Here is a 57,671-nt window from a genome sequence, read left to right as displayed (position 1 = left end):
GCCAATATCAATGATGTCTACTCCGCTCTTGATCATGAGCTCAGCTTGAGTGATCGCATCTTGGACTGTTCTGAATTTGCCGCCATCAGAAAAAGAATCTGGCGTGGCATTCAGAATACCCATGACTAATGGGCGCTTGCGTTTGCTAAAGTCAAAAAGAAAACGCCCGCAACGCCATGTCGCGGGCTTATCAGAATTCAACATGCCAAGCGGGCGAGATTAAGCAGTAGCCGGCGCACTACCTGCTGCAGGGCCTGGGTTACCGGCAGAGTTACCAAACTGGGTTGCAGGTGGAGGTGGTGGCACACGTGGAGGACGACCCTCCATGATGTCGGTAATCTGCTCGGCATCAATGGTTTCCCATTCAAGCAATGCAGCAACCATGGCTTCAACCTTATCGCGGTTTTGCTCAAGAATAGATCTGGCCAAGGCGTACTGACTATCAATCAATGTCCTAATCTCTGCATCCACTTTTTGTTGAGTTAACTCGGATACAGTCTTGGTGCTATTGCGACCGAAAATACTTTCGGATTCAGTATCAACATAGACCATGGTACCCAGGCTATCGCTCATACCATAACGCGTTACCATGTCACGAGCCATTTTTGTAGCGCGCTCAAAGTCATTAGATGCACCGGTACTCATGGAATGCAAGAACACCTCCTCAGCGGCACGACCACCAAACAAAATCGCTAGCTCTTCCAACATGCGATCTTTGTAAAGGTTCACACGATCAAATTCCGGCAGCTGCCAGGTAACACCCAATGCCATACCGCGGGGCATGATGGTCACTTTATGAACGGGGTCTGCTTTAGGCAAGACTTTTGCTACCACCGCATGTCCAGACTCGTGATACGCAGTATTGCGACGCTCTTCTTCACGCATCACGGCAGACTTACGCTCAGGCCCCATATAAATCTTATCTTTTGCGTCTTCAAAATCCTTCATATCCACTGCGCGCTTATTGCGACGGGCAGCAAATAATGCAGATTCATTAACAAGGTTCGCTAAGTCGGCACCAGAAAATCCTGGAGTCCCACGCGCTAATACAGCGGCGTCCACATCAGGATCGATCGGCACTTTACGCATATGCACTTGCAGAATCTGTTCGCGACCACGAATATCTGGCAGGCCCACATGCACTTGACGATCAAAACGGCCGGGACGCAATAACGCTTTGTCCAGCACATCCGAACGATTGGTGGCTGCAACCACAATCACACCGCTATTGCTTTCAAAGCCGTCCATCTCCACCAGCATTTGGTTCAGAGTTTGTTCGCGCTCATCATTACCACCGCCCATACCTGCACCGCGATGACGACCAACCGCATCAATCTCATCAATAAAGATGATGCAAGGTGAATTTTTCTTGGCGTTCTCGAACATGTCGCGCACACGAGATGCACCAACGCCCACAAACATTTCTACAAAATCAGAGCCGGAGATTGAAAAGAACGGTACCTTAGCCTCACCAGCAATCGCTTTTGCTAATAAGGTCTTGCCGGTACCTGGGGGACCAACTAGCAACACACCATGGGGAATGCGTCCGCCAAGCTTTTGAAATTTCTGAGGATCTTTCAAGAAGTCTACTAACTCAAAAACCTCTTCTTTGGCTTCATCGCAACCCGCAACATCGGCAAAGGTAATGGTATTGCTGTTCTCATCAATTAGGCGTGCTTTAGATTTGCCGAAAGAAAATGCTCCACCTTTTCCTCCGCCTTGCATCTGGCGCATCATGAAAAACCAAAAACCAATAATCAATAAAGTAGGTCCGAGGTAATACAAGGCAGACACAAGCATGTTTGGCTCATCCTCTGCCTTACCAGTAACTTGAACACCATACTTCATTAAATCGCCAACCATCCATATGTCACCTGGGGAAATGATGGAATATTTATTGCCATCAGCTGGGGTAACTTGAAGGGTGCGGCCCTGCACATCCACACGCTTTACTTTGCCAACTTTGGCATCGTCCATGAATTGGGAATAAGTGACCTGAGTCTGGTCTTTTGGTTTGTCAAACTGTTTAAAAACAGTAAAGAGTACAAGACCCACAATGAGCCATACACCAATTTTTTGAAACATATTGCTGTTCAAAATGAGTCCTTTGCCGGATTAATCCGGGAGTTAAAGCAAATTGCTACACCTAAGTATTTGATTCTACTACTAGGCTTTTTCAAGGCCTAATAGGATGTTTATTTGATAAACCCCTACTTCCAGGGGGTTATTTCAATGGATTGCCTAATTATTTTGGTGGTTTTAAGTTTCTGCCGAGCAAAAAGATTTCGGATGAGCGCGCTCTTGAAGCTTTGGGCTTTTTGGAGACTACATTCTTGAAGACCTTTTTAAAGGATTCCACGATCTGGCTATAGCCACTTCCGTTAAAGCACTTAATCAATAAAGCGCCCTCAGGCTTGAGGTGGTTAAGCGCAAAATCTAGGGCTATTTCAGCCAAAAAGGCCATACGGGCAGCGTCTGCCACCCCCACTCCGGAGAGATTGGGAGCCATATCCGATAAGACCAAATCAACCTTGCCATTAGCGTCAACAGGTAAAAGTGCCTCCAACGCCCTCAAACCCTCATCCTCACGAAAGTCACCCTGTATAAAACTCACATCAGCAATGTCTTCCATTGGCAGGATATCGATCGCAATAATCGTGCCGTCAGGCTTACCAGATTCAATCTTGGGATTGCCCTTGCCTAACTCAGTCAGACGATTACGAGCGTATTGAGACCAACTCCCTGGAGCGCTCCCAAGGTCCACAATGGTCATGCCTGCTTTGATCAGACCATCCTGCTCATCGATCTCGCTAAGCTTGTATACCGCCCTCGCACGATAGCCCTCTTTTTGGGCCATCTTTACATAGGGATCCTGTAAATGATCTTGTAACCAGCTTTTATTAAATTTATTCTTTGCCAAAACTTACCCACTTTCGCCGTCTATTTTCCCTGTTTCTGCTGCGTAAGGCAAAAGGAATCAAGTTAAAACCCTCTGAATAGCACACCAAGCAGTCGATAAGGGGCTATTTAGCTCCTCCAATGCTCTATCATCGAGACCATGACCGCACTTAATATCACCCCCACACAACGCAAAACTCTTAAAGGCGACGCGCACGATCTCAATCCAGTCGTGATGATTGGTAACGATGGCCTGACACCAGCCGTAATTAAAGAGGCCAGACTTGCTATTGGCCATCATGGACTAATCAAGGTGCGTGTTTTTGGTGATGACCGTGAAGCACGCATTGCAATCTATGAAGAGCTTTGCGACAAGCTTGATGCTGCTCCAGTGCAGCATATCGGTAAATTACTGGTACTTTGGAGACCAAAAGATGATCTTGAAGAGGCTTCCACAAAGCTAGGCAGATCTAGCAAGCAAACCAAAAAAACCTTGCAGGCGCCACGCACGAAACGCCAACCAAATCGCACATCAGCTAAAAGCGGCGTTCGTACAAGCACATCAGATAGATCTGATCGCCGCTCCGCTGCGACCAAATCCCCTTTTGCGAGAGCTGCAGCAGCAAAGACAACATCAGCAGCACCTAAGAAAAGAGTGCTTCGCGCAGATGCTGCTGAATCCAAAATTGGTTGGTCATCTCCCGGTTACAGAAAAGCAGCAGCAGCTCCTGCGCCAATTAAAAAACGTAAAGCACGTATGAGTAGTACTAAAAAGAAAGTGCTTGGCTCTTAAGCATCAATAGTTTTTGACCCAATGAAAAAGCGCCTCGCGGGGCGCTTTTGCTTTATTGATTTTCACTTTATTCAATGTGTTTCGAATGGCATCCTCGCATTACTTCTTAGTAAGTCGCCACAATAAAACAATACCCAGCACGCTCTGAATAATAAAGAGACTGCTCGAAACGCCATGCAAGCGGGAGAACAATGCTGCAGAGGATGAGGCCATCACGGAGATGCTGTCAGCATTAGCCTGATCTCTTAAGGAACTCATCCAAGGGATCAACACAAAACCAGCACCAATAGCGCAGGAAAGCATGCCTAGCAATAACCAACGGATGGGCCGATAAACGTTTATGCCTTTAGATACCAAGAAGTTGACGGCAATCATCAGAATAAGACTGATTGCAATACTGAGGTAGGCTTCAACCTGAAAAATATTGCCGGCAACAATACCGGCAACCTGGTGATCACCTAAGACGGAGAACAGAATGGGTGTTACTAAATAAGCAACAGCAACAAATCCCCCAACCCAAAGCCCGGCTACAACAGTCAAAGTACGCTGCAAGCCGTTATAGCCCATTAGATATACCGGACTGCGAGAATTTCTACTTCGCGATTACCGCCGGGAGCCTGTACGGCTACTACATCACCCTCCTCTTTGCCGATTAAAGCGCGAGCAATTGGGGAGCTAATTGAAATCTTATGAATAGCAATATCAGCCTCGTCATCACCAACAATTTGATAGGTAAATTTAGTCCCATCCTCTAAATCTTCAAGATCAACCGTGGCACCAAAAACGATGCGACCCTCTACATCCAAAGATGCAGGATCAATGATTTGAGCGGCAGAAAGTTTGCCCTCTAAATCCTGTATGCGACCTTCGATAAAGCCTTGCTTTTCTTTGGCAGCATCGTACTCTGCATTCTCGGAGAGATCACCCTGTGCGCGCGCCTCAGAGATGGCGTTAATCACGGAAGGGCGTTCAATGTGCTTAAGACGGTGCAGTTCTTCTTTAAGAAGTTCTGCACCGCGCTTCGTAATCGGGACTGAGCTCATACTGCTAACCTAACCTAAATAGCTGTTCATGCGCAAAATTACGCGTTGAAAACTTGATTTTAGATTAATTGAGCGTCCGATGTAAATTTTGTAAGGAATAAACCTCAAGAGAATCCTTGCTACCGTCTTGAGACGCCATCAATCCATCCATGACTGCACGCGCAGCACTGATAGTTGTGTAGTAGGTCACATTATTTGCTTGTGCACTAGTTCTAATGGAGCGTGAGTCAGCGATCGCAGTTCGGGTTTCATCCACCGTGGTAAAGACCAAGGAAATCTCCCCGTTCTTAATCAAGTCAACAATATGAGGACGGCCATCCTTAACCTTGTTTACCACCCGAACTGGCAAGCCAGCCGCCTCAATTGCGGCAGCAGTTCCTTTGGTAGCCACCATCGGAAAGCCCAGCTGGTGTAACAGCTTAGCCACTTCAACCGCTTTTGGCTTATCGCTATCTTTCACAGTTAGGACTACTGTACCGCTTTTAGGCAATTTAATGCCAGCACCGAGCTGAGACTTAAACAGTGCCTCGCCAAAGGTCTTACCGACACCCATAACCTCGCCGGTAGAACGCATCTCTGGCCCAAGGATGGGATCGATTCCGGGGAACTTGTTAAACGGAAATACCGCCTCCTTCACCGAGAAGTAAGGCGGCTTCACCTCAGCCTTAATACCCTGCTGGTCTAAAGTCTGCCCAACCATGCAACGCGCTGCAATCTTAGCCAACTGCAAGCCAGTGGCTTTAGACACAAATGGCACAGTGCGGGATGCGCGTGGATTAACTTCTAGTACATAGATAACGTCTTTACCATCAACATTCTGAATTGCAAACTGCACGTTCATCAAACCAACTACATTTAAACCTTTAGCCATAGCTGCAGTCTGACGCTTAATCTCCGCTACCGTCTCATCTGAAAGCGAATACGGCGGCAACGAGCATGCAGAGTCTCCGGAGTGAACTCCGGCCTGTTCGATATGCTCCATTACACCGCCAATAAAGACGCGTTGGCCATCGCTAATGCAGTCCACATCGCACTCAATCGCATCGTTTAAAAAACGATCAAGCAAAACCGGCGAATCATGCGAGACCTTCACAGCCTCACGCATATAACGCTCAAGGTCACGGCCATCATGGACTATCTCCATTGCGCGTCCACCTAAAACATAGGATGGACGAACAACCAATGGATAGCCAATTTCTTCGGCAAGCACAAGGGCCTCATCTTCAGCACGAGCGGTGCGATTGGGCGGCTGACGCAAGTTCAAGTCTTGGAGTAACTTCTGAAAACGCTCACGATCTTCAGCGGCATCGATCATGTCTGGTGATGTGCCAATGATCGGAACGCCGTTTGCCTCTAGATCCAAAGCTAACTTCAAAGGCGTCTGACCACCATACTGAACGATCACACCCTTAGGCTTTTCTTTGGCAACAATCTCCAATACATCCTCAAGTGTTAATGGCTCAAAGTACAAGCGATCGGAAGTGTCGTAGTCGGTAGAAACGGTTTCGGGGTTGCAGTTGACCATGATGGTTTCATAACCATCCTCACGCATTGCCAGGGCAGCATGAACACAGCAGTAATCAAACTCGATACCTTGACCAATACGGTTTGGCCCACCACCAAGCACCATGATTTTGTCGCGGTTTGTTGGCTGTGACTCACACTCACCATGCTCTGCTTCATAAGTGGAATACAAATAAGCAGTATTAGTTGAAAACTCTGCCGCGCAGGTATCAACCCGCTTGTATACAGGCACTACTTTTAAACGATGACGTGCAGCCCTTACAGAAGCGGCATCAACCCCCAACAGTTTGGCTAAGCGACGATCAGAGAATCCTTTTTGCTTCACAAAACGCAATTCCGCCGCAGACAATGCGTCGATCTTGCGGAGTTTGAGCTCTGCTTCAATTGAAACCAACTCTTGAATTTGCTCCAAAAACCAAGGATCGACCTTAGTCTCGGCATATACCTCATCAAGATCCATGCCCATACGGAAGGCGTCACCTAGATACCAAATACGGTCTGGGCCAGGCTCACCAATTTCTTGAATGATGTCGTCTAGGTCGGTTGAGAATTCGTCTAAACCATCAACACCAACTTCTAGACCACGCAAGGCTTTTTGGAAAGACTCTTGGAAAGTGCGACCAATTGCCATGACTTCTCCAACCGACTTCATCTGCGTGGTTAAACGCGAATCTGCTTGTGGAAACTTTTCAAAAGCAAAACGCGGAATCTTGGTCACAACATAATCGATTGAGGGCTCAAAGGAGGCAGGCGTTGCACCACCAGTAATATCGTTCTTTAATTCATCCAAGGTGTAACCCACAGCCAACTTTGCAGCAATCTTCGCAATTGGGAAACCCGTTGCTTTTGAGGCCAAAGCGGATGAACGTGAAACCCGTGGGTTCATCTCAATCACAACCATGCGGCCATCAACAGGATTAATCGAGAACTGCACATTCGAACCGCCAGTATCTACACCAATCTCACGCAATACTGCAATCGATGCATTACGCATCAATTGATATTCTTTATCAGTCAAGGTTTGGGCTGGGGCAACAGTAATTGAGTCGCCAGTATGAACGCCCATCGGGTCCAAGTTTTCAATTGAACAAACGATGATGCAGTTATCAGCACGATCGCGCACCACTTCCATTTCAAACTCTTTCCAACCAAGCAAAGACTCTTCAATTAAGAGCTCGCGCGTTGGCGATAAATCCAGACCCCGCTTACAAATCTCTTCAAATTCTTCGCGGTTGTAGGCGATGCCACCACCTGATCCACCCATCGTAAATGAGGGGCGAATAACTACTGGGAAACCTAAACTGCCTGTCTCCCGTTGAATATGTTGTTGAACTTCATGCGCCTCATCCATTGAATGCGCAATACCTGACTTCGCAGAGCCCAGACCAATCTTGGTCATTGCATCTTTAAATTTCTGACGATCTTCTGCTTTATCGATTGCCTCCGGAGAGGCGCCGATTAATTCGCATCCGTACTTTTCCAGAATGCCATGACGATGCAAATCCAGAGCGCAGTTCAGGGCAGTTTGACCACCCATGGTTGGCAAAATTGCATCCGGTTTTTCAGTGGCAATAATGCGCTCAACCACTTCCCAAGTGATCGGCTCGATGTAAGTCACATCAGCCATCTCGGGGTCGGTCATGATGGTGGCGGGATTGCTGTTCACCAAGATCACTTTATAGCCTTCGTCACGCAAAGCTTTGCAAGCCTGAGCGCCAGAATAGTCAAACTCACAAGCTTGACCAATCACAATCGGCCCAGCACCAATAATTAAGATGCTCTTAATGTCGCTACGCTTAGGCATTATTTGCCCTCCTTCTTGGCAGCATTCATGAGCTCCACAAAACGATCAAATAAATAGGCAACGTCATGCGGACCAGGTGAAGCTTCCGGGTGACCTTGGAAACACAATGCTGGCTTATCTTTCCAGGCAAGCCCTTGTAAAGATCCATCAAACAAAGAAACATGTGTGACACGAATGTTGTCAGGCAATGAATTGGCATCGACCGCAAAGCCATGGTTTTGAGAGGTAATCGCTACGCGCCCAGTATCAAGATCCTTAACAGGGTGGTTTGCGCCATGATGGCCAAATTTCATTTTCAGGGTCTTAGCACCAGCGGCTAAGCCCATAATTTGATGGCCCAAGCAAATACCAAAGGTTGGTACGCCCTTCTCAATAATTTCTTTTGCGGCAGCAATCGCATAATCACAAGGACCAGGATCACCAGGACCGTTTGAGAAAAATACGCCATCAGGATCCATTGCCAAAACTTCACTAGCGCTGGTTTGCGCAGGAACTACGGTTAATTCGCAACCACGCTCTGTAAGCATGCGCAAAATATTACGTTTCACACCAAAGTCATAAGCCACAACCTTTTTAACGGACTTACTACCATCTAATGTTTTATATGCAGGCTTATCGTTAGGGCCATGCAATACCCACTCGGCCTCACGCCACTGATAAGCAGTCTTCGTTGTAACCACTTTTGCAAGATCCAAACCAGCCATACCAGGGAAAGCTTTTGCTAGCTCTAGCGCCTTTTTAGCCAGCACCTCAGCATCATCCCCTTGTTTTCCAGCCACTATTGCACCAGACTGGGCGCCCTTATCACGCAGAATACGGGTCAGCATACGGGTATCAATACCAGAAATACCAACAACACCGGCTTTTGCCAGATAGTCTTCAAGACTAGATTCAGAGCGAAAATTGGAAACTCGGCGTGGTAGATCCTTAATTACAAGACCAGCCGCATGAATTTGCTCAGATTCAGCATCTTGCGCATTTACACCAACATTGCCGATATGGGGGTAAGTCAAGGTGACAATTTGGCGAGAATAGCTCGGATCGGTAACGATCTCTTGGTAACCAGTAAGCGCGGTATTGAAAACCACTTCTCCTGCAGTAGAGCCAGGGGCGCCAATGCTAAAACCAGGAAATATAGTGCCGTCGGCTAGAGCCAACACGGCGGGGGGAAAAGAAGGAAGCAAGGGTGACAAACCATCTCCAGTCCCTGCTCCATCCGACGCTCAAAACCCTCAAAAAAGACTAACCCGAGGCTGTTTGTGCGGGAGGTGAGTGTCTTTAAGCGCTAGGGTATTTAATAAGTTTCGAACCTAGCAATGATACCAGTTTTGTCTCGTAAACCCTTGAGTGCCCAGCCCATTGGGCTTGGGAGCTAAACACTTCTCCCAACCCTATAGCCAAGTGAGTGTTTTAGTCTACTTCTTAAGGTTTTGCGCTTTGCTCTATGGTGGCTTTAATTTGAGCCAAAACGGATTGATCTTCCATGGTGCTGATATCACCAGGATCGCGCCCCTCAGCAACTGCCTGTAAAGAGCGTCGCACAATCTTGCCAGAGCGGGTCTTTGGCAAAGCCGTCACTACGTAAACCCGACCAGGGCGAGCAATCGCGCCTAATGTGGTGTCCACCGTCTTCATGCACTCAGCCTCCAAAGTGGCTGTATTGGTAACATCCTTGGGAATCACAAAAGCAATCGCAGCCTGTCCTTTGAGTTTGTCTTCAATGCCAACCACCGCCACTTCAGAGACGTTCGGATGACTAGAGATACTCTCCTCGATTTCGCGAGTACCTAAGCGATGGCCAGCCACGTTAATCACGTCATCGGTGCGACCTAGGATAAAGAAGTAACCATCTTTATCTTTGATACCCCAGTCAAAAGTGGAGTAGATGGTCTTGCCTGGAATGGTTTCCCAATAGGTACTCACAAAGCGCTTGTCATCACCCCATACGGTTTGCATGCATCCAGGAGGCAAAGGACCTTCAATCGCAATCACGCCCTTCTGGTCTGGACCCAACTCTTCTGTAGTCGCATCATCCAAGAGTTTCATGTTGTAGCCAAACGAAGGCACGCCCGGCGAACCAAATTTATGCGGCATGACTTCTACGCCACGCTGGATAGCCAGCATCGGCCAACCGGTTTCTGTTTGCCAGTAGTTATCCACAATGGGCTTATTAATCGCCCCATGAATCCAAGTTGCCGTTGGTTCATCCAAAGGCTCGCCAGCTAAAAACAAGGCCTTCAAACTAGATAGATCATATTTAGTCAAAAATGCAGGGTCTTGTTTTTTAAGAACGCGCACTGCGGTTGGTGCCGAGAACATCACAGCAACTTTATATTTTTCAACCAACTGCCACCAGATACCTGCGTCAGGACGAAGTGGTGTGCCTTCGTACATGATGGTTGCCATGCCGTTGATTAATGGCGCATAAATGATGTAGCTATGCCCCACCACCCAGCCAATGTCCGAAGTACAGAACATGGTTTCGCCTGGCTTGCCACAGAAGATGTGGTTCATGGTTGCAGCTAAGGCTACTGCATATCCACCGGTATCGCGTTGCACGCCTTTCGGCTTGCCAGTAGTACCCGATGTATAAAGGATGTATGAAGTATGCGTTGCATCAACCCATTCCACTGGAACAATATCGTTCATGTGTTTTTGGCGTTCTGTGGCGTAATCCAAATCACGTCCTGCAACTGTTGTGAACTCTGTTAAGCCACGATTCACAATCAGTACTTTTTCTGGTTTGTAGTTTGCTAGAGTAATCGCCTCGTCTAATAGAGGCTTGTAAGGTACAGCCTTACCGCCACGAGCCCCTGCTTCAGAAGTCACAATCATTTTCGGCTTTGCATCATCAATACGTGATGCCAAGCTATGCGAGGCGAAGCCACCAAATACTACCGAGTGAATGGCCCCAATCCGAGTACAAGCGAGCATAGCAAAACAGGCTTCAGCAATCATCGGCATATAAATGAGCACACGATCGCCCTTTTGAACCCCATTGGCTTTATAAATCGCAGCCATACGATTGACTTCTTCGTAGAGCTCTTTAAATGTGTAGGTTTTTTCTACATTGGTTTCTGTAGACACTGCCACCAAGGCAAGTTGATTTGGACGATCCTTGAGATGGCGATCCACTGCGTTGTAGCAAAGATTGGTGATTCCACCCTCAAACCATTTTGCAAAAGGAGGTTTGTCGTAACTCAAGACCTTGTCGAAGGGCTTTTCCCAATCAATGAGCTTTGCCTGCTCCCCCCAAAAGCCATCTGGGTCTTTAATGGAGCGTTCGTGTTCTGATTTATAGGACATGATCAACCTAAATAATGAAGTGGATTTATTGGACTTTGCTGACCCCTTTACTCACTGAGGTCTTAACAGGACTATTTTTCGCAGATTTTGCAAGCCCTGTCGATGCGGATTTATGCTGAGATGCAGCATTATTTCCAGGGGAATTACCCTTAGTATCACCTTTGACCGACTTTACAGGGGGACATTTAGCCCCTTTTTTACACTTTTGAGCCTGTCTAGGTGGTGGCGGTGGCTTGTCCAAGCTCAAGCTAGCGTTATCGGCAAGCGCCACCGATACATCGCCAGGACGTCGACTTGTTTTCGGAATGATCACTGTTGAACCAGCCCGAATCCTCATCCCCTTCGGAATACCATTAACACTTCTCAAAGTATCGACCTCAACACCTAGGGTTTTAGCGGCCTGATCAACCAACTCGGTCTTGCTGACCTGAACCGCAGTCCAAGACGAAAGCGGTTTGGTGTAATTCTTCAAATTCTCTTGAAACACCTCTGCATGACCAAATGGCAACAAGATTTGCTGGCCAGCAGCAGCCAAAATTACGGGCTTGTTAAATGAAGGATTGAGTACCTGAAATTCTTCAGAAGGTATTTCAGCCAACTTAGTTACTAATGCAACATCGATATCGTTGTTAACATCGATCGCCACAAAGTAAGGATGATTCTCAAGGTCAGGCAGAACGATGCCATAAGCGTCCGGATCTGAAACGATCTGACGATAAGCCATTAACTTAGGAACATAGTTCCGCGTTTCTTTTGGCAACTGCAAACTTTCATAATCAATTGGCAAACCCGCTGCAAGATTTCTTTTTTGAGCCTTGGCAATGTTTCCTGCACCCCAGTTATAGGCTGCCAACGCAAGCTCCCAGCTACCAAATTGATTATTAAGCCTTTGCAAATAATCAAGCGCCGCATCTGTAGATTGCAATACATCACGCCGCTCATCCCTAAAGACGTTTTGCGTCAAGCGAAAATCCTTACCTGTGGCCGGCATGAATTGCCAGAGGCCCATCGCCTTAGCGCCTGACTTCGCTTGAGGAACAAAGGCGCTCTCTACAAATGGTAGCAAAGCAATTTCAGTCGGCATATTGCGGGCATTAACCTCTTGAACAATATAAAAGAGGTAGCGCGAAGAACGTGCCATGGAGCGATGAACATAATCCGGTTTAGAACTGAGCCACCGCACCTGCTCGATCTCGAGTGGCGAGTTCATAGGCTCCATCTGAAAACCATCGCGAATCCGAAGCCATAAATTACTAGATGGCGCATACACCTTGCTAACGGACTGACTATTTAAATTAATGCGGGGAGCCTTGCCAGCCCGTGGATTGGTTTTTGTGGGCACCTCCGATGACCAGTCGCCGGTGCTAGCGCATCCAGACAAGGCAGCAATCATGAAGACTGCCGCATATTTCCACCACATCAGAATCGATCTTTCCATGCACGAATTGCTGCAAGCACATGTGCAGGCGTTGGCAAACTAGCCTCGCCAGAAATACTTAAAGCAGAATCAAGCACCTCCTTCGCATCGCAACGCATGAAAGGATTTACCTGCAACTCTTGACCAATCGTCGTTGGCAAGGTTGGCAAGTGCTGATCACGCAACTCTTGCGCTCTTTGCGCCCAAGACAGTAGATTGGCATTATTGGGCTCCACCGCTAAAGCAAAGCGAATATTGGATAAGGTGTACTCATGAGTACAAAAGACCAAGGTATTTTTCGGCAACACTGCAAATTTAGCCAACGACTGGCTCATCTGAGTTGGCGTGCCCTCAAATAAACGCCCACAGCCAGATGCAAATAAAGTGTCGCCACAAAATAGCATTGGCTCTACAACATTAGCTTGCATGTTGGCAAAGTACGCTACATGGCTGAGGGTGTGCCCTGGAACTTCAAAGACCTTTAGGCTAATCCGAGGCCTGCTGATTTCTACTGAGTCACCTTCCATGACTGCCTGAGTGCGCCCCGGAATATCAATGGTGGCAGGACCATATACCGGAATGGCAGTATTGAGTGTTTGCAGTAATTGTAAGATTCCACCCGTATGATCGGCATGATGATGGGTAATCAAAATCCCCGTCAAAGTCAATTTGTGTTCCTGCAAATATTGCAGCACCGGAACGGAATCCCCCGGGTCGACCACCAAAGCTGATTCACCATCATGGATACACCAGATGTAGTTGTCATCAAAGGCCGGGATAGGCCAAACTTGCAATAAAGTATTCTTCACCATAGACCGATGATACCAATCCCACCTCCTCCCCCTCAGTCACCAGCACCGCCATGGAGCTCATGGGAGAAATGGCTGCAATCTCCACCGGGAAGATATGTGCTTGCCTGGGAGCAAAAATGCTTTGATAAGATTGTGTCTGATGTTTTTGGCTTTTATGCCGTTCAGGTCGGCATGCCCCAATTCAATGCCCTTGCAGAAAACCGCATGCCTTTACATGCGCTGCTAATCCAATCAAATGACAGCTTCGCATCTGCCGCACGTTTTAATTGGCACCCCATAGAAGGTAACCCCAATGAACTCCCCTTTGCTAACGAGAGTGTCGACCTACTGGTGCTGCCGCATGTGCTCGAATTTACCGCTGATCCACACCAGGTTCTACGCGAGGCAGAACGTGTTCTGCGACCAGAAGGTCGGCTGGTCATTTCGGGATTTAATCCCGCCAGCCTCTGGGGTGCGCGGCAGTACCTAAGTCACCTCTTTGGCAACCCTTACCTACCGCGCGATGGCCAATTTATCAGCATTTTCAGAGTAAAAGACTGGCTACAACTCCTGAACTTTGCACTCGATCGAGGCCATTTTGGTTGCTATAAACTCCCGCTCCAAGGCCAATCTGGCATGGCGCGGATGGATTTCCTTGAACCCATGGGTAACCGCTGGTGGCCGATATTCGGGGCAGTCTTTCTGGTTTCCGCAATTAAGCGCCAAGCAGGGATTCGCCTCGTGGGCAAGGCCCCAACAAAACTCATTCCCGCTATGCCGCAGCTAAGTCAGGCGGCTGAACGCAATAAACTCAATAAGCAAGCGAAAGACTGATTAGAGTATCAATATGCCTCATACCAAAACCCTTCCCCACATTGTGATTTATACCGACGGCGCCTGCAAAGGTAATCCAGGCCCAGGGGGTTGGGGGGCAGTTTTACGCTCTGGAGACCATGAGAAACACCTTCATGGCGGTGCAGAGCTGACTACCAATAACCGTATGGAAATTAGCGCGGTGATACATGCCCTCAAAGCACTCAAACAAACCAGTACCGTCGAACTTTGGACCGACTCCCAATATGTGCAAAAGGGGGTTACAGAGTGGCTTGAGGGCTGGAAAAAGCGCGGCTGGAAGACAGCCAGTAAGGATCCCGTCAAAAATGCTGATTTATGGCAGGAATTAGACGCCATTTTGCCAAGTCACCAGATCTCTTGGCACTGGGTTAGGGGTCACAATGGCCATCCTGGAAACGAGCTTGCAGATATGCTGGCCAATCGAGGGGTTGAAGAATTTCTTCCTTGAGGGGTAAAAACCCCGTTTTATAGGCTTATGAGAGAATATGCGAGCTAGCAGAACTGCTATAAATTCTGCGAAAACAATATAAATCAAAAGAAAAAACGAGACCGTGTCAAAAATTGAAAATTTAGCCAATAAGCTATTAAATAAGTTACTAACACTGAAAAACTGGGGTTTGGCTCAGCTGTGCTCGCTATGGCAAAAATACTCCCCCCAACTCAAAAAAATAAATTTTGCCCAGGTAAAGGCTTTTACCCTGAAATATAAGTGGCGCATCTTGGCAGTCATTATTGCCCTTTACGCCCTTTCAAAAGCATATGACTACTTTTTCCCGGCAGCCGATAAAACAGGTGGTCCAATCACCGTAACCACGATAGTGGTTGAGAAAAAAGATGTTCCTCTAGTTTTAGAGGCTACTGGCACCATTGTCTCGAACAATATTGTTGATATTCGCCCAATGATTACCAATACAGTCACCAAGATCTTAGTAAAAGATGGCCAAGAGGTGAAAGCTGGAGACTTGTTGTTTCAGCTTGACGATCGCAACGACAAAGCCACCTATGAAAAACTCAAAGCGTTGGCAGACGATGCTCAGAGTCAATATCTTCGCGCTAAAGAGTTGGTCGCCAAGAACTTTATCTCCAAAGCAGGCTTAGAAACTTCTTCAGCCAACGCCAAATCCGCAATGGCTGCTGCTAAAGCTGCGGAAGCACAGCTTTCATTCGATTACATCCGCTCACCAATTGATGGTCGTGCCGGCATTGTGAACGTCTTTCCTGGCTCCCTGGTACAGGCAAGTAACGTTGTCTCGACCGCCACTAGCTCTACCGCTACATCGAGCGTTGGTGCCATGGTCACGATTACGCAATTAAATCCCATTAATGTGCAGTTTGTTATTCCTGAAAAAGATATTCCCACCCTACTAGAGAATCAACGATCCAGTGATGTACTCAAGGTGTTGGTAACTGTTGGCGATGCCAGCATGAAGACTTATGAGGGTAAGGTACTAGTAATTGATAACCAGGTGGACCCCTCGATTGCAGCCGTTCGAGTCAAAGCCCAAATCCCTAATGATGCAATGACGCTTTTGCCAGGTCAGTTTGCGCGGATCTCGCTCGTAGCAAGTGACCTCAAAGATTCCTTGGTTGTGCCTTCCCAGTCAATTATCATGAACTCAAGAGGCAAAATTGTTTACATCGTAGATAAAGATGGCAAAGCAGTTTCAAAACCCATTAAGGTTGCCTACGAATACCAAGGCTCTGCAGTTGTCTCTGGAATTGAGGTCGGCGATAAAGTGGTTGTAGAAGGAAAACAAAATCTGCGTCCAGGCAGCAAGGTACGAGAAGCAAAAGAATCTGCGTCAGGCGCCGTTCCAGCAAAGCCTGCGGCAAACTCAACAACCCCTTCAGCAGCAGATAAAAAATGACGCTTTCCGAGCTATGTATTCGTCGTCCTGTAATGACGACCTTGCTGTCATTAGCAACGGTCGTAGCAGGCTCTATCGCCTATCTTAAGATCCCCGTTGCGGCCCTTCCCAGCTTCAACTCGCCGATTATTTCGGTCAGCGCCACCCTGCCAGGAGCATCACCCGAGAACATGGCTGCATCGGTAGCCCTACCATTAGAAAAAGAATTTTCAACGATTGATGGCATTACCGTCATCAGTTCAACCAACTACCTCGGTAGTACCAACGTTACGCTCGAGTTCAACAACAACCGCGATATTGATAAAGCCGCCGTTGACGTTCAAGCCGCTCTTTTAAGGGCACAAAAACGCATGCCGATAGAGATGACGATTCCGCCATCCTATCGAAAGATTAATCCGGCAGATACCCCCGTCCTCGTCGTGAGGATGCAGTCACCATCAATTAGCTTATCTGAGCTCAATGCATTCGCTGAAAATTTACTATCCCCGAACCTGTCAACTATTAGTGGTGTTGCGCAGGTGCTGGTTTATGGAGCAAAGCGCTATGCAGTTCGAGTACGTATTCATCCTGATGCACTCAGTAACCGTAACCTCACTGTTGATGATGTTGCCATTGCGATTAATAAAGCTAACTCCAATAGCCCTGTTGGCGTTTTGGACGGGCCACGTCAAGCCATCACTATTTATGCCAATCCACAGCTTGTCAGGCCTGAAGAATTTGCCAATCTCATCATTAGCCAAAAAAATGGCTTGCCAATCTATTTGAGGGATGTGGCTGAGGTAGTTGAAAGCTATGAAGATGTCAAAAACTTTGCAAGTGCTAACGGCGAAAGATCCATTGCGATTGCTATTTTGCGTCAACCCAGTGCCAATACAGTTGAAGTGGTTAAGTCTGTAAAAGATCTCTTGCCTGAACTGCAAAAACAAATGCCTGCGTCGATCACCATGCAACTACTCAACGATCGCTCACTGTCGATCATCGAGGCAATTCATGATGTCAACTTAACTTTGGCTTTGACTGTTTTATTGGTTGTGTTGGTGATCTTCTTATTTTTAAAACACATCTCGGCAACTATCATTCCTTCAATCAGTCTACCGATTTCTTTAATTGGCGCCTTTTTTCTACTGTACTTTTTGGGCTACAGCTTAGACAACATCTCCCTCCTAGGTATTACATTGGCCGTAGGTTTGGTCGTTGATGATGCAATTGTGGTGCTCGAAAACATCATGCGCTACATTGAAGAAGGCATGGACCCTCTTAAAGCCTCCCTCAAAGGCAGCAAAGAAGTTGGCTTTACGATTATTTCAATCTCCATTTCTTTGGTGGCAGTTTTCATTCCACTTTTCTTTATGGCGGGTCCGATTGGCCTCCTCTTTAGAGAATTCGCGGTAGTAGTATCCCTCTCTATTTTGGTATCAGCAATTGTGTCCCTCACTGTTGTACCAATGCTCTGTAGTCGCTTTCTACCAAAGCCTGGGCAACACGCCAAAGAATATGCAATTAATCGGAAGTTTGATCGCATATTTGATTGGATGCTTAAGACCTACATTCATTTTCTAGACTTAGCCCTACATAACCGCAAGAAAGTATTGTGGGGTGCTATCGCTAGCTTTTTTATCACCATCGCATTATTTATCAGTAGCCCTAAAGGCTTCTTCCCTGAGGAAGATATTGGGCAAATTCAGACAACCACAGAAGCTTCTGAAGATATTTCCTTTAAAGCAATGATGGCCTTACAAGATCGCGCCGCTGCAATCGTTAGTGCCGACCCTAATGTCGATAGCTCTATCTCGGTCGTCGGCGGTGGAGCGAGCTCTGGCGGCAATACTGGCAGGATATTTATCATTCTCAAGCCAAAAAACGAGCGCGCCAAAATGTCGCAGGTCATGGAAGGCTTGAGGGCAAAGTTCAAAGAAATTCCGGGTCTCAATGTCTACATGCGTCCGATCCAGAACTTACAACTCGGCGGTCGCGCAAGTAAGAGTCGTTATCAATTCACCCTGCAAAGTGTTGGCTTTGAAGGTGTCAACGAGTGGTCGGATAAGCTGATGCAAAAACTGCGTAGTGACCCGATGTTCCGAGATGTTACAAGCGACTCGCAAATTAAAGGGTTAAATGTAAAGATTGATATCAATCGCGAAAAGGCTGCGAGTGCTGGCGTTACTATTGCAGATATTCGTACTGCCCTCTATACATCTTATGGCGAAAAACAAGTATCGACTATCTACACGCCGGTTAATACTTACTACGTCATCATGGAGGCAGCCGAAGAGGATCGTCAATATGAGACCGACTTAAACAAGATTTTTGTCCGAGGCCGTGTAACAGATAAGCTCATTCCGCTTTCTAGCATCGCCAGTTTCACTAGATCGGTTGGCCCAACGGCTGTAAACCATCAAGGACAAATTCCTGCGGTTACTCTGTCCTTCAACCTCGCACCTGATGTCTTCCTTGGTGATGCCACAAAGAAAATTGAGGCCTACACAAAAGAGATTGACCTCCCCCCTTCAATCATCACCAGTTATGGCGGAGATGCTGCAGTCTTTAAAGATAATCAATCAGGTCAGGTGATCTTAATCTTGGCAGCGCTGGGCGTTATTTACATTTTGCTGGGTGTTCTATACGAAAGCTATATTCACCCACTCACCATTTTTGCGGGTCTACCATCCGCAGCGATTGGCGCAATTCTGTCACTGCGCATCTTTGGCTTTGAATTAACCATCATTGCCTCTATTGGTATTTTGCTCTTAATTGGTATCGTCAAGAAGAATGCTATTTTGATGATTGACTTCGCGCTAGATGCTCAACGAAATCAAGGGATGACACCAGAAAAAGCCATTCGTGAAGCCTGTATTTTGCGTTTCCGCCCCATCATGATGACTACTTTTGCTGCACTGATGGGGGCCCTACCGATTGCATTTGGTATCGGCGCTGGCGCTGAATTACGACAACCGCTGGGTATTAGCGTGGCCGGTGGGCTGATTTTTTCACAATTTGTAACATTAATTGTCACTCCCGTGATTTATCTTTACCTTGATAAATATGCTGGTAATGGCCCAATGGAAATCCCGGCTTCTGTACTAGAGGGTACATAAATGCGCCAGGTTATTCTGGATACCGAAACCACTGGCTTAAACCCAGCGACCGGTGATCGCATTATTGAAATTGGTTGTGTGGAAATGGTCGGCCGCCGCCTAACGGACCGCACCTTCCACCACTACATTAATCCAGAGCGCGATATTGATGCGGGCGCATTTGCGGTTCATGGACTTTCTCGAGAGTTCTTGTCCGATAAACCCATTTTTGCCAATGTTATTGAAGAGCTCATAGAGTTTGTTGATGGGGCAGAAATCGTCATTCATAACGCACCCTTCGACTTAGGGTTTCTGGATAATGAATTTGCCCTGCTTAAGCGTCCTCCTTTCAGAGGGCTGGCATCGAAGATTACCGATACCCTATTAGATGCCCGCCAGATGTTTCCTGGCAAACGCAACTCTTTAGATGCACTTTGCGATCGATTTGCGATCAGCAACAAGCATCGCACTTTGCACGGCGCCCTACTCGATGCCCAGTTATTAGCAGAGGTCTACCTATCGATGACACGTGGTCAAGAAGACCTTACTATCGATCTGGTAGATTACACCGTCAACACCGACTCCAGCGGGCATACCAAACCCCTCCCAAGCAATCTAAAACTACTAAAAGCGAGCGCTGAGGATTGCGGTATTCATGAAAAGATTTTGGCAGAAATTACCAAAGCCAGCAAGAAAGATTCCGTCTGGAGCGCAGAAAATCAGGTGGCTAGCTGATTAGCGCGCTCTCGTAGAAGCTTCGCATATAAGCCTTCTAAATCTTTTACATATTGCTTGGTATTAAATAATGGGCTCTGGTAGCGATGAGCCTCTAAGCGATCTTTGATTTCTTTTACACGTTCTGGATGGCTGGCTAGCTCAAGAGCCTTTGCAATATATTCATCATCGGAATTGACAATCAAATCAGCAAGCCCCAGGGATGCAAGCTGACTGGCGGCAACCCTACCGGCGAAAGTATGCCCCATGGTTGTGAGGACTGGTACGCCAGCCCATAGCGCATCTGCAGCTGTAGCGTGTGCATTGTAGTTGGGAGTATCAATAAATAAATCTGCCAAGCGCAGGCGACTTAAATGATCCACCCTAGCCGGAACGCGCGTGGCAAAGACCAGTCTTGAGGGATCCACGCCTTGCGCCCGAGCCTCCTGCTGGAGATTAAGCATTGCGTTACTAGACAGTTTGGATAGCCATAAGACACTGCCTGGGACTTGTTTTAGCAAGCCCATCCACCTACTAAAAATGGGTGGATTAATTTTGTAAGCATTGTTAAAGCAGGCAAAGATAAATCCCGTTTCTGGGAGCCCTTGGCTAGCCCTCGTTGGTAAACCCCCTAACTGCTCAGGGCTAATGCTGGTATCTACCGGGAAAAAGGAGTTCGGCAGATAGGCGATCTTCTCGCTATAGCAAGCCCGATGTTCTTCTGGGATGGTGACTTGATCCGCTATAAGGTAATCGTAAAACTGAGCCCCAGAGGTGCCAGCATAGCCAAGATAGCTGACTTGCAGGGGCGCAAGATTTCTGGCGAATAACTCGGTTCTTGCTCCTGAAGTATGACCATTCAGATCCACTGCAATATCAATCCGACTTTCCGTAATCAAGGCTTGAGCTGCAGGATCACTTAAACCGTACAAGCTAAAGGTCTTATCAAATAAACCAAGCAACCCACTCTCAACAGCATCACCAGTCGGGGTATTTAAAAAGAAGCCAAAAACCTCAAAGGTAGATCGATCGTGCAAGCGAATTAGATTTTCCATCAAGATGCCAACGGGGTGATCCCTGAAATCCGATGAAAAATACCCAATCCGGATTTTTTCACTAGGGCTTTTCTCTAGTAATGGAAATGCATTAGGAGCATTCGATGGGCAACGATCGGCGACAAAAATTTGCGCACAGTGTTTTTGTAGAACAAGTGATGCCGATGTTTGGAGTAATGCAAATGGAATACATACGGAGTGGTTTTGCTCCACCAAATCCAACATTTTTTTAACCGCTGCTTCAACACCATCCCAATTACACGAGGTCAATTTTGCCGCCAAAAATTGGCCCATCAAATACGGGTGCAGCGGTTTTAGTGCAAACGCTTTTTCATAACAATCAAAAGCCTCATCGCCTTTTTTAAGCTCAAGCAAGGCATTGCCCAGATTAGACCAAGCCTCACCGTAATTTGGATCTAAGGCTAAAGCTTTTTCATGAGCAAAACGAGCATCCTCGAAGTTTCCTAATTTAAAAAATGCATTGCCGCAGTTTGTCCAAGCCTCTGCATAATTGGGATTCAATTTCAGCGCCTGCTCATAACTCGCAATCGCTTCACTTACATAACCCAATTCAGACAATAAATTGCCCTGATTGGAGAATGCTAGAAAGTAATCGGGCTGTAATTCAATTGCCTTTGCATAACAGGCGGAAGCCTGATCGTATGACTTCAATTTTGCGTAAGAGGTCCCCATATCCGTCAATATCTGCGGATGGTTTTTAACTAGATGAGTGAGTTTTTCATAAGTCTGCACTGCGTCAGCAAACAAACCTGCCCCATGCTGAGCTTTGGCTAAATTGGATAGAAGCTCAGGGTTTTTGGCATCCTGTAAAGCAGCTTTTGAGAGCGGGGCTACCGCTTCGGAACTGCGACCCTGCATAGCCAGAGTCAAACCCTGCACTTGGAGTGCAATTAAATCTTTGGGGTTAATGCGGAGAATGGACTGAGCCATTCTCTGCGCAGGTTCGAGACGCTGTTGCTGAAAGTCCAGCAACATCTGCTGGACTAAAGGCGCATACGGCTGTGCCATTGAAAAAAACTAGCTAATATTAAATCGCAGCAGCAATCGCTTTTCCAAGGTCATCAGTCTTTGCTGTTCCACCAAGATCTGGAGTCAAGGGAGCGTGCCCTGGACCTGCAGCCAATGTTTTTTCAATCGCCGTAAAGATCGCCTTACCAGCCTCTGGGTAACCTAGGTGATCTAACATCATTGAACCACTCCAGATTTGACCAATAGGGTTAGCAATCATTTGGCCGTAAATATCTGGGGCTGAACCATGCACTGGCTCAAAAAGCGACGGGAACTTGCCTTCTGGATTAATGCTTCCTGAAGGAGCAACCGCAATCGTGCCGGTACATGCTGGACCCAAGTCTGAGAGAATGTCGCCGAATAAATTACTTGCTACCACGACATCAAAACGATCTGGGTTCATCACAAAATGAGCAGCCAAAATATCAATATGGTATTTGTCCGTTCTGATATCTGCAAACTTCTTAGACATGGCTTCAACACGCTCATCCCAATAAGGCATGGTGATCGCAATACCATTAGACTTCGTCGCAGAGGTAAGATGCTTTTTAGGACGGCTCTGAGCCAAATCAAAAGCGTATTGCAAAATACGATCAACGCCTTGGCGGGTAAAAATAGATTCCTGAATCACAAACTCACGATCAGTGTCTGGGAACATTTTTCCACCAACGCTAGAGTACTCACCTTCGGTGTTTTCACGCACTACAAAGAAATCAATATCGCCAGGCTTGCGATTTGCCAATGGGCAAGGCACTCCAGGTAGCAGGCGCACTGGGCGCAAATTAACGTACTGATCAAAGCAGCGACGGAACTGAATCAAGCTACCCCATAGAGATACGTGGTCAGGCAGAATACTAGGCATACCCACTGCGCCGAAATAGATTGCGTCGTATTTCATCAAGGTATCAAACCAGTCATCGGGCATCATCTTGCCGTGCTTCAAGTAATAGTCGCAACTGGCAAAATCAAAATGATCAAACTGCATACCAATACCAAATTTTTTACTTGCAGCCTCTAATGCACGTACGCCCTCAGGCATTACCTCTTTACCAATGCCATCACCAGCGATAACAGCAATTTTTGGGTTTTTAACGATCTTGTTGGATTTCATATTGTTTCAGTCTCTTGAAATGGATTGTTCTAATTGGTGCTTTGATTTTACTAGCTTATTTATTAACTAATCGCGCGCCTAATTTCGTCGGCCTTTGGTTTGTCACCCTTAATCGACTCGCTATCGTGATCCGCAGTGTTCTCAATGGTTTCAGGAACTGCCTCCTGCATCCGAATATTGTCTTTGGGGCAGATGGGGGCGCCATAGCTAGCCCAACGCTTTAGCAGAGTCACTTCATAGCCGCATTGGCCACATTTAGCCTTACTACGACTAGCGTTACTTGGTCGTGGGGGTGGAAAAACAATGGCTTGGTGTGGATATGGGCCCAACTCCTGGCTAATCATCATGAGCCTAACAACCAGAGCCTCTGTGGCATGGGCCATACGAGCAGGCCCCTCGAGCCCGACAGTTTGCGCAATACCCTTGAAATCCTCGCCGTGACCACTGAAGCAGTCGTCAACGGCATGGCAAAGCTCATGAACCAAGGTATCTAACAACTGAACTGGATCATCTAACTTAGGAGATATAAAGATCTCATTGACGCCGCCACCAGAGCGCTCTCTAGGCCAGCATTGGCCAAGGGTTGTTCTTGGGCTACTGGAGGCTGGAAATCCACAAGAAACTCGAACCGGTGGAATGGCGTAACCCGCTTTTGAAAAGACGGGCTCTAGGTGCCTTACAGCGTCTTCTAGCCAAGCTTCACGTACTGAATGTTGCTTCATATTGCGTATTTCTAGGAATAATTAAAAAGGTAAATTGCGATCATACGCCACCAAAAGTAGAATAGGTCCATGAAAGATCTAGAAAGCCTTACCGCATCTCAAGCGGCAAATGCCCTTGCGAAAAGAGAGATTAAAGCCACCGACCTTTTGCTGGCTTGCCTAGACCGGATTGGCCAAAGAGAAAGCACTGTCAAGGCCTGGGTAAGCCTTGGGAAAGAGAATGCCTTAGCTAGAGCAAGAGAGCTCGATAAGGGGGCAATTAAGGGCCTTTTACATGGCCTACCTATTGGAGTTAAGGATCTTTTTGACACCTTTGACCTACCCACCTCCTATGGTTCACCAATTTATAACAATCACTACCCTGCAACCGACGCCGTTTCTGTAGCACTCATGCGCCAAGCCGGCGGAATTATTCTGGGGAAAACGGTCACCACTGAATTTGCAACCTTTAAGGTCCCAGTAACCACCAACCCACACGATCCCAAATACACCCCGGGCGGCTCCTCCAGCGGATCAGCTGCGGCGGTTGCCGATTTTATGGTGCCACTTGCTACAGGTAGCCAAACAGCAGGCTCGATTATTCGACCAGCTTCATTTTGCGGGGTGATTGGCTACAAGCCAAGCTACGGAAAAATCAGTACGGGTGGAGTTAAAAGTCTGTCCCCAATTCAGGATACCTTGGGGTGTTTTGGCAGGAGCGTTGGGGATGTCGCCTTGGGAGTGGCGGCAATGAGTGGCGATCACTCGCTAGCCAACATTACAGACCTACATAACAAACCACGAATTGCAATCTGCAAAACGCCAGATTGGGGGCTCACTCAAAAAGAAACTAGGGCCGCTTTAGCGATTGCCCGCTATGCGGCGGAAGTCATCGCCAAGGGCGCGGTTGGCGACCTAAAGTTGCCCACATTATTTGATGATTTTTCACAGACCCAAGCTCGCATCATGGGAGCCGAGCTATCGCGCACCCTAACCTTTGAGCGCATGCGCTTCCCTAAAAAATTAAGTCCGCAAATTACCAAGCAACTTAATGAAGGTGCTGCAATTTCTTATGAGCAATATACAAAAGATCTACTGCTGAACCAAGAGGCGCATGCCGCTATAGAACTGATATTTAGCAAGGATGTTGATCTCATCATCGCACCAAGCGCAGCTGGGGAGGCCTTAATTGCAAAAGAAGGCACAGGGAATCCCATCTTTTGCAGAATCTGGACCTTGCTCGGTCTACCTTGTATTAACCTGAACATTACCAGCGGTCCTACTGGCCTACCAGTTGGGGTGCAGTTGATTGCAGGCCCCGGGAAAGATCATTTCTTGTTAAGTGCAGCCAGAGCATTTGCACGCTCGCTCTCTGATCCCGTGATGCGGGATCAGGCTTAGTGATGAAACCCTAAAGACTGATTAATCAAGCGTAATATTGGCCGACTTAATTGCCTTATTCCAGAATGGCAACTCCTTCTTTAGTAAGGCATCCATTTGGCCCGGCGTGAGATAGCGCAACTCTACACCTGCAACTTCAGCACGCTCCTTAACCTCTGGTAGTACCAAACTCTTTTTGACATCCTCGCTCAACTTAGCAATGACCGAGGTAGGTGTCTTAGCTGGTGCATATAAAGCGACCCAAGATTCCAGCTGGAAATTAGGCAGACCAGCTTCAGCAGTTGTAGGTACATCAGGCATGCCAGGATGGCGTGTTTTACCAGTAACGGCCAGCGCTTTTAACTTTCCACTCTGAACATGCTGCATCACCGACGGTGGCGTCGTGATGAACACTTGTACCTGACCTGCTAGCACATCTTGCACTGCAGGCCCAGAGCCTTTATAGGGAACATGCACCATCTCTACGCCAGTAATTTGCTTAAATATTTCTGTACCAATATGCGAGACCGAACCGTTGCCTTGTGATGCATAGTTCAGCTTACCCGGATTGGCTTTAGCATAGGCAATAAATTCTTTGAGATTATTGACTGGCACAGAAGGGTGCACAGCGATTACATTGGTAGACACTGTCAACAGTGCTACGGGTGAAAAATCTTTAATTGGGTCCCATGGCAATTTGTCCATTAAGGCGGGATTTCCTACATGGTAGCCAGAGTAAGAAATCAACAAGGTATAACCGTCAGGCTTTGCCTTAGCAACATATTGATACGCAGTATTCCCGCTCGCACCAGGTTTGTTATCTACGATCACTGCTTGACCCGTTAATCTCGTTAGCGGCTCACTTAATAAGCGCGCCGAAGTATCGACTAAGCCACCTGGGGGGTTTGGTACAACTAAGACAATCGGATGATCTGGAAAAGATTGTGCATGCGCAAGACCTGCGCCTAAGATCATTAGGAGTGCTGAAAAAAACTTCCGAAGTGTGTTGACTGCATTCATATTGATTCCCCGTTTAATTTCTATCGTTGCCCTACCTTAACATCACCAAAGATAGCTTGCGCTTCACGCGGTAAGCAACGCCAATACTGCTCCTGAGAAGCTACCGTACCATCCAAAGCTGCTGCCGCCTCCCAGCCCCAGCGTGGCTTGTATAAAAAGGCACGCGCTAGGGCAATTAAATCAGCATCCCCGCGCTCCAGGATCGCTTCAGCTTGGTGGGGGTCAGTAATTAAACCAACGGTCATCGTTGGTAAACCCGCCATGTCTTTGACAGTCTTTGCAAAAGGAACCTGATAATTTGGACCAATTGCAATTTTCTGCTTTGGAGAAATACCGCCAGAGGAGATGTGAACAAAATTACAGCCGAGCGGCTTTAAACGCGCAGCAAACTCTGCAGTCTCTTCTGGTGTCCAGCCACCCTCAATCCAATCTGTTGCAGAAATCCGTATTCCTAATACACCTTGATATGCCGCACGCACCGCCTTAAATAACGCAAGCGGAAAGCGGATACGGTTTTCAAAAGAACCGCCGTACTGGTCGGTACGTTGATTGGCGATCGGAGATAAAAATTGATGCAATAGATATCCATGGGCACCATGCAATTCGATTCCGTCAACCCCTACCCTGTCGGCACGTTGCGCCGCCTGAACAAATGCCTCAATCAAGTCTTGCAACTCTACTGTTGAGAGCTCATGCGGTAAGCGCTCTCCTTCCAATTGGGCAATCGCAGAAGGGGCTTTAGTCTCCCAGCCGCCTTGATCTACTGAAAGCAATTGACCACCATCCCAAGGGCTTGCACTTGAGGCTTTGCGCCCTGCATGCGCCAGTTGAATAAACACCGGCATTGCAGGTGCCAATTTGCGAGCCCTCTTTAATGTATTTTTTAGGGCAACTTCTGTCCGCTCATCCCATAAACCAAGACAGGCTGGAGTAATGCGCCCTTCGGGCGTAACCCCAGTAGCCTCAATAATGAATAAAGCAGCTCCACTATTGAGCAAGTTTCCCCAATGCATTAAATGCCAATCAGTTGCCTCACCATTGACTGCGGCATATTGGCACATAGGTGCAACAACAATTCGGTTAGCAAGCCTCAATGGTCCTCGAGGCGAATTGAGGGTGTAGCTTGAAAATAATAGACTCATGGGTGAACCTTTTCGAAGACAGCTAAATACACATAAAACAGTAAGAAAATGTCGGAATTCGCTGAAAGCGATAGAATACTTAAAACTAGAATAAACGAGACAGCAAAGACGTGCAGATAGTATTGCTAAGCGCCTTGGCTATAGCCCCCTTAACCCCTAATACTCTGAAATACATACTCTATGAATGCACCTCAAGCCTTTGAATCTAAAGAAGATATTGGTCACTATGTCGGCGGCAAGGTAGTTAATCCCAAGGATGGTCGTTTTGCCGATGTCTACAACCCTGTCCAAGGCAAAGTTGCCCGACGCGTTGCGCTTGCTAGCCGTAAAGAAGTTGATGATGTTGTATCAATCGCGCAAACTGCATTTGAATCTTGGAGCCAGACCTCCCCTTTGCGTCGTGCTCGGATCATGTTTAAGTATCTTGAGTTATTAAACGCCAATCGCGATGAACTAGCTGCCATCATTACCGCCGAACATGGCAAAGTATTTACTGATGCCCAAGGTGAAGTTGTGCGTGGGATTGAGATTGTGGAATTTGCTACCGGCATCCCCGAACTTCTTAAGGGCGACTATACAGAACAAGTCTCCACTGATATTGATAACTGGGTGATGCGTCAGCCCTTAGGCGTAGTTGCTGGCATCACACCCTTTAACTTCCCTGTCATGGTGCCGATGTGGATGTTCCCTGTGGCCATTGCCTGCGGCAACACCTTCATCCTAAAACCAAGCCCAACAGATCCTTCTGCCTCATTGTTTATGGCCAAGTTGCTGAAAGAAGCTGGCTTGCCGGATGGCGTCTTTAATGTGGTTCAAGGTGACAAAGAAGCGGTTGATGCCCTGATTGAAAATCCCCACGTCAAAGCAGTGAGTTTTGTGGGCTCGACCCCAATTGCCAACTATATCTACGAACGCTGCGCTCACTTTGGTAAACGCTCCCAAGCACTTGGCGGAGCCAAGAATCATATGGTCATCATGCCTGATGCCGATATGGATAAAGCAATTGATGCATTAATTGGTGCGGCCTATGGCTCTGCTGGCGAACGCTGTATGGCTATATCTGTAGCAGTTTTAGTCGGCGATGCAGCTGACAAAATCATGCCAAAACTGATTGAACGTACCAAGACTTTGAAGGTCAAGAATGGCATGGAACTAGATGCGGAGATGGGTCCTATTGTGACCAAAGCTGCTCTTGAGCGCATTACCGGCTACATCGAAAGTGGCGTTGCTTCTGGCGCTAAATTGTTGGTCGATGGTCGCAACCTAAAAGTGGCCGGCCATGAAGATGGCTTCTTCATCGGCGGAACCCTCTTCGACAACGTCACACCTGATATGAAGATTTACTTAGAGGAAATCTTCGGGCCAGTACTATCTTGTTTACGTGTTGCTAATTTTAGCGAGGCATTAAACCTCGTCAACTCATGTGAATTTGGTAATGGCGTTGCCTGCTTTACGAGCGACGGTAATATCGCCCGAGAATTTGCTCGCCGAGTGCAAGTCGGCATGGTTGGCATCAACGTACCTATTCCGGTACCGATGGCTTGGCATGGTTTTGGTGGCTGGAAGAAGTCTCTCTTTGGCGATATGCATGCCTATGGCAAAGAAGGTGTTCGTTTCTACACCAAACAAAAGAGCGTCATGCAGCGCTGGCCTGAAAGCATTGCTAAAGGCGCAGAGTTTGTAATGCCTACTTCAAAGTAATCAGCTCAGAAGTAAATAACAATGGGGACGAAAGTCCCCATTTTTTTGTGACAGATTCTGCTGCTCTCTCCTTGGACCGCCCAGCTTAGGTAATTTTTACCTTGAGGGGAAGCAAGCCATCAACACTACCCTCAAGAACATCGCCTTTTTTGACGGGGCCTACACCTGCAGGTGTCCCCGAGAAAATCAAGTCACCAGGCTCCAGAGTAAATAAGGTAGATAGGTATGCGATCGTATCAGGCACATTCCAAATTAATTGATTGAGATCGCCCTCTTGTCGTAGTTCACCATTGACTAAAAGTTTTACGCTGCCCTTGCTTGGGTGACCGCACTGCGTTACAGGAGTTATGCTGCCACAAGGTGCGGATTCATCAAAAGCTTTACCGGTATCCCAAGGGCGACCCATTTTTTTAGCTTCACCTTGTAAATCGCGACGTGTCATGTCAAGACCAACGCCGTAACCATAAACATGATCAAGCGCTTTATCAGCAGGAATATTTTTTCCACCCTTTGCTATGGCAACGACCATCTCAATCTCATGGTGGACATCATTAGACAGACTTGGGTAAGCCATATCTTTTCCATCAGTCACGATCGCCGTGGCCGGCTTCATAAAAAAGAATGGTGGCTCACGATCAGGATCATGCCCCATCTCACGAGCATGGTCAGCATAATTGCGGCCTACACAATAGATACGATTGACCGCAAAACGGCGGACATCCCCAGCAACTGGCAAGGTTGGGATGATGGGTGGATCAATAACATATGCTGAACTCATGACTAACCTCTCAACAGGAAAAATACTTAGCTTCTAATAATGAATGATTTTGATACTTTATTTAGTGGTTTCATTGGCAATCGGATTTTTCAAGATGCCAATACCATCAATCTCAATCTCAATAATGTCGCCCGCCCGCATAAACACCGGCGGTGTTCTCGCATAACCTACACCAGCCGGGGTTCCAGTAATAACAACGTCACCCGGCTCTAAGGTCATCACCTCAGAAATCAGCACCAAGGTCTCAACAACATCCCATAAGAAATGCTCAGTATTGCTATCTTGCATGATCTTGCCATTGAGGCGCGATTGGATACGTAAACCATGAGCACCAAGAGGTAGTTCATCTGGTGTTACGAGACAGGGGCCAAAGCCACCTGTTTGATCGAAGTTTTTACCAATCGTCCATTGATTGGTTTTTCGTTGATAGTCACGCATACTGCCATCATTAAAAATACTGTATCCAGCAATAGCTTCAAGCGCATTCTCCTTAGTCAGCCGATGGCATTGTTTGCCAATAATGAAGGCTAACTCAGCTTCGTAATCCAACTTATCTGAAACGGGCGGAACAATCATAGGCTGCTCGTGACCCAATAAAGAGCTAGGTACCCGCATAAAGAAGGATGGATATTCAGGACGATCATGACCGCCTTCTTTTGCGTGATCTGCATAGTTCAGACCCATGCAAACAATTTTTTCAGGCTTTGGAATCACAGGGGCAAATGCTATGCCATCGCTTGATTTCCAGGAGAGGTTAGCTTGACCTTGAATCTCTTTGACGCGCTTCATCGAGGATGGCGAGGCGATTATTTCAAGCAAACTTGCCGGCAGATTGGCATCCACTTCTGTCAGAGCAATACATTCTTTTTGAGTGGCGTCTTTAAAAATGCCGACATTAGTCACTTGTTTGTTTGATGGATTTGGGTAATAGGTAAATAAACGCATTGCACTGCCTTTCTTTTGTCTTTCTATTTTTGATCGCGGTAATAAGTATGCTGCAATTTCAGAACAAGGATGCTAAGCGCCAACGCAAACGTCAAGGCATTGGCAATAATTAGAGGCCATTTTTCGATGATGATTCCATAGGCTAACCATAAACCAACACCGGCAGTAAATAAGCTGTACATGCCCAAAGAGATGCCCGATAAATCACGGCTGCGCCAGGACTGAATAGCCTGAGGAAGAAAGGCAATGGTCGTTAAAAAAGCTGCGCAGTAACCAATCGTTTCAATGAAGTTGCCATCAAGGTACATACTTTGATTGTAGCCATTTAGCTGGTGAGGTTTCTACCCAAACCTCCCAGAAGCCGGTAATTTCAGAGTCTCTTTGCTAGCTCATTCCTTCTCAATCTTTGCCTGGGTAGCCACCTGCTCCCATTTCTTCTTTTCAGCGGCCACAAATAGTTTCGTGTTTGCCGGAGTATCCCCAACGGACCAGCCCCCCAAGTCTTTCCAGCGCTGCTTAATTTCCGGAGTATCCAGAGACTTTTTCACGGCAGCATATAGCTTATCGACTACTGGCTTAGGCGTACCGGCTGGCACAAATAATCCAAACCAAGCAGTAACCTCAAAGTTGGGGAAACCAGATTGAATCATGGTTGGAACATCGGGTAACTCAGCTACCCGAGTTTTACTGGTAACCGCTAATGCCCGTAACTTCCCGCTCTTAATATATTGCATGGAGCTTGGTAAGTTATCTACCATCATATTGACCTGCCCAGCCAATAAATCAGCCAATGCTGGCCCAGCCCCCTTGTATGGCACGTGGAAGATGTCTATACCAGCTTGCACTCGCAACAGTTCGCCAGACATGTGAATAGATTGACCCCGCCCAGAAGAGGCAAATGAATACTTGCCAGGATTGGCCTTAGCCATTGAAATTAGCTCACCAACGGTTTTAGCCGGGAAATCAGCATTGACCACCAAAACATTTGGATTTGCCAACACGATGGTGATTGGCTCCATATCCTCAAACTTGTATGGAAGGCTTTTATACAGACTGTAATTGATGGCATTAGTACCAATATTGCCCATCGCCATCGTATAGCCATCAGCTGGGGCTGCCATCAGGGCTTGTAATCCAATAATGCCGGCTCCACCTGCTTTATTTTCCACAATCACAGTCTGCCCAAGCTCTTTAGATAGAACATCTGATAGCTGACGTGTTGCGATATCGGTTGTACCACCCGGCGCGGCTGTAACAATGATGCGTAGGGGCTTGCTTGGGAAAACATCTGCAGCATTAGCCGCAAAGGGAGCAACAAAAAATGCTGCAGTCGCAGCAAAAATAATACCCTTTACCCGATTCTTTAAATGCTGATGCAACATGCCATTCTCCAATATTGTTAAGTGATCGCTTGGAGTGATATACACTCTTTCCAAGATATTAAACACTTGTTTAGCTCAATGCGCACTTCTTTATTACTCTCCTTCTGCTCATATATAGAAAACACCCCACTGAGCCTAGCAATTCAGGGTAATGCTTGGGTTATTCCAAGTGTTCAGACAATTCACATTCTGGCAATTGCTGCAACTCTGATCGCAGTTTTGATGATCGACCTCAGATTGCTTCGTCTTGCTGGTAATGAGCGGTCGATAGCCGGCGTCATGGGGCGGTACGCCTCAATCATTTGGCTTGCGATTCCGATATTACTCGTCACGGGCGCTATCTTAATCATTGCTGAACCAGCACGCTCCTTAGCAAACCCAGCATTCCAACTCAAAATGCTCATGCTTTGCACAGTCATTGCCATTACTTATTGGCTGCAACAGGCTAGCAATAGAAACTCCTTCTTCTGGGATGCCAGCCCCAATAAAAGAAGATTGGCATCAATTCTGGCAATTTGCTCTATTGCACTTTGGATTGGCATTGTTTCTTGTGGTCGCTGGATTGCTTACACCTAATATCCCCTGATAACAGCATGAATATCACTCCAATACTGCAGGCCCTGTATAACAACCCGATTGCTCAAACGATTCGTGAAAACGAATTGCTATTTCCTTGGATTGAGGCTGCCCATGTATTGGCTATTACCTTGGTATTTGGGTCGATTGCCTTAGTAGATCTACGCTTAATCGGCATCCGCTCGCTAGACCGTCCAATTAGCAAAATCAGTCAGGAGCTACTACCAATTACCTGGCTAGCTTTTGCCATTGCCGCAATTACAGGTGCTATTTTATTTACATCCAATGCCGTTAGTTACGCCCAAAATTTCTACTTTTTAAGTAAGTTATTTTTACTAGTGCTGGCTGGTATCAACATGCTCATTTTTCAATTCATTATTGGCTGTAATTTGGAGCAATGGGATACCTCACTGCAACTTCCTCTACAAGCAAGGTTAGCAGGATTAGTTTCGATTACCCTTTGGACTGGCGTCATTATTTGTGGACGCTGGATAGGCTTTACATTAGAACCAGTTTTAGCTGTTTCATAAGGAATGAGAATGAAAAAAAAGTTTCTCGGATTGGCAATTGGAATCAGTATCAGCTGTGGATGTTTATCTTTAGCTGCGCTGGCGCAACCTAGTAATAAACCTGTCATTAATCCGCCGCCAACAGCCAAGGATTGGGCAAATCTTGCAAAGTTGCCAGACTGGAGTGGCGTGTGGAATCCATTTGTCACCGACCAAGATAAACAGGCTAAGACCAATATGCCGCCTTGGACGCCGAAGGTGAACGAACAAATTCAATTTCAACTAGCGGAAGAAAAAGCGGGAAGACCTCCGCCACTCTTTGTTGATTGCCTCCCAGAAGGAATGCCCGCATGGATGCTTATTACACATAATGCGATGGAGGTACTTTTTACTCCGGGCAGAGTCACTATGCTTGGTGAATCTGATGGCAACCGATTACGTCGCATCTATACCGATGGTCGTCAGCATCCAGATGATCCAGACCCAACCTTTCATGGTCATTCCATTGGAAAATGGGAAGGCGATACTTTAGTGGTGGATACCGTTGGCATCTCACCTCAGGCATATATCGCCATTAGCGAAGCAGCCGGTATTCCTAATAATGGTGACATTCAAGTTATTGAACGCATCCACTTAGTGGGAAAAGATGAACTACATGACGATATTGAGATAATTGCACCAAAAGTCCTAACTAAGCCGTGGAAAACAACACGCGTTTACTTTCGCCAACGCGCTAGAAAATTCGATATCGTTGAAGGCGTGTGCTTAGAGGGTTATTTTGCGCCCCGCAAAGATAAGTTTGGTAACGATATTTACGCCCCCATTCCAGTAGACGTTGGTGGCAATCGTATTCCACCACAATAATTCAAGAGGAAATCATCATGACATTAAAACTTAAGAAAATACTTTCTATCGCCACTGTCGCAGCCGGGGTCATAAGTATTACCCCAGTGATGGCGCACCATTCAACTACCATGTTCGATAAAGACAAGGTCTCTACAATTACTGGGGTAGTAAAAGAAGTGCAGTGGACCAATCCCCATGTTGCGATCTTCGTTGAGGGCACCATCAAGGATGGCGACACTCCATCACTTTGGCTTATGGAGATGACAAGCCCGGGCAACCTAACGCGTGGCGGCGGCTGGTCCAGAAACGTTGTTAAAGTTGGCGATAAGGCAGTTGTTGACTTTAGCCCTTTGCGCAACGGAGGCAAAGGGGGTGCGCTCAAAAAGATTACCCTCGTAGACACGGGTAAGTTCTACACGGCAGATATACGCGCCCAAGAGCGCGCAAACCTTGAAGAAACCGTGCAGAAGTAACTCTTTATGCGGCTTGCTTGCTCTGCTCAATAGCCGCCCTTACCCTATCAGCAGATAAGGGCAAGTCAAAGATTCGTTGACCGAGTGCATTAGCTACAGCATTGGCAATGGCAGCACAACCAGGCCCCTGAGATCCCTCGCCAACACCGAGGGATTTTTCATTCTCTCGATTGATAATTTCAACGTGAACATTGGGCACATCGGAAAAACGCAGAATTGGATACTCAGCCCAGGAACTGACTTCGATGCCATCTCGATTAAAAGGCACTGATTCAAACAAAGTCCAGCTTGTTGTCTGAACCAGCCCACCCTCAATTTGATTTTTGAAACCATCTGGATTAATCGTTAAACCGCCATCAGCAGCAGCATATAAGTTGGTTACCAAAATTTTTCCAGTTTTAGGATTAATTTCTACGTCGGCAACGCAGGCAACATAAACAGACATATTTTTGTATTTTGCAAAAGCCATACCGCGACCACAGAGGTTGCCATTTTTTCTACTAGCGCTAGGCGTTTTCTGCCAAGCGGCCATCTTTCCAACATGCGTAATCACGTCGCGTGCACGAGAATCCTGCAAATGCTTCAGTCTAAATTGAATGGGGTCAATTTTTGCTGCCTTAGCAAGATCATCCATCATGGACTCAACAGCGAAAATATTGGCATAGGCGCCCAGCGTACGCAATGCTGAGACGCGTAAAGGCATGTCACTCAATAAATGGTTAACCACTTTTTGATTGGGGAATACATATAACGGAACAGCATTCCGATCAGAACCACCAGCAGGTTGCGGGATATTTTTAACCGGGCTTGGCTTGAAGGGCTTTTCAAGGTACCAGCTAGCTAGTAGATTATCGCCAGTCTGCTCGCCAGGTCGAGTGCTATGAGTATTGCTCCATAACTCATGGGTCCAGTCAACAATATTGCCCTCTTGATCCAGTGAAGCCTGCATATTGATAATCATTGCTGATCCATATGGCTCCCACTTGAATTCATCTTCGCGCATCCATTGAACGCGTATCGGCTTACTGGGTAGCGCTTTAGCAATCAACATAGCGTCTAGAGCCACATCGTCGGCTCCATTCTGACCATACATTCCAGAGCCCTCTTGATGTATACAGATAATTTTGTCTGCAGGCAGGCCCAATGTTTTAACTAGATCCGTTTTCAGCGGGTACATCCCTTGGCTATGGGTCCAAGCGGTAATCACCCCGTCCTTCATCAAGGCAATCGCGCATGAAGGTCCGATAGATGCATGGGCAATAAATGGTTTTGTAAACTGGGCACTCAACACTTTCGTCGCTGGATTAACTGAATTCTGCTTAAGACTAACTGTTGTATCAACCGCGGGCTTTTGCTTCATCTGTTGAAACCATGATGAGAGCGATGACGGAAGATCATCCGCCATCTTCCATTTGGTATTTTTCTTTAGAAATTCTCTTGCCTGTATAGCCTGCTCTTCGCGTGCAGCTACTACCGCCAAAAAACTACCGTTTTGAATAACAGCCACAACACCAGGCATTTTTTCTACTGCGCCAATATCAACACTCATAATCGCAGCACGAGGTGCCGGCGGCCTAATAACCCTAGCATGCAACATTCCCGGCATCTTCATATCCTGAACATATGCAGGCTTACCAGAAACTTTTGCGGGGATATCTACTCTCTGGATGGATTGTCCGATAGTGGTGTGACGTTTTTTGAGCGCAACCTTGGCGGATACCGGCCTTTGAAAGAGCTCACCATCAGCCAAGCTCCAATATGTTGCAGCCTGCCCATGTGGAGTGAGTATTTCGCCATCACGAATCTTTAACTCGGTAACTGGGGTATGAAGTTTGCTTGATGCACGCTCCAATAAGAGCTCTCTAGCGTCTGCTGCTGCATAGCGCAAAGCGATCCCACCATATTCAATTGACTGGCTACCAGAAGTAACGCCCTCATCCGGTGAAACACCTGTCGTGGTTGGGATCATGACGATACGTGACATATCGATCTCGAGTTCATCAGCTACGATCTGCATCAAGGCTGTAGTGATACCCTGCCCAAATTCAACCTTGCCAGCCAACACCACAACCTTGCCATCAGGCTGAACATGCAACCAACTGTCCAGCTTGGGATTGGCATTCAGGCTACCGGGCAAAGCAGCCGGTGCAGATTGCGACAATAAATTGGGGGCCCATGTAAAGCCAATAGCCAAGCCAAGACTACTTTTTAAAAAATGTCTGCGGGCGATATGAGATGAGTTCATCATGCTAGCTCCTGAGCGGCGCGCTGAATGGCCTTGATAATTCGGGTATGCGTGCCACAGCGGCATAAGTGCCCCTGAAGCGTATCTTTAATTTGCTGGACACTAGGATGTTTATTCTTATCGAGCAAGGTCTTAGCCCGAATCATCATTCCAGAGATGCAGTAACCACATTGCACAGCCTGCTCTGCAATAAAAGCCTTATTGAGAGCATTTAGCGTTCGGTCACCCTCATAAGATTCTAGGGTCTTGATGTTTCCTTTTGCACTACTAACCGGCAAGGTGCAGGATAAAACTACCTGATCGTCCATAAGAACAGCACAAGCCCCACACTGACCCGCACCACAACCGTACTTTGCCGAATTGATCATTGCATCATTGCGCAAAACATATAGCAAAGGGGTAGATGGATCAACATCTAACTTTAAAACTTGTCCGTTAACCGTCAATTGCACAGTCATTGTGGTCTCCTAATCTTTTGTACTTATATTTATTGGTACTAGCTTAATGGTTTTTTGAGGGTTTCGTCTAGACTTTGTTTCCAGATGACTGACAGACGCTAGGGCAAGGGGATGGAAAAAATAGCCTTGAGCGTTAATGAATCCGTGCTATTTGAAAAACCTTTGCCAACACCCGCCTGGAATGAGATAGGGTTGCCGTCGTAATACATCATCAAAAATCCCAATTGCTGAGTATTTTGATAATTGATTGGCTGATTGATTTGGTTTAGGCTGGAATAGTACTCAATACCGAATGCCAACTCCTTAGTGAAGTCTCGGGAGATGCGGGTGCCAGTAGAAAAATATGGGGCTTGATGAACATAAGGTTGGGATAGTGGCATATCAACAATGGGATTAAATGAAACCAACCACTCGTCAATATGTTTACCAATAATAAAACGTACTTCAGAGTTATAGCGTGACTCCTCAAACTGAGGCTGGATATTTGCAATCTCAAGATTGGCACCCGCGAAAAAACTGTCCCCTTTCTCCTCCCTAATGGGGAGCCATTTCATGCGTAACTTTGTTGCCGCATACTGAAATTTATTATCGTAATTAACATAGGAGATGTAGAGCCCAGCTTCTAAATCATGACCTAAACCATAAGCAAGTTCTGGTGTAACGCGTACGCCATTGTTATTCATTACCTCGCCCGGGTAAGACGGAGTTTGAACCCCCCTAGGCGTACTGTTTACATGAAGCTCAAGGCTTGACTCACCTTTAGCATTGATCTCATCATCGTAAACTTGGATCTCATCTTGCAATACCGCATGAGAGATGCATGGAGCTGTAACCAAAGTGGCTACCAATATCAATCGCGAAAGAAAGTTGACTCTCATAACAATCAAACAAGTACCTTACGTCTCAGTAAAGCGCTTGCTTATTCAACCTTACCAATTTTTTTCACGACATCAACCATCTGAGCGGACTCTTTATCCCAGTACGCCTTAAATTCAGGAGCATCCATGTACTGAATCGGACTACCCGCACCCGTAATGACGGCACGCACTCGCTCATCATTAGCTGCTAATTTAGCGACTTCGCGCAGTTTATTGGTAATCGCATCTGGTGTGGCGGTTGGAACAAATAAGCCGGCCCATTGCGCAAACTCAATCTTCACTCCCAGCTCTTTAAAACTAGGAACATCAGGCAAGCTAGCCAAACGCCCATCGCCCCAGTGCGCTAAAGCACGAACCTTGCCTGCCTTGATTTGTTGGACGATTGAAGAAGGCCCCGTAGCCAGGGCATCCACTTGCCCACCAAGCAAGCCAACAATCGCTGGGCCAGCCCCAGTGTAAGGAATGTGGACCATATAAAACTTCTGGGAAGATTTGAGCATTTCCATCGGGACATGCATAGTGCCGTAGTTACCAGAGGACCCAAAGTTATATTTGCCTGGGTTGGCTCGCATGGCTGCCACAAATGACTTGTAGTCCTTCCATGGGCTATCCGCCCTCACAACCAAAACAGTTGGGTCGGCAGTAAAGCGTGCAATTGGCTTTAATTGATTCAACTGAAACGATTGCTCGCGACCTACAACCTTATCCGCCTCAGGAATGATCGAGATCGACGATAAGGCCATCAAAATGGTGTAGCCATCAGGCTTAGACTTGGCAACGGCTGCCATCCCGATGCCGCCACCCGCTCCGGCCTTATTTTCAACAATCACGGGCTGCCCCAGAAGACGAGACATTGCCTCGGCAACTGGTCGCCCTACAGCGTCTGCTACGCCACCAGGGGGAAATGGCACCACCATAGTGATTGGGTGGGTTGGCCACGCCTCTTGAGAACAAGAGAAGGTTGAAAAGAATCCCAAAGCTATAAATGCAAGGGTTACTTTGATTTTTTGTCTCATGGTATTAATTTGGTTATTATTTGATCTCTTGATCCTACTACAACTTTCCACTAAACAACTAGGGCAGTCTAAGAGACGGGCCTACCGGAGATACAAACCATGAAATACGCTGCATTTTCTTTACTGAACGACCCAAAAAAAACCCGCGTTGGCGCCATTTCGTCAGATGGTAAAACCGTCGAAGAGTTTGATTTAGGCGTAGATGTCAGTGAAGATGGCGTAGTGGCAATTTTACGTGCTGACCTGGCCGGTAAAATGCCAAAGCCCGTTTCTACCCATGAATTTAGCGCAATTCGTTTGCTGGCACCCGTGCCACGACCACGTAGAAATATCTTCTGCGTCGGCAAAAATTACCATGAGCATGCGAAAGAATTCTCTAATAGCGGCTTTGATGGCAGCGCCAAACCTGGCGAAGATATTCCGTCTCATGCGATTTTCTTTACCAAGCCACCGGAATCAGTAACAGGGCCCAATACAAATGTCATCATCCCAACCGCAGTTTCAACTGCGATTGATTACGAAGCTGAATTAACCATCATTATTGGTAAAGGCGGAAAAGGCATTAGCGAAGCTGATGCTATGAAGCATGTCTGGGGCTATACGGCAATTAATGATGTAACGGCTCGTGACTGGCAACAACGTCACAAGCAATGGTTTCTAGGAAAAAGCTTTGATACTTTCTGCCCTATGGGGCCATGGGTAGTTACTGCCGATCAAGTCAATGCTGAGGATATTTCCGTCAAATGCTGGGTTAATGGTGAACTGCGCCAGAACTCCAATACAAAAGATTTGATTTTTGATATTCCCAATATGATTGCAACAGTATCCGCCGGCATTACCCTTTACCCTGGTGACATCATCGCCACAGGCACCCCTGTCGGCGTAGGCATTGGCTTTAAGCCGCCAAAATATTTAGTTAATGGTGACGTGGTAGTTGTAGAGATGGGCGGCATTGGCAAATTAGAGAACACTTTTATTGCTCAATAAACAAGCTCTTGAGAATTTACACTTTGTAGAACACCACTAAGTTCAGAAACATAAAAAGCCGCCTTAGGGTGGCTTTTTATTTGCAATCCAATTTGTAGCTTATGCCGCTAACCCAAGCCAAACAATATTGCCAAATGATAGGTAATAAATGAAGCTAGATATGCCAAGCCAAACAGGTAACTCAACATAATCGCAGGAATCTTCCAGCCACCTGTTTCACGCTTTACTGCTGCGATGGTCGATAGGCACTGTGGCGCAAAGACGAACCAAGCCAATAAAGAAAGTGCGGTTGCCAAAGACCAGCTAGTGGAGATGAGTGGAATTAAAGCATCAGCGGCATCAGCACTCGCACTAGACAAAGCATATACCGTCGCCAAAGAACTGACGACTACTTCACGTGCTGCCATCCCTGGAACTAGCGCAATACTGATCTGCCAATTAAATCCAATTGGAGAAAAAATATGAGCCAGAGCTTGACCCAAGATTCCAGCAACACTGTATTGAATCGGCGTTCCAGTAGCACCCTCTGGTGGCAATGGAAAGCTGGATAAGACCCATAAAGCCAAAGTCATGATCAAAATAATGCCGCCAACACGACGCAGGAAAATTTCAGCTCGTTGCCATAAGCTAATGGCTAGATTACCCAAGCGAGGCATGTGATAACTTGGCAACTCCATCATCAAGGCATTCATCCTGAATTGCTCGCTAGTAAAGCGTTTTAGAATCCATGCGACAGTCATAGCGCCTAGGATTCCTGAAAGATAAAGTAAAAATAAAACCAAGCCTTGAAGATCAATACCGGCCCACAGTTTTTGATTGGGGATGAAAGCGGAAATCAATAATGCATAGACTGGTAGGCGCGCCGAACAGGTCATCATTGGCGCAATCAAGATAGTGACCAAGCGATCGCGTGAATTAGAAATGCTTCTTGTCGCCATGATTCCTGGAATGGCACAGGCAAAGCTTGATAGTAAGGGGATAAAAGATCTGCCCGATAAACCCACGGAGCCCATCACCCGATCAAGCAAGAAGGCGGCGCGCGGCAAATATCCCGACTCTTCCAAAAGTAAAATAAAGAAAAACAAAATTAAGATTTGTGGCAAGAAGATCACTACACCACCAAGTCCAGCAAGCACACCATTGATGATTAGGCTACGGAGCCAATTATTTGGTAATACCTCGCCTAGCAAACCGCCCAAATATTCAATCGCTGTCTTGATTAAATCCATTGGTAAAGTTGCCCAACTAAACACAGCCTGAAAGATAAAAAACAGCAGAACACCCAAAATGATTGGGCCGATGATTGGATGCAGCAGCACAGAATCCAGTCGATCACTAAAACGATCTGGAATGATTTGATCTAACCCCAGATTGCGTAAAATCCGCTGAACTTGAACGTTGTCAGATTCAGAATGGGAAATATGTGAAGCTACGTTCTCCAGAGTGGCATCACCTGTCCCGGTGCGCAGCGTATCTAAATTGCGCCAATCCAATTGATTTAAAAATAATTTGATTTCATCAGCACCATGCGCCTGAATCCCAATACTAGTAAGCACTGGTATACCAAGCTCTTTTGATAAGGCGTCCGTATGAATCACCAAACCTTGTCGCTTAGCGATATCAAGCATGTTCAACACAACGACACAAGGCAGCCCAAGGCGTTTAGCTGCCAGAACCAAACGTAAGTTACGGCGCAAGTTCATAGCACTGAGAATACAAACTACTAAATCAGGGCGCTTCTCGCCCTCTGCCCGACCTAACAAAACGTTGCAGGTGACTTTTTCATCCAAAGAGCGTGGATAGAGGCTATAGGCTCCTGGTAAATCCAAGATACGGATATTTTTTCCAGACTCCAATGCAAGACGACCCTCCTTGCGCTCAACCGTCACCCCTGAGTAATTGGCGACCTTCTGGCGACTGCCAGTGAGTAAATTGAATAATGCAGTCTTACCGCAGTTAGGGTTACCCAAGAGCGCAACCAGGGGATTGCTTGGGAAAAAATGGACTTTAGACTCAGGCATTGTGCTCGGACTCAACTTCAATCATGCTTGCCTCAGATTTACGCAGGGCAAATGTGGAGGCACCAACCCGGACCATAAATGGCCCCTTCCCCAACAAGCCTTTACGCAATAGCGTCACTTGCTCACCAGGAAGAAAGCCAATATCCTCCAACTGTCCTTTAATTTGAGAGGCTCCCTTAGGCACAATTACCCCGCTGACTCTGTAGGGCCAATTTAAATCGACTTGATCCAAGTTCATAGGGTTGGTATTTTTGCTATTTAATAGGAACGATTCTCATTATATACCCTATAATTGAGAATGGTTATCATTAAAAACAGCATCATTAAGAAATCAATCTACGAAAAAATATGCGGGGTTCATTGAGTACGGCACTGGTCAATTCAAGTCAAATCTTGTCTAGGGTGGGTCTCGCACTAGCCATCAGCTCTGTATCCATCTGCGCACAAGCAGAATCCCCAGTCTCAGATAAGCCGATCATTTTGGCGGAGTCCCCTGTAAACACACAACCAATCATTGCTGAAACAGTTGCGCTGGGGTCAAACGAAGAATGGAGCTTGCACGGGCAGGCTAGCTACATTACGCAATTTAAAAACAATTTCTACTCCCCTTACTCCGGATCAAAAAGTCTCTTAAATAAATCAGAGGGTGACATCTCCAAGAGCTATACCTTCTCAGCCACCATATTTGCGGGCGCCAGACTTTGGGAGGGCGCAGAAATATTCTACAACCCTGAAATGTTTGAAGGCATCCCCTTTTCCGGGCTTAGTGGACTAGGGGGATTTACTAATGGAGAGTTACAAAAAGGAACGTCGGTTCCTCCGATTTACTACATGGCTAGATTATTTCTGCGTCAAACATTTGGACTTGGCGGAGGGAAAGAGTACGCGGAATCAGGGGCAAATCAAATTGCTGGAAGTATTGATAAACGCCGCATTGTATTAACGTATGGCTATTTTTCAGCCCTCGATTATTTCGATGCCAACACCTACAGTCATGACCCGCGCACTCAATTTATGAACTGGTCGATCATGGCTAGCGGCGCTTATGACTACGCGGCGAACTCTCGAGGCTATACCTATGGTGGCGTTGGTGAATACTATGACGACGGCTGGTCATTCCGCATGGCTAGGCTTGCTATGGCGCAATCCCCCAACACGCTTGCGCTTGACCATCAACTAACGCAGCAATATGGCGATCAAATTGAAATTACCCACCAACATAGACTCAATGAACAAGCTGGGACTTTGCGCGTCCTCGCCTTTCAAAACAGAGGGCTGATGGCAACCTATCGTGATGCAATTAATTTTGGCCAGCAAACCAACACAACACCAGACATTTTTAATGTGAGAAATGGCTACCAAACAAAATGGGGCTATGGAATCAACGGCGAACAGGCAATTACCGAAAACGTTGGGGCTTTTGCACGCTGGAGTTGGAACAATGGTCAAACTGAAACTCAAGCGTTCACCGATATCAGCAAATCACTTTCAGGGGGGCTCTCTGTAAAGGGCGCCCATTGGGGACGAGAAAACGATACGCTAGGCCTTGGGTTTGCAATCAATGGCATTTCTGCGGCTCAAATTTCTTATCTTCAATAAGGTGGTTCAACCATGTTCATTGGGGATGGAAAGCTGAGTTATCGAAACGAACAGATATTTGAATCTTTTTACAGCCTCAATATTATGAAAGGCGCCTACCTTTCGGCGGACTATCAGCGCATAGCTAACCCAGGCTACAACTCAGCCCGAGGTCCAGTCAATTTTTTTGGGCTCAGGGCCCATATAGAGCTTTAGATTGGCGATTTCTTCACCCTTGGCTAAAGTTCTGCTATGGTCTTATTAGTTTTTTAGATGTTTATTTATTAGACCAATTTGGACGATCTCCGATATGTACCTACCTAAGCACTTCCAAGTAGAAGACCTCAAAACGCTTGCGCAGTTGGTTGCCAAATACCCTCTCGCAACCCTGGTTGGATCTTTAGAAGGGCAACTTGAAATCAATCATCTGCCGCTGATGCTCAGTGCGGATGGTCAAAAGCTTCATGGACACATTGCCCGTACCAATCCCCTAGTTAAGATTGCCGAACAAGCAAGATGTGAAGTAACCGCAGTCTTTCATGGCCCCCATGCCTACATTACCCCAGCTTGGTATCCCAGCAAACAAGAGACGGGGAAAGTCGTTCCCACCTGGAACTATGCCGTTGTCCATGCACAAGGGAGATTAAGTCTAATAAATGACCCGAACTGGATACGCAGACATGTCGCGCAGATGACTGACATTCATGAACCTACCTACCAATCCAATTGGAAACTAGATGATGCGCCAGAAGAGTATGTACAGATGATGCTTAAAGCCATTATTGGCATTGAGATTGAAGTTACAAGTCTGGTTGGTAAATTTAAACTTAGCCAAAATCGCAGCCCATCTGAATATACTGGAGTTGTCGAGAATTTACAAAAATCCACCGAGGAAAACTTACAGGCCATGCTTGCACTCATGCAGAAGCCGTAGTTATTCACTGGGGAATGGAATATCCATATTTTGTCAAAATAGACTGTGCAGCAGGACCTTGCATATAGCTATAAAGACTGGTCACTACCTTAGGAGCCCCCTTGATGAGCACCATGCGCTGACCAATTAAAGCGCCTACCCCATCTAAAGTAATGTAGCGAGTGGTCTTTGTGACACTCAAAGACTTAGCTAAGGATAATGAAGTAAAGCCAGCATCTACAGCACCCGAACTGACGTACATCGTCGCAATGGAAATATTTTCACCAAACACCAACTTGGCTTTAACGAGATCCCAGTAGTCACGTGTCTTAAGGTATTGAACCGCCGCCGCACCATAGGGCGCAAGATCGGGGTTAGCAATCGCAATCTTATGCGCCCCTTTTAACCAAGCTTCTATTTGATCGGGTGGGTTGCTAGATTCAAATCCACCTTGACCATTTAGTAGTAAAACTAAATGCCCAGTGGCATAAACAATACCTTGGTCTAGGGTTTTACCTTCCTGATACAAACGTAGCGGATAGACCTCATCTGCAGCAATAAATAAATCAAAAGGTGCGCCTTGGCGTATCTGGGAAGCAAGATTTCCGGAAGACCCATAAACAATTCGAACGCTCTCGGGATGCGATTGTTTAAAGTTTTGATATATTTCTTCAAAGGCTGGCTTCATGTTGGCGGCGACAGCCACAGTTGCGGTCTGTGCCTGAGCGCGTATAGAGAAACATGCCAGCAGAATTAGAAATAAGCGCAGCAAGTGGGGGCCTGGTAATAAAGATTCGCTTTAGTTTATAGCCAATCCGAAATTTGCCGATTTAGACTCACCGCTTTGTAGCCTGGAGTTTCTCCAGAATAAGCTCGGATTTTGCGGATTAACTTCGAAGCCTGGGCTTCTGAGGTCACATCCTTGTGCATAGCAATAAAAAAGATCTCGTCTTTAATTGGAATAAAGCCCAGTTCATTATCAACGGCGACATTTTTGACCCCTAACCCCACATCAACCTTGCCAGCAAGAATCGCATTAGCGACCGCAGAATGAGTAAACTCCTCCTGCAGGTAGCCATCAATGTCTGCTGCATTGATATTTTCTTCAATCAGTAGAGTGTCAAGCAACAATCTAGTGCCAGAACCAATTTGACGATTCATGAAACGAACTCTGCGCTTTGTTAAATCACTAACCGATTTGATATTGAGTGGATTACCTTTTTTAATCATCAGACCTTGAGTTCTTTTCATTACTGGAAAAACTTCAATATTGCATTTCATGAGTCGTCTATAGATTGCCTTGGAGTCTTGCTCGTTAGATACATGGTATCCAGCAACATCCGCCTCTTGATTTAAGAGCTTTTCTAGCGCCTCCCCTGATCCCGATATTTTCAGAGAGAAGCCCTTCACTTCCTTAACAGCTTTTTGAATAATGGCATCACTGCTCGAATGAAATGTCCATTTGGAGCTCTCAATATTCTTTAACTTACTAATCTCCAGGTTTAATTTATCGCAATAAATCTTACCCTGCTTACTATGGACGGCCTGCATATCATCAATAAAAGTAATGAAATACTTACCAAATTGCGTTAACTGTGAACCATGCCCCTTGGTCCTCAGGATGAGTTGCGTCGAGAGCATTTCTTCTATGTCATTTAACTTCCCCCAAGCGCTACGGTAGGATGCTCCAGATTTCTTGGCGGCCTGCACAAGAGAATCCCCTCCCCCAATATTTTTCAGCAATTCAGATAGCCAAACCAAGTCAACCGGAGTCATATCAGCAGGCTTTCCCGTTAGGAGAAGCATTGGCCGTATATCAATTAGCATATGTAATCCATTGCATATTCAAGTATCCTTAGAGTGTGGGATGATATTAGCTTAATTCTTAGAAAGCGTTGAAAATGAAAAAGCTACTGTTGAGCCTCATTACCACCCTTTTATTGTTATTGCTGAGTCAAAGTGCTATCGCTCAAGAAAAGAGCATTGTGGTTTCATCCACTACCTCCACCGAGCAATCAGGTCTTTTTGGGTACATCCTACCCATCTTTGAAAAGAAGACCGGTATTCAGGTGAAGGTTGTCGCAGTTGGCACCGGCCAAGCCTTGGACATTGGTCGGCGTGGCGATGCTGATGTGGTGTTTGTGCATGACAAACCTGCTGAAGAGAAATTTCTTGAGGAAGGCTACTCAATAAAGCGATATGAACTGATGTACAACGACTTTGTGTTGATTGGGCCAAAATCTGATCCCGCAAAAATTAGCGGTGGCAAAGATATTCAAGCAGCATTGCAAAAGCTTGCTGTCACACAGGCGCCATTTATCTCACGCGGCGATAAGAGTGGTACGCACGCTGCTGAACTGCGCTATTGGAAAGGAGCAGGAATTGATGTGTCTCCATCATTAATCTGGTACAAAGAAACTGGCTCTGGCATGGGCCCTGCCCTTAATACTGCATCAGCCATGAATGGCTACATCTTGTCTGACCGTGCCACTTGGTTGACATTCAAGAATCGTGGCGACCTGGCTATCTTAGTACAAGGCGATCCAAAGCTTTTCAACCAATATGGCGTGATGTTAGTTAATCCAGCAAAATATCCTCAAGTTAAAAAAATTGAGGGACAGGCTTTTATAGACTGGCTTGTTTCTAAAGAAGGCCAAGACACTATTGCAAGCTATAAAGTTGGAGGAGAACAATTATTCTTCCCCAATGCAAAAAAATGAATGATTAAGTCGAAACTAGCCCGCTACTGCAGGCTTTTTACGTTAGGCCAAAACGCCTCACTAGCATCGACTTCACAAACTGAGTGAGTCCAAAATAGCAAAGCAGAATTGGCATTAGCCCATACCAATAGATGACCGGCAATGGTGACATCTGCAGCGGATCAGCCAAACGACTAAATGGCAAGGCGATGCCGATCAGGCAAATAGCACTAGTCGTCAGAAGCAAGGGAAGACTTGGACGACTTTGTATAAATGGAACCTTACCGGTCCTGATGATGTGAACAATAAGTGTTTGCGACAGTAGGGACTCCACAAACCACCCCGTCTGAAACAAGCTAGCATCGCCTAGCGAATCAGCCCGCAAAACATACCATAGCAATCCAAAAGTAGCGTAATCAAATAATGAGCTAATCGGACCAATACAGAGCATATAACGGGCTATATGAGCAATATCCCAGGAACGTGGCTCGGTTAGGTATTCTGCATCAACGTTATCAGCAGGGACCGATGTCTGAGAAAAGTCATAAAGCAAGTTATTCAACAGTATTTGGACTGGCGCCATCGGCAAAAATGGTAATAAAGCGCTCGCGCCGACCATACTAAACATGTTGCCAAAGTTTGAACTAGCCGACATTTTGATGTATTTCATGATGTTGCCAAAGACCTTGCGCCCCTCGAGCACGCCATCTTTTAGGATCAGAAGATTTTTCTCCAGCAGAATAATATCTGCTGATTCCTTGGCAATATCAACCGCTGTATCAACCGAAACGCTTACATCTGCAGCCTTTAAGCCTGGGCCATCATTAATACCATCCCCCAAGTACCCGACAACGTGCCCCCTAGATTGCAATACTTGGATCACTCTCGATTTTTGCTGTGGTGACATTCTGGCAAAAACAGAAACGCTTTCAGCAATAGCCGCCAGCCCTTCATCCGGCATTGCGTCAAGTTGAGAGCCCACCAATACTTGCTCAACTGAGATGCCCACCTCACTGCATATTTTTTGGGTTACCAGCTCATTATCACCCGTCAAAATCTTGACCTTGATACCCAGCGCCTGCAACTCCGCGATCGCCGGTTTAGCAGACTCTTTAGGTGGGTCTAAGAAAGCAACATAACCCACTAAAGTCAAATCGCATTCATCGGCAACCGTGTAATGATTATTCAAATTAGCATTAGCAGCTGCAATTTCTTTAATAGCTACAGCGATCACACGAAATCCTTCGCTACTGAGTTCCGCAAATAATGACTGCTGCTGAGCCTTCAGGGAGGGGCTAATACCATGCGCCTTACCGCCAAGGATGGAATGGCTACAGCAATCCGCAACTTCTTCAACGGCACCCTTACAAATCAATATTTGCAAATCATCGTTCTGCTTCACAACCACAGACATTCTGCGGCGCTGAAAGTCAAAAGGAATCTCGTCAATCTTCTCAAACGCCGTATCTTGATGTAATTTTTGGTGAACATCCATATTCTTGAGAACGGCAACATCTAATAAATTTTTTAATCCTGACTGATAGTGGCTATTGAGATAGGCGTATTCAAGAATCTTTTCATCCTCTTTGCCTGAGATATCAACATAGCGCTCAAGAATGATTTCATCTTGAGTCAGCGTGCCCGTCTTGTCGGTACATAAGATATCCATAGCGCCCAAATTCTGAATAGAGTTGAGACGCTTCACAATCACTCGCTTGCGGGACATCGCGATCGCCCCCTTAGCCAAGTTGATCGTTACGAGCATGGGCAACATTTCTGGGGTTAGGCCAACGGCAACTGCTGTGGCAAACAGCAAAGCTTCCATCCAATCACCTTTAATTAACCCATTGATTAGAAAGACTGCCGGAACCATCACCGCCATAAACTTGATCATGAGCCAGATAAATTGCTTGATGCCTTTATCAAAACTTGAAGTCTTTTTGGTTGAAACAATATCCTTCGCCAATTGACCAAATATAGTCTGTGAGGCTGTATGCAGTACAACTGCTAAACCTAATCCTGAAACAACATGGCTACCCATAAAGCAAATATTACTTAATTCAAAGATCGACTTGGCATCACCGCCGCTAGCGACCTTCTCTACCGGCATCGCCTCGCCAGTAAGAGATGACTGATTGATGAATAAGTCATTCGTTGATAGCAGCCTTAGGTCTGCTGGAATCAGATCGCCGGCGGACAACTTAACGAGATCACCAGGCACAAGCTCTCGCAATGGGATATCTTGCTCCAAGTTGTCGCGCAAAACCGTCACTTTAATGCTCACCAGCTGACGCAGTTTCTCAGCGGCCTTGTTCGATTTATATTCTTGAAGGAAAGCCAAGCCCGTTGATAAAAAAACCATGGTAGCAATTACCAAGGCACCCGTTACCCCGCCCGTTACAAAAGAGATCAGAGATAGGGCAATTAAAAGTAATGGCAACGGAGACAAAAATAATCTCAAGAACTGCAGAAGCGGATGAATCTTACGGGTAATATCTATAGTGTTAGGCCCATATTGCCTAAGTCTATCTATGACGGCATGCTGCTGGAGGCCCTGCATGGAGCTACCTAGCTCCCTCAGCAAGGACTCATGCTGAGTATTTGAAAAATGAGTGATTTCTGAGCTATGCTGCTGCGCTAGATTCATAACTTCATTGTAGGCTCATATGCGCTACCGACCAAAGAAAATACCCGTCAGTTGAGTATCTGACGGGTATTGTTGGGTTGCAGAATGACATCTGCAAATACTGTATTACTGCTTAGGCGTTACAAAGCCGATGGCAGTGTCATCAACAAACTCAACCATGACATCATCGCCGGCTTTAAATTTCTCAAGACCAAGAACACTTTGATCTACTTTTACTCTTTGCTTTTCACCACTAGGCAAAGTGAATGTTACTACGCGAGTCTTGGTATCAATTGTGCTAATTTTTACAGTCGCATAAATGGTGTCTGCGGTTTCTTCAAATGGCTTAGCAGATCCTTTACCAGCAATCGTTACTGAGCGAACACCAGAAACACCTGGCTTAGCATCCTTACCTGCTGCTGTTAAACCAATCGCAATCGCTTGTGCATGTTCAACCAAAAATACATCACCCTTTTTAACTTTTCCCAACTCTTTAACCTGCTTCGATACATTCATCTGCGCTAAATTGCCATTGGCATCCTTCAATACAACGATGCGTTTCTGCGCATCTACGGAATCAACTGTAGCGCTAATCACAACGACATCGGCCGCCAAAGGCAGCATTTTTGCTGGGAGTTGCGCAAATGCTGAGGACGCAATAGTTAAACCGAGTGATGCAAAGAGGATGGCGAGTAATGATTTCTTCAAGTGAGCTCCTAAGTGAATGAAGTTATTTGCTGAGTCTAACATCTAGACTTCAGATTTCATTGTAACTACGATATTGATGTTTTTTATGACTATTTGTTGGTCTAGCCGCGCAAAGTCATATTCTTTGATACATTGAAGGAAATGTGTACGATTTTGATAAAAACATGGTCTCAAGCGATTTCTGAAGCCCTCCCCATTCGTACTGCCGTATTCATAAGGGAACAAGGAGTGCCAGAGGATCTGGAGCTAGATGAGTTTGATGAAAATGCTGACCATGCCTTGGCTTATATTGGATTGGCATGTGTAGGCACTGCCAGGCTGATCCAATTGGGTGATGGCAAAGGTCAAATTGGTCGCATGGCTGTCTTGGAACCTTACCGCAGAAGAGGGATTGGGGCTGAACTCTTATACGCCCTAATGGATCATGGAAAGCCCATGAAATCAGTGAACTTAAACTGCACGCTCAAGTCTTAGCAATACCTTTTTATGAAAAACTAGGCTTTCAAGCTTATGGTGACATCTATGATGAAGCTGGAATACCTCATCGTAATATGATCCTGTTATTGCAATAAATTATCTAAAGATCATGCCCACACCCTCACCCTCATTCTTATTTCGAGTTTGCTACTCCGATACTGATGCAGCAGGCTTTGTTTACCACGCTCGTTATCTAGAGATATTTGAACGTAGTCGGGCGCAGTGGCTATATCAAAGAGACCTAAGCCCATCTAAATTAGTCAATGAATTTGGCATTCTTTTGCCTATTCGAGAAATCACTATGAAGTTTCATAAGCCTGGCCGACTAGATGATCTCTTAAGCATTGATCAAGTCATTGAGCATCGAGGTCGAACCCAAATCGCAGTAAGACAAAATGCAAGGCGCGTCAATCCAGAAAACCCCAATGCAGAAATGGAGCTGCTTGCTAGCGCACTGATTCATATTGTTTGCGTCGATACCAATACCATCAAGCCCAAAGGGCTGCCTGACTGGTTGTTTCCAATATCAACTTAAGTGCCAGGGAATATTCAATGCAAGAAGACAAGCTATTCACTTTTGTTCAGGCGCTTACCCTGCTGGTTGACGAGCAAGTTTCCGAAGAAATTATCTTCACCAAGGGCAAGGCGCTACTTGAAACATTAATTAGCGATGATGATTGGTTGCCCGATGAATTTTGCAAAACCCATCCCGAGTACTACCAGCAATACCTGCTGTTTTCCGACCCACTAGATCGATTTTCCGTAGTCAGTTTTGTGTGGGGGCCTGGACAAAAAACGCCTATTCATAATCACACCGTATGGGGCATGGTTGGTCAATTACGGGGTGAAGAAAAAGAAACTGCATATCACCTACAAAAGGATGGCAACTATCAAGCTGGTGAAGTATCCATTTTCCAGGCAGGCCAAGTGGCAATGGTTTCACCGAATACTCATGACGTTCATGTTGTAGAAAACAATATGAGTGATAAATCCTCTATTAGCATCCATGTATACGGTGGAAATATCGGCAAAATCAAGCGGGCCGTCTTTCACCCTGAAACTGGCGCTAAGAAGCTCTTCGTTTCGGGCTATGCCAATGCTTTACCTTAGAACTAAGACTCAATAGACTAAAATAAAGCTTCTTACTGCAAACACCCTAGTGTGGCAGCTCACCCCATTGGCCGGGATAGTCTTTCAATTGAATACGGGCCAATATTTCATTGGTCCCTATGTTATTTACTGAACTTGGTTTATCCGACTCCATCCTGCGCGCAATTGAGGAGCATGGCTACACTACTCCAACCCCAATTCAAGCCAAATCCATCCCAGCCGTTCTCAAAGGCGGAGATTTGCTTGCTGCAGCACAAACCGGGACGGGCAAGACTGCCGGCTTTACTTTACCCATCTTGCAACGCTTAATCAGCAATGCCAAACCCGTATCAGGCAAGCGCCAGCTCAAAGTGTTAATTCTGACGCCGACTCGCGAGTTAGCAGCCCAAGTGCAAGAGTCCGTTGTTACCTATGGCAAATATACCGGCCTCAAATCGACCGTCATCTTTGGTGGCGTTGGTGCCAATCCTCAGATTAGAGCTATTCAAGCGGGCTTAGATATTTTGGTGGCAACACCAGGACGCCTTTTGGATTTGATGTCCCAGAACTGCGTATCACTTAACGCAATTGAAATTCTGGTACTAGATGAAGCTGATCGTATGCTCGATATGGGCTTCTTGCGTGATATCAAAAAAATATTGGCAGCCCTTCCAAAGCAACGTCAGAACCTCCTTTTTTCCGCAACCTTTTCTAACGAGATTAAGACGCTTGCAGACGGCCTCCTGAACTCTCCCGCCCTAATTGAGGTAGCTCGTAGTAATAGTGCTAACGAGGCCATTGCACAATTAATTCATCCGGTAGACAGAACCCGAAAGCACCCGCTCCTGGCGCACCTTATTAAATCAAATGATTGGAAGCAAGTTCTTGTCTTTACGCGAACCAAACATGGTGCCAATAAGTTAGTCACCCAGTTGGAAAAAGATGGCATCACTAGTATGGCGATTCATGGCAACAAAAGCCAAAGCGCACGCACTAAAGCATTAGCAGATTTCAAGGCTGGGAAAATTGTTGTATTGGTGGCCACCGATATTGCTGCGCGCGGTATTGATATTGACCAACTCCCCCACGTTGTGAACTATGACCTACCAAATGTATCGGAAGACTATGTCCATCGGATCGGCCGTACCGGAAGAGCTGGATCCAATGGGGTTGCAGTATCTCTAGTCTGCGTCGATGAACATCAAATGTTAAGAGACATTGAGAAACTCATTAAGCAAAAACTTCCCCAAGAAGTCATTCCTGGGTTTGAACCCGACCCAAATGCGGTAGCCCAACCGATTCAATTGCGCAGCCAACAACATCAACAATCCAGAAAGCCTAAACCCTCGGGAAATGTGGGAGGTGGCGCTAAGCCCCCTGCCAAGCGCTCTAGCTCGCCCAAGAGAAGTTTTAGCCGCTAAAAATCCCTCTACAATTACTTAGCGACAACTATTTAACCTTTCAGCACACATTAACAGGTAAGCCATGACTATTAGCCGCCGTTCTGCTATTAAAAATATCGTAAGTGCATTTGCCCTGCCGACCCTAAATCCAATTGCATCAGTATTTGCTCAATCTTTACCAGAGTGGACCACTTATGAAATCGTTACTGAAGTTAGTCTAGAAAATACGAATGGTGCCGCTGAATCTTGGATCCCATTGCCATTGGTTTTGAACACTGATTACTTCAAGACTCTTTCGATCAGACCAGAAGCTAATGATTCAAACACTAAGAGTAAGATATTTGAAACTCCAGATAGACAGGCCCGCATGCTCTGGACGAAATGGGATAAATCAGCAAGCACTCATTCGGTTAAAGTTTCGATGATTGTGAGCGCACGCAATCGTCATATAGAACTCTCCGACCCGAATCCAGCCCTGAAGTTATCAAAAGAAGAGCGAATATTCTGGACCCGCGCTACTGTTTACCTACCAACCGATGGGATTGTCAAAGCCAAGGCTCAGGAGTGTCTTTCTGCCCTCCCCGCGAATTCAAGTGATATTGAAAAAGCAAAGGCAATTTACAACTGGGTGGTGGAGAACACGCATCGTGACCCCAAAACCCGCGGTTGCGGCCAAGGTGACGTCAAATTGATGCTAGAAACCAATAATCTTGGCGGTAAGTGCGCCGACATCAATGCAGTATTTGTTGCGCTTGCTCGTTCAGCAGGGATTGCTGCTCGTGATGTCTATGGCATTCGGATTGCAGATTCTGCTCGTGGCTATAAGAGTCTTGGCAAATCTGGTGACATCACCAAGGCACAGCATTGCCGTGCAGAGTTTTATGCCAGTGGCTATGGCTGGGTTCCCGTTGATCCTGCAGATGTTCGCAAGGTAATTCTTGAGGAAACAGGAGGTCTACCTGCAAATGATCCTAAAGTATTGGCAATCCGCGATTACTTATTTGGCAACTGGGAAATGAATTGGCTAGCCTACAACTATGATCACGACATCACCCTCCCTGGCTCCAAGCTTGGTAAAAATGGTGACATTCCATTCTTAATGTATCCACAGGCCGAGAATAAAGAAGGACGCTTTGACTCATTGGATCCCGATAACTTCAAATACAAAATTACTAGCCGACTGATTGGCTAATGTGTATTCATAGGAATTTTGCGTGATACATGCGATAAGAAGATCAACAGCGAGAGATTTCCTCCTTTCGCTGTTTTTTATTAGCGCTAGTCTTGGGCTTAATTGTGCATATGCGCAATGGCAGCCCTCAAGCAAGGTTGACTTGAGTGAAGTCCCGCCATTAGTACTCAACAACCTAGCTGGCACACCAGTCAATATCAACGCCTTTAAAGGTAAAGTTGTTCTTGTTAATTTTTGGGCTAGCTGGTGCGAGCCCTGCCGAGAAGAATTTGTCGAGCTCATCTACTTGCAAGAAAAATATGGTCCCAAAGGTCTTAAAGTTTTGGCAGTCAACTTAGCGGAGATGAAACCCCGCATTACCCAATTCCTTAAGGGCAATGGAATAGCTGAAAATGCTCTAGAGATTGTGCAGGACCGCAATAGCATTATTTACAAGACCTGGAAGGCTCGCGGTATCCCGACCACTTTTTTACTTGGAAAGCAGGGAAAAATTGAAGGTGTTTGGATTGGCGCCATTGATAATGCCGATACTGAAGAGGTGACAGGTAAGATTGAGTTGCTGTTGCGTAAATAAATATTTTTGGTAAAGAAAAAATGAAACTCACTAATCATTCAATTAGCACAGAACCGCGCCTCACCTCACTGTCTCATGGTGGTGGCTGTGGCTGCAAAATCGCACCAGCAGTTCTATCGGAGATTTTAAAAGGCGTGCCGCAATTGCCTTTTCCTAAAGAACTTCTAGTTGGTATCGAGACTTCTGATGATGCAGCGGTTTATCAAATCAATGAATCGCAAGCCATTGTTGCAACCACCGACTTCTTTATGCCCATTGTCGATGACCCATTTGACTTTGGAAAAATTGCCGCCACCAATGCTATTAGCGATATTTATGCAATGGGTGGTACGCCACTGTTCGCGCTTGCGCTGGTCGGTATGCCTATCAAAGTTTTATCTAATGCAACCATTGCACGCATACTTGAAGGTGGTGCAGAGGCATGTCGTGGCGCCGGAATACCGATTGCCGGCGGTCATACAATTGATTCTGTAGAACCCATTTATGGGTTAGTTGCTATTGGGATTATTGACCCCAAACAAGTTAAGAGTAATGCGGCCGCCAAACCTGGCGATGCTTTAATCCTTGGCAAGCCACTGGGTGTTGGCATCCTTTCCGCAGCGCTCAAAAAAGATCTATTGAGTCCCGAGGGCTACCAAGAGATGATCTTCAATACCACCAAGCTGAACTCTGCTGGTCCTGACCTTGCCAAACTAGCCGGGGTTCATGCTCTAACGGATGTCACGGGATTTGGCTTGGCAGGTCATACTCTGGAACTGGCGCGTGGCTCGCAATGCACAGCCCTTGTTAACTGGAGCAAAGTCCCACTGCTGTCACAGGTTAAAGAACTTGCCGAACAAGACATCATTACTGGTGCCTCTGAACGCAACTGGCATAGCTACGGCAATGATGTTTCTCTTCCCAAGGATTTTACTAAGGCACAACACGCTTTATTGACTGATCCTCAAACTAGCGGTGGCTTATTGGTCTCTTGCGACCAAGACGCCGTTCAAGATGTATTGGAGATCTTTAAAAGACATGGCTTCCCGGATGCACGAGTCATTGGTCAGATGAGCGAGAAACAAGAGAAGCCCCTAGTTCTCTCGAATTAATGTAATGCACTATTGCTAGTGATGCAGATAAGAGAGGGGTTGGCTAGCCGCTTTCTAAAAATCATCAACCAACCTTCTGCTTGCTAGATAGCGTACGCCCGCCTTTCCATATGACTCTTCGTGCAATTCTTGAGCACCCAAGTAAAAAATATCACCTGCCCTATAAGTATTGCCCTGACCTTCCACGGTCAATTGAATTTCACCCTCTAAGATTAGTGCATATACTTCAAAAGGATGGGAGTGCTCAGTCAAGAAGCCATTAGGCTCACGATGCACCTCAACAGGGTTGGGATAAGCCTCTTGAATGAGCATGTGAGTAAATTCTGACTTGGTCATGGATTAAATAAGGTGCTAGGGGTGGTCATAAAAAAAGCCCAGTTCATTACTGAACCAGGCCTTTTAATTAAGCGGGTGGAAATTACTTCTTAGCTTCTATTGCCTCTTTTGCAGCAGTAATCTCTTTACGACGCTCTTTACAGGCGCCGGCGATTTCTTGTAACGCCTTACGAGCACGGGCAGCAGATGCCTTAATGCCTTTTTCGATGAACTTTTCGTTCTCTGCTTTGTATGTTTCAAAAGCAGCTAGCAATGTATCGTGTTGTGACATCTTGTCTCCTCTGTATTAAATATTCAAATCAAAACGCCGAATCAGTATATATCGATAAAAACGATAAAAAATAAGGGTTTAGATCAGGGATAACTCTTAGAAAAACCCCTTTAAAGGGGCAAAATACCCTATTCCATTGTTTTTACCTATCGAATCGGGCCTTTTTAAGGGAAATGATCAAACTACTGCCATGAGTCGAATGGGAAGCGCATCAACAGAGATAATAGTAATTGCTTGATTAATATAAAAAGGTGGATTCAACCACGAAGTGCAACTTTGAACAACTAGGTAAGGAGGCTAAGGATGTTTTAGTATCCAAAGCTTCTAGACCTCCAAGTCAAAGTAGCCATGACCTATCAACACCTTAGCCAAAC

52 protein-coding genes and 2 pseudogenes (1 of these 54 running past the window's edge) are annotated in these 57,671 nt (G+C 46.3%); 23 read left to right on the top strand and 31 right to left on the bottom strand.

Annotated features, from left to right (window positions below; translation table 11 throughout):
- From folP to ICN46_RS08640, 3 genes are all read right to left on the bottom strand, one after another.
- Positions 1-204 carry the 5' end (the start) of a dihydropteroate synthase gene (folP, locus tag ICN46_RS08650; protein ID WP_216207431.1) on the bottom strand. It extends 675 nt beyond the left edge of the window, so 204 of the gene's 879 nt are visible here — the first part of the coding sequence; the start codon lies at positions 202-204; its stop codon lies beyond the left edge, outside the window.
- A 15-nt stretch (positions 205-219) separates the two neighbouring features.
- Complete coding sequence (ftsH, locus tag ICN46_RS08645; RefSeq protein WP_216207428.1) at positions 220-2,097, bottom strand: ATP-dependent zinc metalloprotease FtsH; 1,878 nt, start codon at positions 2,095-2,097, stop codon at positions 220-222.
- Positions 2,098-2,245: 148 nt separating this feature from the next.
- On the bottom strand, positions 2,246-2,920 hold the full coding sequence (locus ICN46_RS08640; protein ID WP_216207425.1) for an RlmE family RNA methyltransferase: 675 nt from the start codon (positions 2,918-2,920) through the stop codon (positions 2,246-2,248).
- A 138-nt stretch (positions 2,921-3,058) separates the two neighbouring features.
- Here ICN46_RS08640 and ICN46_RS08635 point away from each other — a divergent pair, with 138 nt between their 5' ends.
- Positions 3,059-3,691, top strand: coding sequence for a YhbY family RNA-binding protein (locus ICN46_RS08635; protein ID WP_216207422.1), 633 nt, complete (start codon positions 3,059-3,061; stop codon positions 3,689-3,691).
- A gap of 99 nt (positions 3,692-3,790) precedes the next feature.
- Here the strand turns inward: ICN46_RS08635 and ICN46_RS08630 are convergent, their stop codons facing one another.
- The 7 genes from ICN46_RS08630 to gloB all read right to left on the bottom strand — a co-directional run bounded on the left by ICN46_RS08630 (position 3,791) and on the right by gloB (position 13,597).
- Positions 3,791-4,258 (bottom strand): DUF4149 domain-containing protein, encoded by a 468-nt coding sequence (locus tag ICN46_RS08630; protein ID WP_216207419.1) that lies wholly within the window; start codon positions 4,256-4,258, stop codon positions 3,791-3,793.
- Positions 4,258-4,734: a transcription elongation factor GreA gene (gene greA, locus ICN46_RS08625; protein WP_216207416.1), complete on the bottom strand. Its 477-nt coding sequence runs from the start codon at positions 4,732-4,734 to the stop codon at positions 4,258-4,260. The genes ICN46_RS08630 and greA overlap by 1 nt, the downstream gene beginning before the upstream one ends.
- A 64-nt stretch (positions 4,735-4,798) precedes the next feature.
- Positions 4,799-8,062, bottom strand: a complete 3,264-nt coding sequence (carB, locus tag ICN46_RS08620) for a carbamoyl-phosphate synthase large subunit (RefSeq protein ID WP_216207413.1) — start codon at positions 8,060-8,062, stop codon at positions 4,799-4,801.
- Positions 8,062-9,246 (bottom strand): glutamine-hydrolyzing carbamoyl-phosphate synthase small subunit, encoded by a 1,185-nt coding sequence (gene carA, locus ICN46_RS08615; RefSeq protein WP_216207522.1) that lies wholly within the window; start codon positions 9,244-9,246, stop codon positions 8,062-8,064. The genes carB and carA overlap by 1 nt, the downstream gene beginning before the upstream one ends.
- 238 nt (positions 9,247-9,484) lie before the next feature.
- Entirely contained in the window at positions 9,485-11,368 is a 1,884-nt protein-coding gene (locus tag ICN46_RS08610; RefSeq protein WP_216207410.1) for a propionate--CoA ligase, read from the bottom strand.
- 25 nt (positions 11,369-11,393) lie between these two features.
- Positions 11,394-12,806, bottom strand: a complete 1,413-nt coding sequence (locus tag ICN46_RS08605) for a transglycosylase SLT domain-containing protein (protein WP_255538812.1) — start codon at positions 12,804-12,806, stop codon at positions 11,394-11,396.
- Positions 12,788-13,597, bottom strand: coding sequence for a hydroxyacylglutathione hydrolase (gloB, locus tag ICN46_RS08600; protein ID WP_216207406.1), 810 nt, complete (start codon positions 13,595-13,597; stop codon positions 12,788-12,790). The genes ICN46_RS08605 and gloB overlap by 19 nt, the downstream gene beginning before the upstream one ends.
- Positions 13,598-13,603: 6 nt before the next feature.
- On the opposite strand from gloB, the gene ICN46_RS08595 reads away from it, so the two are divergent.
- The 5 genes from ICN46_RS08595 to dnaQ all read left to right on the top strand — a co-directional run bounded on the left by ICN46_RS08595 (position 13,604) and on the right by dnaQ (position 20,108).
- The gene (locus ICN46_RS08595; protein ID WP_216207403.1) at positions 13,604-14,410 is read left to right on the top strand and encodes a class I SAM-dependent methyltransferase; all 807 of its coding nucleotides are present in this window, start codon (positions 13,604-13,606) and stop codon (positions 14,408-14,410) included.
- A gap of 13 nt (positions 14,411-14,423) precedes the next feature.
- Complete coding sequence (gene rnhA, locus ICN46_RS08590; protein ID WP_216207400.1) at positions 14,424-14,879, top strand: ribonuclease HI; 456 nt, start codon at positions 14,424-14,426, stop codon at positions 14,877-14,879.
- A 103-nt stretch (positions 14,880-14,982) separates the two neighbouring features.
- Positions 14,983-16,299, top strand: coding sequence for an efflux RND transporter periplasmic adaptor subunit (locus ICN46_RS08585; RefSeq protein ID WP_216207395.1), 1,317 nt, complete (start codon positions 14,983-14,985; stop codon positions 16,297-16,299).
- Positions 16,296-19,394, top strand: a complete 3,099-nt coding sequence (locus tag ICN46_RS08580; RefSeq protein ID WP_216207391.1) for an efflux RND transporter permease subunit — start codon at positions 16,296-16,298, stop codon at positions 19,392-19,394. Before ICN46_RS08585 ends, ICN46_RS08580 begins: the two co-directional genes overlap by 4 nt.
- On the top strand, positions 19,395-20,108 hold the full coding sequence (dnaQ, locus tag ICN46_RS08575; protein WP_216207388.1) for a DNA polymerase III subunit epsilon: 714 nt from the start codon (positions 19,395-19,397) through the stop codon (positions 20,106-20,108). It begins immediately after the preceding gene.
- Here the strand turns inward: dnaQ and ICN46_RS08570 are convergent.
- From ICN46_RS08570 to ICN46_RS08560, 3 genes are all read right to left on the bottom strand, one after another.
- Complete coding sequence (locus ICN46_RS08570; RefSeq protein WP_216207385.1) at positions 20,093-22,171, bottom strand: O-linked N-acetylglucosamine transferase, SPINDLY family protein; 2,079 nt, start codon at positions 22,169-22,171, stop codon at positions 20,093-20,095. The two genes, dnaQ and ICN46_RS08570, sit on opposite strands and share 16 nt — an antisense overlap.
- Positions 22,172-22,190: 19 nt before the next feature.
- Positions 22,191-23,282, bottom strand: coding sequence for a tartrate dehydrogenase (locus tag ICN46_RS08565; RefSeq protein WP_216860329.1), 1,092 nt, complete (start codon positions 23,280-23,282; stop codon positions 22,191-22,193).
- A gap of 62 nt (positions 23,283-23,344) precedes the next feature.
- The gene (locus ICN46_RS08560; RefSeq protein WP_216207381.1) at positions 23,345-24,004 is read right to left on the bottom strand and encodes a SprT family zinc-dependent metalloprotease; all 660 of its coding nucleotides are present in this window, start codon (positions 24,002-24,004) and stop codon (positions 23,345-23,347) included.
- A 69-nt stretch (positions 24,005-24,073) separates the two neighbouring features.
- Between ICN46_RS08560 and ICN46_RS08555 the strand changes: the two genes are divergently transcribed.
- On the top strand, positions 24,074-25,384 hold the full coding sequence (locus tag ICN46_RS08555) for an amidase (RefSeq protein WP_216207377.1): 1,311 nt from the start codon (positions 24,074-24,076) through the stop codon (positions 25,382-25,384).
- A 21-nt stretch (positions 25,385-25,405) separates the two neighbouring features.
- On the opposite strand, the gene ICN46_RS08550 is transcribed toward ICN46_RS08555, so the two are convergent.
- Together ICN46_RS08550 and ICN46_RS08545 are read right to left on the bottom strand one after the other, a co-directional pair.
- Positions 25,406-26,383 carry a Bug family tripartite tricarboxylate transporter substrate binding protein gene (locus ICN46_RS08550; protein ID WP_216207374.1) on the bottom strand — a complete coding sequence of 326 codons (978 nt, stop codon included), beginning with the start codon at positions 26,381-26,383 and terminating at the stop codon, positions 25,406-25,408.
- Between the two features lie 20 nt (positions 26,384-26,403).
- Positions 26,404-27,525 (bottom strand): NADH:flavin oxidoreductase/NADH oxidase, encoded by a 1,122-nt coding sequence (locus ICN46_RS08545; RefSeq protein ID WP_216207372.1) that lies wholly within the window; start codon positions 27,523-27,525, stop codon positions 26,404-26,406.
- Positions 27,526-27,705: 180 nt separating this feature from the next.
- Between ICN46_RS08545 and ICN46_RS08540 the strand changes: the two genes are divergently transcribed.
- A complete protein-coding gene (locus tag ICN46_RS08540; RefSeq protein ID WP_216207369.1) occupies positions 27,706-29,226 on the top strand; it encodes a CoA-acylating methylmalonate-semialdehyde dehydrogenase in 1,521 nt (506 codons plus the stop codon).
- An 85-nt stretch (positions 29,227-29,311) separates the two neighbouring features.
- On the opposite strand, the gene ICN46_RS08535 is transcribed toward ICN46_RS08540, so the two are convergent.
- The 4 genes from ICN46_RS08535 to ICN46_RS08520 all read right to left on the bottom strand — a co-directional run bounded on the left by ICN46_RS08535 (position 29,312) and on the right by ICN46_RS08520 (position 32,331).
- Positions 29,312-30,004, bottom strand: a complete 693-nt coding sequence (locus tag ICN46_RS08535) for a fumarylacetoacetate hydrolase family protein (RefSeq protein WP_216207366.1) — start codon at positions 30,002-30,004, stop codon at positions 29,312-29,314.
- A 57-nt stretch (positions 30,005-30,061) separates the two neighbouring features.
- Positions 30,062-30,949: a fumarylacetoacetate hydrolase family protein gene (locus ICN46_RS08530; protein WP_255538811.1), complete on the bottom strand. Its 888-nt coding sequence runs from the start codon at positions 30,947-30,949 to the stop codon at positions 30,062-30,064.
- A gap of 23 nt (positions 30,950-30,972) precedes the next feature.
- Positions 30,973-31,257, bottom strand: coding sequence for an SWEET family sugar transporter (locus ICN46_RS08525; protein WP_216207363.1), 285 nt, complete (start codon positions 31,255-31,257; stop codon positions 30,973-30,975).
- 81 nt (positions 31,258-31,338) lie between these two features.
- Positions 31,339-32,331 (bottom strand): Bug family tripartite tricarboxylate transporter substrate binding protein, encoded by a 993-nt coding sequence (locus tag ICN46_RS08520; protein ID WP_216207359.1) that lies wholly within the window; start codon positions 32,329-32,331, stop codon positions 31,339-31,341.
- Positions 32,332-32,409: 78 nt separating this feature from the next.
- On the opposite strand from ICN46_RS08520, the gene ICN46_RS08515 reads away from it, so the two are divergent.
- The 4 genes from ICN46_RS08515 to ICN46_RS08500 are packed head-to-tail and all read left to right on the top strand — an operon-like array spanning position 32,410 to position 34,735.
- On the top strand, positions 32,410-32,907 hold the full coding sequence (locus ICN46_RS08515; protein ID WP_216207354.1) for a DUF6644 family protein: 498 nt from the start codon (positions 32,410-32,412) through the stop codon (positions 32,905-32,907).
- Positions 32,908-32,924: 17 nt separating this feature from the next.
- Positions 32,925-33,437 carry a DUF6644 family protein gene (locus ICN46_RS08510; RefSeq protein WP_216207351.1) on the top strand — a complete coding sequence of 171 codons (513 nt, stop codon included), beginning with the start codon at positions 32,925-32,927 and terminating at the stop codon, positions 33,435-33,437.
- 9 nt (positions 33,438-33,446) lie between these two features.
- Positions 33,447-34,280, top strand: a complete 834-nt coding sequence (locus ICN46_RS08505; RefSeq protein WP_216207348.1) for a hypothetical protein — start codon at positions 33,447-33,449, stop codon at positions 34,278-34,280.
- 17 nt (positions 34,281-34,297) lie between these two features.
- Positions 34,298-34,735: a DUF6152 family protein gene (locus tag ICN46_RS08500; RefSeq protein WP_216207344.1), complete on the top strand. Its 438-nt coding sequence runs from the start codon at positions 34,298-34,300 to the stop codon at positions 34,733-34,735.
- 4 nt (positions 34,736-34,739) lie between these two features.
- Here the strand turns inward: ICN46_RS08500 and ICN46_RS08495 are convergent, their stop codons facing one another.
- From ICN46_RS08495 to ICN46_RS08480, 4 genes are all read right to left on the bottom strand, one after another.
- Positions 34,740-36,980 carry a xanthine dehydrogenase family protein molybdopterin-binding subunit gene (locus ICN46_RS08495; RefSeq protein ID WP_216207341.1) on the bottom strand — a complete coding sequence of 747 codons (2,241 nt, stop codon included), beginning with the start codon at positions 36,978-36,980 and terminating at the stop codon, positions 34,740-34,742.
- On the bottom strand, positions 36,980-37,438 hold the full coding sequence (locus ICN46_RS08490; protein WP_216207338.1) for a (2Fe-2S)-binding protein: 459 nt from the start codon (positions 37,436-37,438) through the stop codon (positions 36,980-36,982). Before ICN46_RS08490 ends, ICN46_RS08495 begins: the two co-directional genes overlap by 1 nt.
- A gap of 98 nt (positions 37,439-37,536) precedes the next feature.
- Positions 37,537-38,316, bottom strand: coding sequence for a hypothetical protein (locus ICN46_RS08485; RefSeq protein ID WP_216207336.1), 780 nt, complete (start codon positions 38,314-38,316; stop codon positions 37,537-37,539).
- Between the two features lie 41 nt (positions 38,317-38,357).
- Positions 38,358-39,332 carry a tripartite tricarboxylate transporter substrate binding protein gene (locus tag ICN46_RS08480; protein ID WP_216207335.1) on the bottom strand — a complete coding sequence of 325 codons (975 nt, stop codon included), beginning with the start codon at positions 39,330-39,332 and terminating at the stop codon, positions 38,358-38,360.
- 99 nt (positions 39,333-39,431) lie between these two features.
- On the opposite strand from ICN46_RS08480, the gene ICN46_RS08475 reads away from it, so the two are divergent.
- On the top strand, positions 39,432-40,319 hold the full coding sequence (locus ICN46_RS08475) for a fumarylacetoacetate hydrolase family protein (protein WP_216207332.1): 888 nt from the start codon (positions 39,432-39,434) through the stop codon (positions 40,317-40,319).
- Positions 40,320-40,426: 107 nt separating this feature from the next.
- Here the strand turns inward: ICN46_RS08475 and feoB are convergent, their stop codons facing one another.
- A complete protein-coding gene (gene feoB, locus ICN46_RS08470) occupies positions 40,427-42,340 on the bottom strand; it encodes a ferrous iron transporter B (RefSeq protein ID WP_216207329.1) in 1,914 nt (637 codons plus the stop codon).
- Entirely contained in the window at positions 42,333-42,578 is a 246-nt protein-coding gene (locus tag ICN46_RS08465) for a FeoA family protein (protein ID WP_216207325.1), read from the bottom strand. The genes feoB and ICN46_RS08465 overlap by 8 nt, the downstream gene beginning before the upstream one ends.
- A gap of 110 nt (positions 42,579-42,688) precedes the next feature.
- On the opposite strand from ICN46_RS08465, the pseudogene ICN46_RS08460 reads away from it, so the two are divergent.
- Positions 42,689-44,134 (top strand): annotated as a pseudogene (locus tag ICN46_RS08460) (carbohydrate porin).
- 94 nt (positions 44,135-44,228) lie between these two features.
- The gene (locus ICN46_RS08450) at positions 44,229-44,852 is read left to right on the top strand and encodes an FMN-binding negative transcriptional regulator (RefSeq protein WP_216207318.1); all 624 of its coding nucleotides are present in this window, start codon (positions 44,229-44,231) and stop codon (positions 44,850-44,852) included.
- Positions 44,853-44,856: 4 nt separating this feature from the next.
- On the opposite strand, the gene modA is transcribed toward ICN46_RS08450, so the two are convergent.
- Complete coding sequence (gene modA / locus ICN46_RS08445; protein ID WP_255538810.1) at positions 44,857-45,603, bottom strand: molybdate ABC transporter substrate-binding protein; 747 nt, start codon at positions 45,601-45,603, stop codon at positions 44,857-44,859.
- 32 nt (positions 45,604-45,635) lie between these two features.
- The gene (locus ICN46_RS08440; RefSeq protein WP_255538809.1) at positions 45,636-46,637 is read right to left on the bottom strand and encodes a substrate-binding domain-containing protein; all 1,002 of its coding nucleotides are present in this window, start codon (positions 46,635-46,637) and stop codon (positions 45,636-45,638) included.
- 95 nt (positions 46,638-46,732) lie between these two features.
- Here ICN46_RS08440 and ICN46_RS08435 point away from each other — a divergent pair, with 95 nt between their 5' ends.
- Positions 46,733-47,551, top strand: a complete 819-nt coding sequence (locus tag ICN46_RS08435; RefSeq protein ID WP_216207312.1) for an ABC transporter substrate-binding protein — start codon at positions 46,733-46,735, stop codon at positions 47,549-47,551.
- A 37-nt stretch (positions 47,552-47,588) separates the two neighbouring features.
- On the opposite strand, the gene mgtA is transcribed toward ICN46_RS08435, so the two are convergent.
- Together mgtA and ICN46_RS08425 are read right to left on the bottom strand one after the other, a co-directional pair.
- Positions 47,589-50,177: a magnesium-translocating P-type ATPase gene (mgtA, locus tag ICN46_RS08430; RefSeq protein ID WP_216207309.1), complete on the bottom strand. Its 2,589-nt coding sequence runs from the start codon at positions 50,175-50,177 to the stop codon at positions 47,589-47,591.
- Positions 50,178-50,282: 105 nt separating this feature from the next.
- Positions 50,283-50,864, bottom strand: a complete 582-nt coding sequence (locus ICN46_RS08425) for a hypothetical protein (protein ID WP_255538808.1) — start codon at positions 50,862-50,864, stop codon at positions 50,283-50,285.
- 141 nt (positions 50,865-51,005) lie between these two features.
- Here ICN46_RS08425 and ICN46_RS08420 point away from each other — a divergent pair.
- From ICN46_RS08420 to selD, 7 genes and pseudogenes are all read left to right on the top strand, one after another.
- Positions 51,006-51,436: pseudogene (locus ICN46_RS08420) on the top strand (GNAT family N-acetyltransferase).
- Positions 51,437-51,450: 14 nt separating this feature from the next.
- Positions 51,451-51,876 (top strand): YbgC/FadM family acyl-CoA thioesterase, encoded by a 426-nt coding sequence (locus ICN46_RS08415; RefSeq protein WP_216207306.1) that lies wholly within the window; start codon positions 51,451-51,453, stop codon positions 51,874-51,876.
- 17 nt (positions 51,877-51,893) lie between these two features.
- Positions 51,894-52,451 (top strand): cysteine dioxygenase family protein, encoded by a 558-nt coding sequence (locus ICN46_RS08410; RefSeq protein ID WP_216207303.1) that lies wholly within the window; start codon positions 51,894-51,896, stop codon positions 52,449-52,451.
- Positions 52,452-52,570: 119 nt separating this feature from the next.
- Positions 52,571-53,851, top strand: a complete 1,281-nt coding sequence (locus tag ICN46_RS08405; RefSeq protein ID WP_216207300.1) for a DEAD/DEAH box helicase — start codon at positions 52,571-52,573, stop codon at positions 53,849-53,851.
- 64 nt (positions 53,852-53,915) lie between these two features.
- The gene (locus ICN46_RS08400; RefSeq protein ID WP_216207297.1) at positions 53,916-55,025 is read left to right on the top strand and encodes a transglutaminase-like domain-containing protein; all 1,110 of its coding nucleotides are present in this window, start codon (positions 53,916-53,918) and stop codon (positions 55,023-55,025) included.
- Between the two features lie 22 nt (positions 55,026-55,047).
- Complete coding sequence (locus ICN46_RS08395; protein ID WP_216207295.1) at positions 55,048-55,599, top strand: TlpA family protein disulfide reductase; 552 nt, start codon at positions 55,048-55,050, stop codon at positions 55,597-55,599.
- 20 nt (positions 55,600-55,619) lie between these two features.
- Positions 55,620-56,690 carry a selenide, water dikinase SelD gene (gene selD / locus ICN46_RS08390; RefSeq protein WP_216207292.1) on the top strand — a complete coding sequence of 357 codons (1,071 nt, stop codon included), beginning with the start codon at positions 55,620-55,622 and terminating at the stop codon, positions 56,688-56,690.
- A 54-nt stretch (positions 56,691-56,744) separates the two neighbouring features.
- Here selD and ICN46_RS08385 read toward each other — a convergent pair whose 3' ends face one another.
- Complete coding sequence (locus ICN46_RS08385; RefSeq protein ID WP_216207290.1) at positions 56,745-57,026, bottom strand: cupin domain-containing protein; 282 nt, start codon at positions 57,024-57,026, stop codon at positions 56,745-56,747.
- A gap of 82 nt (positions 57,027-57,108) precedes the next feature.
- Positions 57,109-57,297, bottom strand: a complete 189-nt coding sequence (locus ICN46_RS08380) for an Hc1-related histone H1-like protein (protein WP_216207287.1) — start codon at positions 57,295-57,297, stop codon at positions 57,109-57,111.
- Between the last annotated feature and the right edge of the window lie 374 nt (positions 57,298-57,671).

Origin of the sequence: Polynucleobacter sp. Latsch14-2, from assembly GCF_018881925.1 — a bacterium.
Taxonomy (GTDB): domain Bacteria; phylum Pseudomonadota; class Gammaproteobacteria; order Burkholderiales; family Burkholderiaceae; genus Polynucleobacter.
Note: the sequence above shows the minus strand (reverse complement) of the source record. Positions and strands in the feature narration are given on the sequence as shown.

Excerpts from the sequence above, each read along its gene's own strand:
- ICN46_RS08635 (WP_216207422.1), top strand. The coding sequence starts at position 3,059 with ATGACCGCACTTAATATCACCCCCACACAACGCAAAACTCTTAAAGGC.
- ICN46_RS08630 (WP_216207419.1), bottom strand. The coding sequence starts at position 4,258 with ATGGGCTATAACGGCTTGCAGCGTACTTTGACTGTTGTAGCCGGGCTT.
- greA (WP_216207416.1), bottom strand. The coding sequence starts at position 4,734 with ATGAGCTCAGTCCCGATTACGAAGCGCGGTGCAGAACTTCTTAAAGAA.
- carB (WP_216207413.1), bottom strand. The coding sequence starts at position 8,062 with ATGCCTAAGCGTAGCGACATTAAGAGCATCTTAATTATTGGTGCTGGG.
- ICN46_RS08610 (WP_216207410.1), bottom strand. The coding sequence starts at position 11,368 with ATGTCCTATAAATCAGAACACGAACGCTCCATTAAAGACCCAGATGGC.
- ICN46_RS08605 (WP_255538812.1), bottom strand. The coding sequence starts at position 12,806 with ATGGAAAGATCGATTCTGATGTGGTGGAAATATGCGGCAGTCTTCATG.
- gloB (WP_216207406.1), bottom strand. The coding sequence starts at position 13,597 with ATGGTGAAGAATACTTTATTGCAAGTTTGGCCTATCCCGGCCTTTGAT.
- ICN46_RS08595 (WP_216207403.1), top strand. The coding sequence starts at position 13,604 with ATGATACCAATCCCACCTCCTCCCCCTCAGTCACCAGCACCGCCATGG.
- rnhA (WP_216207400.1), top strand. The coding sequence starts at position 14,424 with ATGCCTCATACCAAAACCCTTCCCCACATTGTGATTTATACCGACGGC.
- ICN46_RS08580 (WP_216207391.1), top strand. The coding sequence starts at position 16,296 with ATGACGCTTTCCGAGCTATGTATTCGTCGTCCTGTAATGACGACCTTG.
- dnaQ (WP_216207388.1), top strand. The coding sequence starts at position 19,395 with ATGCGCCAGGTTATTCTGGATACCGAAACCACTGGCTTAAACCCAGCG.
- ICN46_RS08570 (WP_216207385.1), bottom strand. The coding sequence starts at position 22,171 with ATGGCACAGCCGTATGCGCCTTTAGTCCAGCAGATGTTGCTGGACTTT.
- ICN46_RS08565 (WP_216860329.1), bottom strand. The coding sequence starts at position 23,282 with ATGAAATCCAACAAGATCGTTAAAAACCCAAAAATTGCTGTTATCGCT.
- ICN46_RS08560 (WP_216207381.1), bottom strand. The coding sequence starts at position 24,004 with ATGAAGCAACATTCAGTACGTGAAGCTTGGCTAGAAGACGCTGTAAGG.
- ICN46_RS08555 (WP_216207377.1), top strand. The coding sequence starts at position 24,074 with ATGAAAGATCTAGAAAGCCTTACCGCATCTCAAGCGGCAAATGCCCTT.
- ICN46_RS08550 (WP_216207374.1), bottom strand. The coding sequence starts at position 26,383 with ATGAATGCAGTCAACACACTTCGGAAGTTTTTTTCAGCACTCCTAATG.
- ICN46_RS08545 (WP_216207372.1), bottom strand. The coding sequence starts at position 27,525 with ATGAGTCTATTATTTTCAAGCTACACCCTCAATTCGCCTCGAGGACCA.
- ICN46_RS08540 (WP_216207369.1), top strand. The coding sequence starts at position 27,706 with ATGAATGCACCTCAAGCCTTTGAATCTAAAGAAGATATTGGTCACTAT.
- ICN46_RS08535 (WP_216207366.1), bottom strand. The coding sequence starts at position 30,004 with ATGAGTTCAGCATATGTTATTGATCCACCCATCATCCCAACCTTGCCA.
- ICN46_RS08530 (WP_255538811.1), bottom strand. The coding sequence starts at position 30,949 with ATGCGTTTATTTACCTATTACCCAAATCCATCAAACAAACAAGTGACT.
- ICN46_RS08525 (WP_216207363.1), bottom strand. The coding sequence starts at position 31,257 with ATGTACCTTGATGGCAACTTCATTGAAACGATTGGTTACTGCGCAGCT.
- ICN46_RS08520 (WP_216207359.1), bottom strand. The coding sequence starts at position 32,331 with ATGTTGCATCAGCATTTAAAGAATCGGGTAAAGGGTATTATTTTTGCT.
- ICN46_RS08515 (WP_216207354.1), top strand. The coding sequence starts at position 32,410 with ATGCGCACTTCTTTATTACTCTCCTTCTGCTCATATATAGAAAACACC.
- ICN46_RS08510 (WP_216207351.1), top strand. The coding sequence starts at position 32,925 with ATGAATATCACTCCAATACTGCAGGCCCTGTATAACAACCCGATTGCT.
- ICN46_RS08505 (WP_216207348.1), top strand. The coding sequence starts at position 33,447 with ATGAAAAAAAAGTTTCTCGGATTGGCAATTGGAATCAGTATCAGCTGT.
- ICN46_RS08500 (WP_216207344.1), top strand. The coding sequence starts at position 34,298 with ATGACATTAAAACTTAAGAAAATACTTTCTATCGCCACTGTCGCAGCC.
- ICN46_RS08495 (WP_216207341.1), bottom strand. The coding sequence starts at position 36,980 with ATGAACTCATCTCATATCGCCCGCAGACATTTTTTAAAAAGTAGTCTT.
- ICN46_RS08490 (WP_216207338.1), bottom strand. The coding sequence starts at position 37,438 with ATGACTGTGCAATTGACGGTTAACGGACAAGTTTTAAAGTTAGATGTT.
- ICN46_RS08485 (WP_216207336.1), bottom strand. The coding sequence starts at position 38,316 with ATGAGAGTCAACTTTCTTTCGCGATTGATATTGGTAGCCACTTTGGTT.
- ICN46_RS08480 (WP_216207335.1), bottom strand. The coding sequence starts at position 39,332 with ATGAGACAAAAAATCAAAGTAACCCTTGCATTTATAGCTTTGGGATTC.
- ICN46_RS08475 (WP_216207332.1), top strand. The coding sequence starts at position 39,432 with ATGAAATACGCTGCATTTTCTTTACTGAACGACCCAAAAAAAACCCGC.
- feoB (WP_216207329.1), bottom strand. The coding sequence starts at position 42,340 with ATGCCTGAGTCTAAAGTCCATTTTTTCCCAAGCAATCCCCTGGTTGCG.
- ICN46_RS08465 (WP_216207325.1), bottom strand. The coding sequence starts at position 42,578 with ATGAACTTGGATCAAGTCGATTTAAATTGGCCCTACAGAGTCAGCGGG.
- ICN46_RS08450 (WP_216207318.1), top strand. The coding sequence starts at position 44,229 with ATGTACCTACCTAAGCACTTCCAAGTAGAAGACCTCAAAACGCTTGCG.
- ICN46_RS08440 (WP_255538809.1), bottom strand. The coding sequence starts at position 46,637 with ATGCTTCTCCTAACGGGAAAGCCTGCTGATATGACTCCGGTTGACTTG.
- ICN46_RS08435 (WP_216207312.1), top strand. The coding sequence starts at position 46,733 with ATGAAAAAGCTACTGTTGAGCCTCATTACCACCCTTTTATTGTTATTG.
- mgtA (WP_216207309.1), bottom strand. The coding sequence starts at position 50,177 with ATGAATCTAGCGCAGCAGCATAGCTCAGAAATCACTCATTTTTCAAAT.
- ICN46_RS08415 (WP_216207306.1), top strand. The coding sequence starts at position 51,451 with ATGCCCACACCCTCACCCTCATTCTTATTTCGAGTTTGCTACTCCGAT.
- ICN46_RS08410 (WP_216207303.1), top strand. The coding sequence starts at position 51,894 with ATGCAAGAAGACAAGCTATTCACTTTTGTTCAGGCGCTTACCCTGCTG.
- ICN46_RS08405 (WP_216207300.1), top strand. The coding sequence starts at position 52,571 with ATGTTATTTACTGAACTTGGTTTATCCGACTCCATCCTGCGCGCAATT.
- ICN46_RS08400 (WP_216207297.1), top strand. The coding sequence starts at position 53,916 with ATGACTATTAGCCGCCGTTCTGCTATTAAAAATATCGTAAGTGCATTT.
- selD (WP_216207292.1), top strand. The coding sequence starts at position 55,620 with ATGAAACTCACTAATCATTCAATTAGCACAGAACCGCGCCTCACCTCA.
- ICN46_RS08385 (WP_216207290.1), bottom strand. The coding sequence starts at position 57,026 with ATGACCAAGTCAGAATTTACTCACATGCTCATTCAAGAGGCTTATCCC.
- ICN46_RS08380 (WP_216207287.1), bottom strand. The coding sequence starts at position 57,297 with ATGTCACAACACGATACATTGCTAGCTGCTTTTGAAACATACAAAGCA.